The following is a 57,179-nucleotide window of genomic DNA, read 5'->3' as shown; positions in this document are numbered from 1 at the left end:
CTGGCGCCCGAGCTGGAGGCGGAGCTGGTCCGGGACGCGGACCCGGAGGTACGCCGGGCACTGGCCGCCAACCCCACGCTCTGCGCGCAGAACGTCGCCGTCCTGGCCCAGGACCCCTGCGACGACATCCGCGCGGTGGTCGTACTGCGCCCCGACCTCACCGAAGAGCAACGGGCCGCCGTACGCCACGACTTCGACCCGGGATCGAGGTCGTACCCCGTGCCCTGGGTGGAGCGCCTGCACGGCGACACCGACGCGATGCGCCGCCTTGCCGCCTCGTCCCATCCCCTCATCCGCCGCAGCGTGGCCAGGGCCCGGCACCTCCCACCGGACGTCGTGGAGCGGCTGGCCCGGGATGAGGACCGTGTGGTCCAGCTGTTCCTCGCCGAATCCTGCGACGACGCACCGGCCGCGATGCTGCTGGACGTGTGGCGCTGGTGGGACGGCAGCTTCAGTCACCCCGGCCGCCCCCGGAACCACCCCAACTTCCCGCGCACCGGCCTGCTGCGCCACGCCGACGACCCCGACGGGCGGATGCGCCGGCTTGCCCTGGACGATCCGCGGTCCACGCCCGCCGACGTCGCACGCCTCGCCCGCGATCCGGAAGCCGAAGTCCGGCACCGGGCCGCCGAGGACCCCAGGTTGGCACCAGCCGACGCGGTGCGGCTGCTGAACGACCCGGCGCATTACGTCCGCGCGGCCGCCGTACGCAACCCGCGGCTCCCGGCCCGCGTCCTGTCCGCGCTCCTGCACGACCGGGCCACGGCCCACGAGGCGATCACCAACCCGTCCATCCCGGTCCCCGTCCTGCACCGCCTGCTGGCCGCGTCGGCGGCAGCGCTCCGCAGCCGGACCTCCCGTCACGCCGTCGGCCGGACCTCCCACCCCGCCATCGGCCAATAGTCAAGACACCGCCCCGCCGATCAAGTCGGTGGCGCCCGGCGCCCACATCCGGAAGGCTCGCGCGCATGGCCTCGATATTGCAGAACGTAGCGATCGACTGTGCGGACGCCTATGAACTGGCGACCTTCTGGAGCCGGGTGACGGGTCGTCCGCTGCACCCCGAGGCCGCACCGGGCGACCCGGAGACCCAGGTGGTACTGGCGGACGGCCCCGCGCTCTACTTCAACCAGGTCCCCGAGCCCAAGACGGTCAAGAACCGCGTCCACCTGTGTCTGCGGCCCGACACCTCGCGCGAGGAGGAGGTGGAACGGCTCCTGGGCCTCGGTGCCACGCTGGTCGCCGACCTCCGCAACCCCGACGGTTCCGGCTGGGCCGTCCTCGCCGACCCCGAAGGCAACGAGTTCTGTGTTCTGCGCAGTGAGTCCGACCGAGCCGCGACCACCCCCTGACGCTGTCATCCCATATCCGAAATATCGGACCACTACGATGAAGATCCCGATGATGGTGATCAGTCTTCGACAGGGGTTCGTATGCACGGCACGCGCACGTCGGCCCGGGACCGGAACCGGTGGTGAGGCGGCCGGGCCGACGTAACGGCGTAGGCGTCAACGGTCGCCGTGGACCACAGCCGGACGGCGGTACCCCGCGGCTCCCCACGCCGTCGGCGTGGATGCGCTGGCTCCCGGCCTTCTACGTGGCCGGTGTCCTGGCCCTCGAGCCGATCACGCCGGTGCAGTGGCCGGTGAGCTTCCTGCTCATCGCCCTGCCCGTGGTCGCCGCCTACGCGCACGGCCCTGCCATGGTCCTGGCCGTCACCGTGTTCGCCGTCGTACTGGAAGGCGTGCTGGCCGGCACCCCCTGCTGCGCCGGGCGCATGGTGGGCCAGCTCTGGGACCGCAACTACGTCGGCGCCTACGTCTGCACCGCCCTCCTCGGCGTGCTCGGCGCGATCCTGGCCGCGCACCGGATCCACCGTGAGCGCACACTCGCCACCCTGCGCTCGGTGGCCGAGACGGCACAACGCGTCCTGCTGCGCCCCGTGCCCCGTCGGCTGGGCCGGGTCTCGATGGAGGCCCTCTACCTCTCCGCCGCCGCGGAGGCACGCATCGGCGGTGACCTGTACGAGGCGGTCGCCACCACCCACGGGGTCCGCCTGCTCATCGGCGATGTACGAGGCAAGGGGCTGCGCGCCGTGGAGACGGCCGCGACGATACTGGGCGCCTTCCGCGAGGCCGCCTACGAGGAGCCCGACCTGGCCGCCGTCGCCCACCGCGTCGAACGGAGCATGAGCCGCCGGGCCGCGCAGCTGCCGGGCAGCGACATGGCGGAGCGCTTCGTCACGGCGGTCTTCGCGGAAGTCCCCGACCAGGCCTCGGTGGTCCGCCTCGTCAACTGCGGCCACCCGCCCCCTTTACGGCTGAGCCCTGACGGCGTCACCGAACTGCATCCGTCCGACCCGGGCCTGCCCCTCAACCTCGGTGTCCTGCTGGGCATCGAGTACTGCGTGGACGTGGTGCCCTTCCGGCCAGGTGACCTGCTCCTGCTCTACACCGACGGTGTGACCGAGACCCGCGATGCCGACGGCGACTTCTATCCGCTGCACGAGCGCATCCGGTCGTGGACGTCGCTCCCTCCCTCCGACCTCCTGGCCCGTCTCCACCAGGACCTGGTCAGCTACTCCGACGGGCACCTCGACGACGACATCGCCGCGCTCGCCGCCTACCGCCTTCCGGAAGACCCCGTCGGCGGGTCATCGCCGGCGTAGCGGGCACCGGCGAAGGTCAGCGGTACCCGAAAGACGATCACCACGCGCCCGGCGGGGCGCCGATGGCAGGATCGGACCATGCCCAGTCGACACTCCACACCCCAGCCCTCATCCATACCGCCCGAACTCGCCACCACACGGCCCGCGTTCGGCCATGGGCGGCGGTGACGGCATGGAGACGGTCGTCGGAGCGGTGTGCACCCTGCTGGGCGTGGCCGTCGGCGCCTTGGGCGCACTGGCAGCCGCCCGGATCCAACTGCGAGGAGCCATCGCCCAGGCGGACGCGGTCCTGGCACAGGCGGACACCACGTACCGTGCGGCACTCGACCAGGCGTACGCGGCACAGCGCGCCGCCCACGAACAGTGGCGCCGCGAGATCAGACGGGACGCCTACGCAGCCTTCGTCACGGCGCTCGACGCGGTGAGGGAGCTGGCGGCACGGCCGGAACTCCTCGACGCCGCCCATGAGGAGGCGTCCGGTGCCCTGCCCGCGGCCTCGCGCGCGGTGACCGCGGCTTTCGCGGTGGTCGAACTGGAGGGCCCGGCCTCGCTCACACTCCTCGCGCGGACGGCGCATCAACGGGGCCTCACGGCCGCCGAACACGCCGTGCGCCTGGCCCCGCGCGCCACCGCCATGCGGCTGCTGAACAGCGCGACCGGCGCCGCGCCGGCGGACACCTCCGACAGCGGATCGCCGTCCGCGCTCGACCGCGCGGCCCATCAGGCGCTCACCCAACTGCGCGAGGCCGTGTACCGGATGGAGAGGGGGGAGATCAGCCGGGACGCCTACGACGCCGTGCGGCAGCGCGCGACCGAGGCCGTGGACGCGTGCGGCCTGTTCACGCCCGACCAGACCCGCGCCCTGCTCAGCGACCCGTCCTGGGAGGTGGCCCTGCGAATGGGCAGCGAACACGCCGACGCCCTGGCACGGTGCGAGGCGGCCCGCGGCGACTTCGTGACGGCGGCCCGCGCGCTGCTCGCCCCCGACGGCGACAACGACGCCGATACCCGCAACGACACCGACACGGACCGGCGCGAGGCACGAGTCGCGAGGCCCGCGCGGCGGTTGATCCCCTAGCCCGGCGACCGATCGCGAACGGAAAACCATTGGCGCCCCAGCCAGAGGCGCTGCTAGCTTCACGGAGGCCGTGCGAGAGAACGAGGAGGTGGTACCCGTGAACGTATCGACGTGGGTGCTCTCCTCCGGGGTCACGGTTGGGCGATAGGTCGTCCGGGAGCGCCGTCCAGCGCACTCCCCAAAGGAACGATCATGTCCCTTCACTTCACCTCCGAACGGCCCGCCGACCAACAGCGTGCCGACGACCAGCCTGCCGACGAGCGCGTCCTCGAACGCGCATTCACCCTGGGCGAGATCCCCGGCATCCTCTGGACGCCCGCCTCCGCCTCAGCCACCGAACCGGCCCCGCTGATCCTCCTCGGCCACCCCCCGCTCGGCCTGGCCACGATGTACCCCCGGCTGGCGGCGCGAGCCCACGCCGCCGCGGCCGACGGCTTCGCCTCCGCCACCATCGAGCTTCCGGGCAGCGGTGACCGGCCCCGCTGGGCCGCCCTCGAGGAGGCCCGCGCCGCACTCCGCCGGGTCATGCAAGCCGGCGAACCCGTCGGCGACGAGATCGTCGACGCCCTCGTCCTCCCGCTCGTCGACCGGGCGGTCCCGGAATGGCAGGCCGCCATGGACGCACTCCTCGCGTTGCCGGAGATCGGCGGCCCCGTCGGGTACTCGGGCGGAGTGATCTCCATCGGCGTCCGCCTCGCGGCGATCGACCCGCGCATCACGGCAGCCGTGCTCTTCGCCGGAAGCTTCGTGCCGCGCTCCATCGTCGAAGAGGCTCGGCAGGTCACCATTCCCCTGCACGTCCTCCTGCAGTGGGACGACGAGGGCAACGACCGGCAGGCGGCCCTGGACCTCTTCGACGCCTTCGGCTCCAAGGAGAAGTCCCTCAACGCCAACATGGGCGGCCACACCGGCGTGCCGCAGTTCGCGGGGGAGGGCGCGGCCGGATTCCTGGCCCGACACCTGAAGTGAGTCCGACGGTCGCCCTGGCTGCCTGGGTGCGGCACACCCAGGCAGCCAGGGCGGCCCCTGCCTAGCCTTGAGGCATGAACGACAACCACCTCGGGGAATTCCTCCGCGCACGCCGGGCCGGCCTGCGGCCGGAGGACGTCAACATGGCGCGTCACGGCGTACGCAGGGTCGCCGGACTCCGCCGCGAGGAGGTCGCCGTCCTGGCCGGCGTCAACGCCGACTACTACACCCGGCTGGAACAAGGCCGGGAACGCCACCCCTCGGCACAGGTGCTGGACGCGCTGAGCCGTGCCCTCCTGCTCGACACGGACGCCCGCGACCACCTGCACCGCCTGGCCGGAGTCGCCCCCGACAGCGGCGGCTCCCTCCACACCGCCGAGCACGTCAGCCCCGCGCTGCGCCAGCTGATGGACGGCTACCCGCACACGCCGGCGTTCGTGATGAACCGCACCCTCGACCTCCTGGCCGCGAACGCCCTGGCCGACGCGCTGTACGCCCCGTTCGCCCCCGCGGACAACCTGGCACGCATGACCTTCCTCGACTCGGCCGGACGGCAGTTCTACCGGGACTGGGACCTGGCCGCCCAGGCCGTCGTCGCCAACCTGCGCCAGGCGAGCGGCTTCGACCCCGGGCACCCGCGTCTACGCCACCTCGTGGACACACTGAGCGAACAGAGCCCGGAGTTCCGGCGGTTGTGGGCGCAACACAGCGTGCGCGGCAAGACGCAGGACGCCAAGCGACTCCTCCACCCGGACGTCGGCCCTCTCTCCCTGACCTACCAGTCCTTCGACGTCCGCGACGCACCGGGCCAGCAACTCGTCATCTACCACGCCGAACCGGGCAGCCCCTCCGCCGAGGCCCTGTCCCTCCTCGGCTCCCTACGCGCCGAGGGTGCGGTAGTCCGAAAGTTTCGACAATGACTCTCGGGATTGCGATCATAGTGCTCTCGAACTACATACAGAATTGCTGAAGGTGTCCAGCACGCCACTCATGAGCTGCGAATTGGCATCCCCGTAGGCGTGGCACGTTACGGTCTTGTTTCCGAAAGAATGCCGAAACTATTGACAGGGTCATGGCGTCGTACGAACACTGTGGGCCACCGAACGACAGAAGTGACGGTCGGTCGTCACGTCCCCCGGGGCGGACGACCCGCCGCGTTTCTCTGCAAGGCCGCGGGCGGCACAAGCCGCCCAACCCCCACCGACCTTCATCGGGAGGCCACATGCACCAGGACGGTTCGCAGCAGGACAGGACCCAGAACTCCGCCCCCTTCGGCGGCCTGAGCCGGCGAGGCTTCCTCGTCGGGGCCGGTACGGGCGCCGCCGCGCTCGCCGCCGGGTCCGGGCTGCTGCTGCCCGGCACCGCACACGCCGCGACCACCATCACCACCAACCAGACCGGCTACGACGGCATGTACTACTCGTTCTGGACCGACGGCGGCGGCTCCGTGTCCATGACGCTCAACGGGGGCGGCAGCTACAGCACCCGGTGGACCAACTGCGGCAACTTCGTCGCCGGCAAGGGCTGGAACAACGGTGGACGCAGGACGGTCCGCTACACCGGCTACTTCAACCCGTCGGGCAACGGATACGGCTGTCTCTACGGCTGGACCTCGAACCCGCTCGTCGAGTACTACATCGTCGACAACTGGGGCAGCTACCGCCCCACCGGCGAGTACCGGGGCACCGTCTACAGCGACGGCGGCACCTACGACATCTACAAGACGACCCGCTACAACGCCCCCTCCGTCGAGGGCACCCGCACCTTCGACCAGTACTGGAGCGTCCGGCAGTCCAAGGTGACCAGCGGCTCCGGCACCATCACCACGGGGAATCACTTCGACGCGTGGGCGCGTGCCGGTATGAACCTGGGCCAGTTCAGGTACTACATGATCATGGCCACCGAGGGCTACCAGAGCAGCGGCAGCTCCACGATCACGGTCAGCGGCTGACCTCGACCCGACGAACAAGAAACGGCTGCGGTACCGCCTGCCGGCGGTCCCGCAGCCGTGATCGTGACAAGACCAGAGCCCGCCCCTACACCTCAGCGTCCACCTGGCGAGCCGTCGCCCACCACTCCTCGAACTCGCCCCGGCTGATCTCCTGACCGACCAGCACCGGATCGAAGAGATCCACGACCGGCGGGTTGAACGGCCAGTCGTCAGGGCCACTGCGCACGGCGGTCCCGTCCTCGGCCACCTCCACCTGCCGCATGCGACGTCCGTCGGACCCCACTTCCATCAGGTATACGGCTGGATCCCCGTCCTCCTCGTCCCAGCGTCGCCGCAGGAAGACCACCTCCCTCCCCGCGAGCGCACCGAAGCCCTCACGCCCACGCTGGGCGTCGCGCTCGGCGCGCAGACCGTCCAGTCCAGGAGGCATGTGAGGAGCGTCGATGTCGACCTCCTCCAGGTCCCCGTCCTGACGGCGGGACGCCACCGCCGCCGGGTCGCCGACCACCTCGACCCACGCGAACGTCTCGAGGATCTCCCGCTCGGAACGCGCTCGGACCCACCACCAGCAACCGCCCATCCCGTAGTCGTGCAGAACCAGGAAGCGGCGCTTTCCCATGTCCGTGTCGTCGCTCATGAAGGCGGAGCCTAGCCAGCCCGGACCCGCTGTCACGACCCGGCAGCGAGGTCCGCTCGAACGCTGCCGCAGTGACCCCCTGCCCGCCCCACCCGGTTCGCGGAACACTGACGATCTGTCACGGAGAGGCGGCGAGATAAGGCATGTTCCCTTCTTCCGATAGGTGCTGACGGCCGGACTGCGGACCATGCTGCAGATCGGTCCGGCGGCCCGGTCGAGGGCCACGGAAGCGGTCGCCGAGCTGAGCCCGCTGCTGGCCGAGGCCGAGCGGAACAACCTGCCGGAGCGATTCGCCCAGACCGCGGTCGACCTGCTCCGCGGCCAGGACGCCACGGACTTCGTCGCCCTCGCGGCCGGCGCGGACTTCGCACGGCACCCGGCCGCCTACCGGCGTCTGCTCACCGAGCTGACCGCTCCCGCCGTCCTGCCGGGCACGGCGAAGGCACCGCGCCGGGGCCGCTGGTGGCGTCGACGCGGATGACGTCATAGCGTCACCGTTCATGCCGCCGCCGGCCGGCCATGCTTACCCGCGTGGCGCCGCCGTGGACGCCCGCACGACCAACTCCGTGGCGAGCTCGATGTGATGGGACTCGACCTTCTCCCCATTGGCCAGCCGCAACGCCGTACGCAGCGCCGCCGCGCCCATCTCCCGCAGCGGCTGGCGCACGGTGGTCAGCGGCGGTGAGGCCATCTCGGCGAGACTCGTGTCGTCGAAGCCGATCACGCTCAGATCCTCCGGAACGCGCAGACCTCGGGCGCGAGCCGTCTCGACGACGCCGAGGGCGATCTCGTCGTTGCCCGCGAAGACCGCCGTAGGCGGCTCGTCCAGGTCCAGCAGCGCCGCCGCGCCGAGCAGCCCGGTCTCGTACGTGAACTCGCCCGGCCGGACGTAGGAGTCCGGCACCTGCGCCCCCTCGGCCTCCATGGCGGCTCGATAGCCGTGCATACGGGCCTGGTTGCACACGGCCATGGCGGGTCCGCCGAGGTAGGCGATGCGTCGGTGTCCCAGGGCGAGAAGGTGCCGTGTCGCCGCCAGGCCGCCGGCGAAGTTCGTCGCCCCGACGCTGGTGACCCGGCTGTCCGGCAGGTGCAGGGGGTCCAGGACGACCAACGGCAGTCCGGAGCGCGCCAGTTCGTCCATGTGGGCCGTGGTGTACACACTGGTGACCGCGATGACGGCGCGGCGCCCGGCCGAGACCAGGTTCCGGGCCCAGTGCGGCGCGCTGGACGCCTTGCTGACCACCACCGACGCCCCCGACGCCGCGGCCGCGTCGATGATGCCCTCCAGGGCCTCCGCCACATACGACTTGAGGCCGCCCTGGAACTGCACCTCGATGGTGGGGCTCTCGACGGCCTCGGTGTGCCGGAACACCGGTGCAAGATAGTCGTGTTGGAGCAGCAACTCCTGCACCCGGACGCGGGTGTGCGCCGCCACATCACCGCGTCCGTTGACCACCTTGGACACGGTCGCCACGGAGACCCCGGCTGCCTGGGCGATGTCCGCCAACGTGGTGCGCCTGGCGTTCGGTCGCATCGGTTCCTCTCAGCTCCAGGTCCACCGGTGTGGCTACCCGCCGGTCGGGCGGGCCACGCGGGCGGATCCTCTCAACCGTACCGGAGCGGGTCCCTCACCACCTTCCCTCCGCCAGTCAGTTTCGAAAGACTTTCGGAACCCGCGGAGGCGCACTCGGAAACCACTCAAGCCCAGTAACTGCAAGGACTCTGCCCGCGAAACCGCGTCGCTGCAGACGTATTGACACGACATCAGCCCGAAACCTAGCTTGCTCGGGCAGAGCACGAAGAGCGAACTTTCGAAAACCTTTCACCATGACTCACGGGACGCCGACGGCTCCCGAGTGCGGAGAAAAATCATGGCGCTCTCTCGACGTACCCTCCTCGGCCTGGCCGCCGCCGTGCCGGCCTCCGCGGCCCTGGCGGCCTGCGGCGGCTCCTCCGGACCCGGCAAGAGCGGCGGTGCCACCTACTGGTACCTGAACGGACAGCCGCAGGAAGGCGTCAGGTCCGGCGCCGTGAAGGCCTTCAACAAGGCCCACCCCGACACTCAGATCGAGGACACGACCTACCAGAACGACGCATACAAGACGAAGATCAAGACCGCCATCGGTGCCGGTCAGGCGCCCACCATCATCTGGGGCTGGGGCGGCGGAACGCTGCGCGCCTACGCCGAGGCGGGCCAGGTCGAGGACCTCACCTCCTGGTTCGGCGAGCACGCCGACCTCAAGAAGAGCCTCTTCCCGTCCTCGTTCGGCGCGGCCACCGTCGACGGCAAGATCTACGCGATGCCGTGCGAGACGGTCCAGCCGATCATCCTCTACTACAACCGCAAGGTCTTCGACAAGGTCGGTGTGAAGCCGCCGGAGTCATGGGACGACATCATGGCGCTGGTGCCCAAGTTCAAGGCCAAGGGCATCGCGCCGTTCGCCCTCGGCGGCCAGTCCCGGTGGACGAACATGATGTGGCTGGAGTTCCTGTTCGACCGGATCGGCGGCTCGGAGGTCTTCCAGGCCGCCATCGAGGGCGAGAAGAACGCCTGGTCCCACCCGGACGCCATCAAGGCGCTGACCAAACTGCAGGACCTCGTCAAGGCCGGCGGCTTCGTCAAGGGCTTCTCCTCGATCACCGCCGACTCCAACGCCGACCAGGCGCTGCTGTACACGGGCAGGGCCGCCATGATGCTGCACGGCGCATGGTCGTACGGCATCCAGCAGGCCGACGGCGGGGACTTCGTCTCCAGCGGTTCGCTGGGCTACATGACCTTCCCTCCTGTCGAAGGCGGCAAGGGCGACCTCAGCGACACCGTGGGCAACCCCGCCCAGTACCTCTCCCTCTCCTCGAAGGCCAGCGCCGAGGAGAAGAAGGTGGCGAAGGAGTACTTCGCCAAGGGCGTCCTCCAGGAGGAGGAGGTGAAGCAGTGGATCGGCAACGGGTCCGTGCCGATCAAGCTGGGCACGGAGAAGCTGCTCGCCGCCTCCGACAACGCCGACTTCCTCCAGTTCACGTACGACATCGCCAGCAAGGCCAAGGTGTTCGTCCAGTCCTGGGACCAGGCGCTCAGTCCGACGGCCGCCGAGACCCTGCTGGACAACATCGTCAAGCTGTTCCAGCTGTCCATCTCACCGAAGCAGTTCGCCGGCAACCTCAACGCGGTCACCAACGCATGAGTGCGGTCACCGGCCATCCGTCGCGCCGCCGGTCACGGAGCATCCTGCCGTGGCTGGCGACGCCGGCGCTGCTGGTCTTCGTCGGCTTCGCCGTGGTCCCGCTCGTCGGCGTCTTCCTGCTGAGCTTCACCACCTGGGACGGCATCGGCTCCATCCGCGCCACGGGACTGACCAGTTGGCGCGCGGTGCTCTCCGACCCCGGCCTGCCACACGCCCTGTGGGTGACGTTCCTGGTGATGGCCGTGTCCTGGGCCGTACAGACACCGATCAGCATCCTGCTCGGCACGTTCCTGGCGGGCCGCCAGCGCTACCGTGCCGTGCTGGGCGTCGTGTACTTCGTTCCGCTGATGCTCAGCTCCGCCGCCATCGCCATCGCCTACGAAGCCCTGCTCGACCCCAACTTCGGGCTGGGCGCGGGCCTCGACATCCAGGCACTGAGCCGCGACTGGCTGGGCCGGCCGGGACTGGCGTTCGGAGTCGTCATCTTCGTCGTCTCCTGGCAGTTCGTCCCGTTCCACTCCCTGATCTACCAGGGCGGCGTCCAGCAGATACCCAAGTCACTCTACGAAGCCGCCCAGTTGGACGGCGCGGGGCGGGTCCGGCAGTTCTTCAGCATCACGCTGCCGCAGCTGAAGTACACCGTCATCACCTCGTCCACGCTGATGGTCGTCGGATCGCTGACCTTCTTCGACCTCATCTTCGTCCTGACCGAGGGCGGCCCCGGCGACGCCACCCGGGTCCTCGCCCTCGACATGTACAAGCGGGGCTTCCAGGCCAGCCTGATGGGACCGGCCAGCGTCATCGCGGTCATCCTCGTCCTCGTCGGTCTCGCCCTCGCCCTGCTGCTGCGCCGCCTCGGCGGCCGGGACGCCGGCGCGAGCCAGCTCGAGGGGGCCTGACGTGACCACCACCCTGACGAAGACGCCACGACCCCAGAAGACCACCCACATGGAGGGGCCACGCCGCACTCGCTCGGCGACCGGCCGGCGCAACTGGCTCGGCGGCCTGGCCGGATGGCTGTGGCTCGCCATCGTCGCCGTCCCCCTCTACTGGACCCTCATCACCAGCTTCAAGGCCCGCACCCGCTACTACGCGAGCAACCCGCTCGTGCCGTCGACCGACCCGACCCTGGAGAACTACCGGCTCGTCATCGAGTCCGACTTCCTGCAGTATTTCCTCAACAGCGTCGTGGTGACCGTCGGCGCCGTCGTACCCGCGGTCGTCGTCTCCTTCATGGCGGCCTACGCGATCGTCCGCGGCTGGCGCATGCGGGTCCTGCGGGCCATGAACGGGCTGTTCCTCATGGGCCTGGCCATCCCGCTGCAGGCGACGATCATCCCGGTCTACCTGATCATCATCAAACTCCAGCTCTACGACAGCCTGCTGGCGCTGATCCTCCCGGCGATCGCCTTCGCCATCCCGCTGTCGGTGCTGGTGCTCGCCAACTTCATCCGGGACGTGCCCAAGGAACTGTTCGACTCGATGCGGGTCGACGGCGCCACCGAGTGGACGACGCTGTGGCGGCTGGCGGCACCGCTGACCCGCCCGGCCATCCTCACCGTGTCCATCTTCAACGCCCTCACCATCTGGAACGGCTTCCTGCTGCCGCTGATCCTCACCCAGAGCCCCGACCGACGCACCCTGCCGCTCGCCCTGTGGACCTTCCAGGGCCAGTACGGCGTCAACGTCCCCGCCGTACTCGCCGCCGTCGTCCTGACCACCCTGCCCGTCCTGGTGCTGTACGCCTTCGGCCGCCGTCAGCTGCTCAGCGGCCTGACCGCGGGCTTCAGCCGCTGACCGGCGCGGACACCGACCCACTCGTCCAACGGTTCGCCCGTCGCTCCCCGTTCGGGAGCCCGACGGGCGTGGGAGGAAAGTGAACGCCGACGTGGCCGTAGAGAACACCTCCGCCATCGCCCTCTGGAACGACCCCACCGCCCCCGTCTCCGCGCGAGTCGACGCCCTGATCGACGCGATGACCCTCGAGGAGAAGACCGCCCAGCTGTTCGGAGTATGGGTGGGCGCCTCCGACGAGGGCGGCGAAGTGGCGCCCCATCAGCACGAGATGGAGGAGCCCGTCGACCTCGACGCACTCCTGCCCACCGGCCTGGGCCAGCTCACCCGCCCTTTCGGCACGGTCCCCGTCGACCCCGCCCTGGGCGCCCTCTCCCTGGCCCGTACGCAGGCCCGGATCGCCGCGACGAACCGGTTCGGCATCCCCGCCCTCGCCCATGACGAGTGCCTGGCCGGCTTCGCCGCCTGGGGCGCCACCGCCTACCCCGTCCCCCTGTCCTGGGGCGCCACCTTCGACCCCGCCCTGGTCCGTGAGATGGCCGAGGCGATCGGCCGCGACATGCGCTCGGTCGGCGTCCACCAAGGCCTCGCCCCCGTCCTGGACGTTGTACGGGACGCCCGCTGGGGCCGCGTCGAGGAGACCATCGGCGAGGACCCCTACCTCGTCGGCACCATCGGCACCGCCTACGTCCAGGGCCTGGAATCCGCCGGAACCGTCGCCACCCTCAAACACTTCGCGGGTTACTCGGCCTCCCGCGCCGGACGCAACCTCGCACCCACCTCGATGGGCCCGCGTGAACGCGCCGACGTCCTCCTCCCACCCTTCGAGATGGCGATCCGCGAGGGCGGTGCCCGCTCCGTCATGAACGCCTACACCGACACCGACGGCATCCCCTCCGCCGCCGACGAGGCCCTGCTCACCGGACTTCTCCGCGGCACCTGGGACTTCGACGGCACCGTCGTCGCCGACTACTTCGCCATCGCCTTCCTCAAGACCCTGCACGGCGTCGCGGCCGACTGGGCGGACGCCGCCGGCACGGCCCTCCGCGCGGGCATCGACGTCGAACTGCCCAACGTCAAGACATACGGGGCACCCCTCACCGAGGCCGTCGCCGACGGCCGCGTACCGGAGGCCCTGGTCGACCGCGCCGTACGCCGCGTGCTCACCCAAAAGGTGGCCCTCGGGCTGCTCGACCCCGACTGGAACCCCCTGCCGGCCGCGCTCGACGCGACGGACGAGGACGACCCGTCCGCCCTGCGCGGCCGGATCGACCTGGACGGCCCGGCAAACCGCGCCCTGGCCCGCACGCTCGCCGAGCAGTCGATCGTGCTGCTGAGCAACGACGGCACCCTGCCGCTGGACCGGCCGCGCCGCATCGCCCTGATCGGCCCCAACGCCGACGAACCCACCGCCGTACTCGGCTGCTACTCCTTCCCCCAGCACATCGGCGTCCGCCACCCCGACACCCCGCTCGGCATCGAGCTGCCGACTCTGCGGGAGACGCTCGCCGCGGAGTTCGCCGACGCCGAGATCACATACGCCCGGGGCACCGGCGTCGACGACGGAGACCTCTCCGGTCTCGCCGAGGCGACACGGCTGGCCCGCGAGGCCGACGTCACCCTGGTGGTGCTCGGCGACCGCGCCGGCCTTTTCGGCCGGGGCACCAGCGGCGAGGGCTGCGACGTCGCGACACTCGCCCTGCCCGGCGCGCAGCAACAGCTCCTCGACGCCCTGCTGGACGTGGAAACGCCGGTGGTGACCGTGCTGCTGGCCGGCCGCCCGTACGCACTCGGCCGCGGGGTGGGGGAGTCGGCGGCGATCGTGCAGTCCTTCTTCCCGGGGGAGGAGGGCACACGGGCGATCGCCGCAGTGCTGGCCGGGCGGGTCAACCCCTCCGGACGTCTGCCGGTCAGCGTGCCGCGCGGGCCGGGCTCCCAGCCGGGCACCTACCTCGGGGCGCCCCTCGCGCACGCCAGCGAGGTGTCCAGCATCGACCCAACCCCCGCGTTCGCCTTCGGCCACGGCCTCTCCTACACACGGTTCGAGTGGACGGACCTGGCTGTGGAGGCCCAAGAGGAGCCGACAGACGGCGAGTTCGCGCTTTCTCTCACGGTCTGCAACACGGGGGAGCGGTCCGGCACCGAGGTGGTCCAGCTCTATCTGCACGACCCGGTCGCCTCCGTCGTACAGCCGGTGCAACGTCTCGTCGGCTACAGCCGGTTGGCACTGGAGCCGAGGCAGGCCCGGCGCCTGCGTATCACCATCCCGGCCGACCTGGCCTCCTTCACCGGACGCGACGGCCGGCGCGTCGTCGAACCGGGCGAGCTGGAACTGCGGTTGTCGGCCTCCAGCGCGGACCCGCGGCTGACGGCCCGGGTCACGCTGACCGGAGCCGAGCGCCACGTGGACCACACGCGGCGGCTGCACGCCACGATCCTGCAGGAGCCGACCACCTGAACAGGCGGGTGCGCGGCGCTGGTCAGGAGCGCCCGCACCCGCCTCTTAGGGGTAGCGGACGCCGGTGAGTTCCTCCGCGACCGCCCACAGACGGCGGGCGACGGCCGGGTCGGCGGCCTCCCTGCCGAGGCGGGCCTCGGTCACCGGCCCACGGGTCTCCCACAGCCGGCCGGGCCCGAAGAACTGCCCGCCTCGCACGCCCGGATCGGCTGCCGCACGCAACTGCGGCAGCGCCCCCTGCGCCACGGACTGGGTGGCCAGCACACCCCCCGCCGCGATCAGCCGCCCGACCCGACCGCGGTGCTCCCAGGCGCGCGGGGTGAGATTGGTGCGGGTGAGACCCGGATGGGCCAGCGCGCTGACCACGGGCAGCCCGGCGCCCCGCAGCCGCCGGTCGAGTTCGAGGCCGAAGAGGGTGGTGGCGAGCTTGGAGCGGCCGTAGGCGGGGGCCGCCCGATAGCCGCGCTCGGACATCAGGTCGTCGAAGTCAAGGTGCGCGTTCTTGTGGGTGATCGAGCTGAGGGACACCACCCGGCCGCCACCCCCCGCGGTGAGCGCCTCGAGCAGCAGACCGGTCAGGGCGTAGGGCCCCAGCATGTTCGTGCCGAGGTGCAGTTCGAACCCGTCGGCGGTGGTCCGGCGGGGTCCGAGATGCACCAGGCCGGCGTTGTTGACCAGCACAGCGATCGAGGGGTGGTCGGCGGTGAGTTTCGCGGCGAACGCCCGCACCGACGCCAGCGACGCCAGGTCGAGCTCACGGACCTCGGTGGTGCCCGGGATGCGGCGGGCCGCCTCCTCACCGGCGGCAAGATTGCGTACGGCGAGCACGACATGCGCCCCGCGCCGGGCCAGCTCGGTCGCGGTGACCAGGCCGAGCCCGGAGTTCGCGCCGGTGACGACGACGATCCTGCCGTCCTGATCGGGGATACGGTCGACGGTCCATCCGCTCATCTGCTGCTCCTGGGGGTGTGGCGGTGCCGGGGGACCACGACGGTAGGAGGGGTCCGGCCGAACTCCGTCGTCCGCGTTTCCCTAGGTCCACGAGACCTCCCCTGGGCGGCCGGCGTCGGGGGACACTGGCGGCATGACCCATCCGTACGCCCGTGAGCTGGGCGACTTCCTGCGCGCCCGGCGCGACAGGCTGCACCCGGCCGACGTCGGCCTGGAACCCGGAGGCCGCCGCAAGGTCACCGGGCTGCGGCGCGAGGAACTCGCCCTGCTGGCCGGTCTGAGCACCGACTACTACCAGCGGATGGAACAGGGCAGGGACGTACGGCCCTCCGACGACGTCCTGGACGCCCTCGCGACCGCGCTCGCCCTCGACGACGAGGAGCGCCGGCACCTGTTCACGCTCGCGCACGCAGCGCGCCGCCCCACGCGCACCCAGGTGGACCGCGAGCCCGAGGTCGTCCCGGACAGCACCCACCGGCTCCTACGGGTCCTGCACACCCCGGCGGTCGTACTGGGCAGACACCTCGACCTTCTCGCCTGGAACCCACAGGCGGAGGCACTGCTCGGCGCCCCGGACGACCTCCCGCCCGACCGCCTGAACATGCTCCTGCTGCTCTTCGACGACGAGCTGACCGCGGGGCGCACGTGTGCCGATTGGGAACGGCAGGCGCTGGACTACATCGGGATGATGCGCGCGGCGGTCGCCGCTGACCCGACACATCCGAGGGCCACGGCGATCGTGGGCGAACTGAGCATCCGCAGCGCCGAGTTCCGCCGCCTGTGGGCCCGCCACGACGTCCGAGCCTCGGTGAGCGGCACCAAGACCTTCAGCAACCCGGCCGTCGGCGACCTCACCCTGGAGTGGAGCACCTACCCTCTGCCCGGCCGCCCCGGCCCCTTCCTCCTATTGTTCACCCCGGAACCGAACTCACCCGACGAGGACCGCCTACACCTCCTGGCCTCCTTGCACGCCACGCGCACCGCCCGGCCCTGAGCCTGGGTGAGTAGGCTGAGCCGCTGCGATGAGGGAGGGCGGCGATGACGCCGAGGCGGTCGGTCGACGAAGCTGTGGCGCTACTTGAAGGGGAGCTGAGGGCGGGGCAGCGCGCGCTCGCCGATCTCGGCACGGAAGACGTCTGGCAGTCCTTCCTCCGCTTCGGCCGACAGCTGTTCGACGTCTCGGAAGCGCCTGATGGTGACGGCCTCCTCTTCCAGTACGGCACCCATTCGTTCGACGGCTCTCCGACGTTCACAGTCGACCTGACGCGACAGTTCGAGGTCTCCGACGCGGATGGTGACCACGACCATTACCGGCAGGTCCACTGCGAGGTCCGATACGGATCCGGACCTTCCCTGGAAGCCCTGGGAAGCTTCGACTCGTGGTTCTTCCATGACTCTGGTGACAATCTCGAAGAATGGGCCCGGGCGCTGACCGAGCTGTCAGCGTGGACGGCGATCAAAGTGCTCACGCCGACCGAGATCAAGGTGTTCCAGGAGCGGGTGTGATGACTGAGGACGTGACCGTCACAGCCCCAGCGGACCCTGGACCTGACCGGTAGCTCACAGCAACCCGCGCCGCGCGAGGCTCCGCATCAGCGCCCCCGCCCCGAACGTCCACGGCGTCGCCTCCTCGCTGGGCACGACGGTGTTGACCAGGGCGCCCAGTCGTGGGCTGGAGATCGTGACGATGTCGCCGTACTCGTGTGTGAAGCCCGCGCCGGGTGCCTGTCGGTCCTCCGTCGGGGCGAAGAGTGTGCCGGTGAACAGGACGAAGCCGTCGGGGTATTGGTGGTGTGCTCCGTGCGTCGCGGACACCAGATCCAGTACGTCGCGGCTGATCTCGCGCAGTGAGCTGCTGCCCCGCAGGACGTAACCGTCCGGGCCCTCGACCCGCAGGTCGATGTCCAGCGCGCGTACGGCGTCGAGGTCGAAGTCGTCGTCGAGCAGGCGCACGAAGGGGCCGATCGCGCAGGACGCGTTGTTGTCCTTCGCGCGGGACAGCAGCAAGGCGCTGCGTCCCTCGATGTCGCGGAGGTTGACGTCGTTGCCGAGCGTCGCGCCGCGCACCCGGCCGCGCGAGTCCACGACCAGCACGGCCTCCGGCTCCGGGTTGTTCCACACGGAGGACCCGAGGACGCCGATCTCGGCGCCGGTGCCGACCGCGGACAGGACGGGGGCCTTGGTGAAGACCTCCGGATCCGGTCCGATCCCGACCTCCAGGTACTGCGACCACAGCCCTTCGGCGAGCAGCAGTTCCTTGACCTTGGCCGCCTCCGGTGACCCGGGGCGAATGCCGTCGAGTCTGCCGCCCACCACCTCCACGACACGGGCCCGCACCCTCGCGGCCTGGGCTGGGTCGCCGCCGGTGCGTTCCTCGATGACCCGTTCCAGCAGGCTCCGGGCGAAGGTGACGCCCGCCGCCTTGATGACTTGGAGGTCGATAGGCGCGAGGAGATGCGGCATGTCACGGCGGCCGGGCGGTGCCTGCAGCAGGTCGCGCAGGGGCCAGAGGCGCCCGCCGTCGGCCTCGCGGACGAGGGTCGCCGCGTCGTCGCGCTCCAACAGGTCGGAGACGGTGGGGGAGTGGGCCGTCAGGTCGACGACCTGCTCGCCGCGCACCGCCGCCACGCACGGCCCGTCCGCCTCCGGATCATGGACGCGTGCGACCAGGGCGGCCCGGTCGGCGTCGTCCGGCAGTACGGAACCGGGGTCGAGGACCGGACGGGGGCGCACTGTTGCCGATTCCACGCTGCTGCTCTCCTGACTGCGGACGTGACGGGGCTCAGTGGGAGTCGCGGGGGACCGCGTGTCCGCGACTGCCGCGCAGGAAGGTGAAGTCGGCGCCGTGGTCCGCCTGTTCGACGTGCTGGGTGTAGAGCCAGGTGTAGCCGCCGGCGTACTGCTCGACGGGCGGCGTCCACTCCTGACGGCGGTGTGCGAGTTCGGCGTCGTCGACGTCCAGGTGCAGCGTGCGGTTCGGGACGTCGAGGACGACGGCGTCGCCGTTTCGGACCAGGGCGAGCGGTCCGCCCACCGCGGCCTCCGGCGCCACGTGCAGGACGACCGTGCCGTAGCCGGTGCCGCTCATCCGGCCATCGCAGATCCGCACCATGTCCGTGACCCCGGCCTTCAACAGCTTGGCGGGCAACGGCACGTTGGAGACCTCGGGCATGCCGGGATACCCCTTCGGACCGGCGTTGCGGATGACGATGACGGTGTTCTCGTCGACCTCGAGATCCGGGTCGTCGGCGACCTCGTGATACGCCTCGGGGGAGTCGAAGACCCGGGCGGGCCCGCGATGGGTGAGCAGATGCGGTGAGGCCGCGGACTGCTTGATCACGGCGCCGTCCGGGCACAGGTTGCCCCGCAGGACGGCGATACCGGTCCCGGCCGGTTGGAACGGGGCGTCGAGAGGCGTGATGACCTCGGAGCCGAACCGCTCAGCCGGCTCGGTGTTCTCGGAGACCGTACGACCGGTCACCGTCACCGCACTTCCGTGCAGGAGCTTCCCCGCGAGCAGTTCGGCCATGACGGCGGGCAGCCCGCCCGCGTAACAGAAGTCCTCCATGAGGTACTTGCCGCTCGGCATCAGATTGACCAGCGTCGGCACCGTGCGCACCAGCTCGTCGAAGTCCCCCAGGTCCAGCTCGACGCCCACGCGTCCGGCGAGGGCGGTGAGGTGGATGACGGCGTTCGTGGAACCGCCGATGGCCGCGTTGACCCGGATGGCGTTCTCGAACGCCTCCCGGGTCAGGATGTCGGAGGGCCGCAGTCCCTCCTCCACCATGGCCACGATCCGCTGCCCCGCCGCCTGCGCGGTCTCCATCCGCCGGGAGTCGACCGCCGGCCAGGCCGCCGAGCCCGGCAACTGCATCCCGAGCGCCTCGGCCACACAGGCCATCGTCGAGGCGGTGCCCATCGTCATGCAGTGACCGTTGGAGCGGGCCATGCAGCCCTCTGCGAAGAAGCACTCCTCCTCGGTCATCCGCCCGGTCTTGAGATCCTCCTCGAACTTCCACACATGGGTGCCCGAACCCACGTCCTCGCCGCGGTACTTGCCGTTGAGCATCGGCCCGCCGGTCACCATCACCGCGGGCAGATCCACGCTGGCCGCGCCCATCAGCATCGCCGGGGTCGTCTTGTCGCAGCCGGACAGCAGGACCACACCGTCGAGCGGGTTGGCCCGGATCAGCTCCTCGACCTCCATGGCCATGAGGTTGCGGTACAGCATGGCGGTCGGGCGCATCAGCGTCTCGCCGGTGGCCATCGTGGGGAACGCGAGCGGCAGCCCGCCCGCCTGCCAGACACCACGCTTGACGGCCTCGGCGACCCGGGTCAAGTGGGCGTTGCACGGCGCGAGTTCGGACGCGCTGGTCGCGATGCCGATGACCGGCCGCCCGTCGAACACCTCCGCCCCGAAACCCTGGTTGCGCATCCAGGAGCGGTACACCATCCCGCCGCGCCCCTGTGCGCCGAACCAGGCCTGGCTGCGGCGATCCGTCGTGCGTCGGTCGGTCATGTGCACACTCCCGTGGCTCAGACGTCGTCCCACTCGGCGATGCGGCACTGGTGGGCGTGCACCCGCAGCCCGTACCCTGTGGCCCAATCATTAAATGATTCGATGAATGCCGTCCAGGGGGTGAACGAAGACCGTGGCGCACTTCCCGACCATGCACCAGCGCGTGGTCGACGAACTCGGGCAGCGCATCGTCGACGGCGCCTGGGAGCCCGGCGACCCGCTGCCGGTCGAGGACACCCTCGCCGCCGAGATCGGCGTCAGCCGAGGGGTGCTGCGCGAAGCGGTCAAGTCCCTTGTCGCCAAGGGAATGCTGCGCGTACGGCCACGCACCGGCACACGCGTCCTGCCCCCCGAACAGTGGAACCACCTGGACCCCGACGTACTGCGCTGGAAACAGGTCGGGGACGCCGCGGCCCTGCTGCGCGAAACGAGCGAACTGCGGCGCATCGTCGAGCCCGCCGCGGCCCGCCTCGCCGCCGAACGGGCCGACCCCGACCACGTCCGCGCCCTCTACGACGCCCTGACCGCCATGGAGACCGCGGCAGCAGCCCCCGGCCGCGCCGGCTACGTGGAGGCCGACATCGCCTTCCACCGCGCCCTCCTCGACGCCGGAGGCAACCGCCTCCTCGGCTCACTGGGCCGCGCCGTCGAGATCGCCCTCGAACACAGCTTCGTCATCAGCACCCAGACCCCGGGCGCGGTGGAGCACTCGCTGCCGGGCCACCGGGCCATCGTGCAGGCCGTCGAGGCGCACGACGCCGTGGCGGCGGCGACCGCCGTACTGGCCCTGATCGAAGCCGCGGAACAGGAGATCGCCCGCTCACCGGGCCTGCCGGACGACCCGGCTTGAGCCCGCTGGTTTTCACCACCCGGCTCAGGCCGCTGGTTTGCACTTCCCGCTTTCTTGTTTGCGCACCGGCGGAGTTCGCTCCTGCCGCCTGATCCTCTAGCGTGGCGTCGGATCGCGTCACGGCCGGCGGTACCGGCCCGGGGGAAACGGAGTGCAAAGACTTGAGCAGGCGCATTGGGTCCGCGACCGCTGTCATGGCACTGGCAGGCGGTGTGCTCCTCGCCTCGGCTCCGACTGCCTCGGCCGACTATGTGAGGGACCAGCAGTGGGCGTTGAAGGCCTACGCGGCGGAGGACGTGTGGGCCGTATCCCAGGGTGAGGGCGTCACCGTCGCGGTGATCGACTCGGGGGTCGACACCACACACCCCGACCTGTCGGGCCAGATCCTGGACGGCAAGGACTTCACCGGCGAGGGCAACCCCCACGAGGACCTCGCCGGGCATGGCACGGCGATGGCCAGCATCATCGCCGGACACGGCCACGGCCCCGGCAACGGGGACGGCGTGATGGGCCTGGCACCGAAGGCGAAGATCCTGCCGCTGCGGGTCCTCCGTTGCTGAACGCGCGTGGCGGCCCGCCACCGGACGTCGGGCCGCCACTCACGTCTCCTGTGCGCCCTACGTCGTGAGGCGTGCGTCCGCCCAGTCGGCGTGGTCGTAGTCGACCCCGTCGCCGCCGTCCTTGACGCGCAGGGTGAGCTTCTGGACACCGCTGACGTCCACGTCCAGAGCCTGGGCCGCGTCGGTGCCGGTGAGGACCTCGGTGGTGGCCACGACGACGCCGTCCGCGAGGACCTCGAAGGTCACGCTGCCACGGTCGCCGACCTCGTCGTCCACGCCCACGGACGCGGTGAACTTACGGTAGCCGCCCTGCAGTTCGACCACGACCTCGGCGTCGGCGTGCATCCCGAGACCCTTGTCGTACGTGGTGTCGTGGATGCTCAACGGGGCCCCGTCGGAAGCGTCCCGTTCGCCGTTCGCCTGGTCGCGTTCGACCGGGCCCCAGCCGTTGCGTTCGGACGCGAACGGAAGGTTGCTGACGTAGTCGACGCCGGGCGGCGACACGAACACCCGCACCGTACGGTCGACCCGGAGCACCCGTCCGCCCGGGGCGCGGTACTCGGCGGAGACCACGACGTCATGGCCGCCTTCCCGCGCGTCCTGCGGCACGCTGACGGTCCACTTGCCCGACAGGTCCATCCCGGTGGGCAGTCGGTCCGCCTGAGGGGCGTCGCCCTTGACCTCCCAGCCCTCGGGAGCGCGCAGGGACAGCGTCACGTCGGATGCCGGCCCCGACTGCTCGACCGCGAACCGGCCGGCGATGTCGACGGACGCGCCCGAGTCCACCTCGGCCTTGGACGGGTTCACCGTCAGGGAGGTCAGCGGGAGGCGTGTCACCGGTCGGTCGCACGTCTCGCGTCCCGCGGTGGCCTTGCAGACGACCGCGGCGAAACCGCCGTGTTCAGCGGTGGGCACGTGCAGGGTGTCGCGGCGCGTGACCGTACGCGTCTCGCGGACCAGGCCGTCGTCACCGTCCCGGATCACCTCCGCGAGCCAGCGCCCGCCACCGAGGAAGTCCAGGGAGACGTCCTGGGTGCCGCTCGATCCCGCGCTGACGCTGCCCAGGAACCAACGGCCGTCCTGGCGACGGGCGAAGGTCGCGTTCTCCCCGGGGCGGCCGGACAGCAGCCGCGACTCGTCCCACACGGTGGGGACCTGCTCCAGGAACCGCTCCAGTTCCGGACGGTCCTGGTAGGCGCGTATCGACCCGGCGAAGTGCTGCAGACCGGACTCGAAGACGACGGACAACCCGAGCTCGGCGGCGTCGGAGACGGTGCGCGTGCCGAACTGGAAGGCCATCGGCGTGTAGTCCGTGGAACTGACCACACCGCGCGTGAAGGGCAGAGCGGTCACATGAGACGCGGGGACGTTGCCGTACTCGGCACCGCGCACCGCCTCCACCGTCAGCACATGCGGCCACGTGCGCTGGATGCCCTTGGGCACCGACGCCCCGTGGAAGTTGACGAGCAGCTTCTCACGCGCGGTGTCCCGCAGGATCTCGTCGTACCAGCGGAAGCGGTCCTGCGAGTCCGAGTCCATGAAGTCGATCTTCAGCCCGGCCACGCCCCACTTCTTCAGGCGGGGCAGGAACTCGGCCCGTTCCGCCGCCGTGTCCAGATCCGTCCAGTGCACCCACACCAGGACGCCCACGCCCCGCCGGTGTGCGTACTCGGTCAGTTCGGGCATCCACTTCGTCGTCTTCCAGCCGTCGTCGACGAGGGTGTACTCCCAGCCGTGCGCGGCGCTGTAGTCCACGAAGCGCTGCTGGGTGGAGAGGCTGCGCTGCGCGGCGGCGAAGCCGTCCAGCCACGACCACGCCACCTTGCCGGGGCGGATCCAGGAGGTGTCCTCGATACGGGAGGGCGCCGCGAGATCGTCGACCAGCGTGGACTCGGTGACGGTCGCCAGGTCGCCCAGGACGACCGTCCGCCAGGGCGTGGTGAGCGGCCCCGCGGAGGTGACGGCGGCACCATCGGCCAGCTCGACGCCGTAGCGTCCGCTGCCCTTCTCGTGGACCAGGTGACTCCCGGAGTAGCGCCCGTCGATGTCGGACTCGGTGATCAGGGCGTACGTGTCACCGACCTGGAAGAGCGACGGATAGGCGTACGAGCCGTCACCGGCGTCGGCGGCGGTGGCCGGCTTGTACTCGCCCTCGTAGTACGGGGTGTACGGGGCGAGCCACGCCTGTGCGGTGCCGGGGAGCCGGAACGCGGACGCCTCGCGCACCATGGTGATGTCGCCCTTGCCCGGCAGCACGTACCGGTAGGCGATACCGTCGTCCGCCACCCGGACGAGCAGGTCGAGTCGGGCGCCGCCGGCACCGGTGAACGAGAACCGGGACTCGGTCATCCGCGCCGTGCGGCGCAGTTGCTTGCCGGTGGTCATGGTGTAGTGCTCGGTCACCTGGCGTGTGGCGGTGGAGGTGAAACGCAGCCCCTTGGTGAGATCGGCGTCCTTGGTGACGATGCCGAGCGGGGCCGGTTCGAGCACGGTCGCCGTTCCCCGGCGGGCGGCCAGGGTGAGCGTCCCGTCGGCCGCGTCCAGGTCGACGACCGCGCTGATTCCGGCCGGTTGACGGCCGGGTTCGCGCACGGTCCAGCTGCGCTCGCCGCGGTCGGCGGCGGCGTGGGCCGGCGTGGGGAGGGTGCCCAGCGCGAGCAGGGCACCCAGCAACAGGGTGAGAGTGGCCGAGAGGCGACTTCGGTGCGATCTGCCTGGTGCCGTGCTGGGGGATGTGCGCACGAGGTTCTCCGTCCGGGCTCGACATCGTTGTCTTGCTGGGGGACCGTGGACATCCTTTCCCCCTCCGGGTGCGCACAACCGCTGCTGCCCGTGCGGGTGTTGGTGCCGGTGGTGCCGGCGTGCCCGCCCTAGGGGGTGTCTGACAATTCCCACCTGCCTCGCGGTGTCTGGCACGCACGCTCGCCGCGTTGCCGAAACGCCCACGTGACTCCGCCACGAGGGCGCTCCGGCGCCTTGCGACCGCACGCACCAGACACCGCGAGGCCCGCCCCTCCGGGGCGGACGGCGGGAATTGTCAGACACCCCCTAGACGGCAAGTCCCGCCGCGCGCGAACCCGGTGAGGCGTCCGTCCGACAGGTTCGAGTGGTGGTTCCACCGCTTCCTTCTGGTCCTGCTCGTCGTGGGACTGCCGGTGGCCGGCTACAGCGCGGGTACGACGGCGTACGTCCGCGCGCTTCCGACGGTGACCCAAGGGGATGTCAGTCCTGCCTGAGACGGTGTCCCCGTGGATGAACTTGTCGAACGTGTCGATGCTCAGGACCGGGTGCTGGGGGTGGTCAGCCGGTCCGAAGCGGTCCGGGAGGGCTGGCTGCACCGCGTCGGCGTGGTGGTGTGCCGCGACGACCAAGGCCGCTTCCTCGTCCATCGGCGGGCCGAGCACCTGTCCCGTTTCCCAGGCCACCACGAATTGGGTGTCGGAGGTGCCGCCGGAGTCGGCGAGACGTACGCGCAGGCGGCCGCCCGCGAACTGACCGAAGAGTTGGGAGTGCGAGCGGACGTACGCCTGCGATTCACGTTCCTCAACCGTGCCGGGCTGAGTCCCCACTGGCTCGGGGTGTGCGATGCCGTGCTCTCGGAGCCCATCGTCACCGATCCGGACGAGGTGGCATGGCACGGATGGCTGACCGAGCCCGAGCTACGCAGAACTCTGCGTCAGTGGACCTACACCCCGGACAGCCAGGAGATAGTCGATCGGTACCTTCACTAGAACCGCCGCACGGGCGAGGGCACCATGGCACGGCACGAGGCCCTCAACTCGAACCGGCCACCAGTGCCTCACCAAGCGGCGTGCGCCGGTACAGCACCGACCGTCCGGCTCGGGCGCGGACGAGCAACCCCGCGTCGCGCAGGATGGCGAGGTGGTCCCCGACCGCCCCGGGCGCCATGGCGAGGCTGCGGGCGAGGTGGCTCGTACTGGCCGGGGCGTCCAGCGCCAACAGCAGCCGGGCCCGCGCTCGGCCCACAAGCGCTGTCAGCGCGTCCGGTTGCCGGACGGTCGCCTCTTCACCCCACAGAGCGGCGGTGCCGCGGGCCGGGTAGACGAGCGTCCTGGGCCAGGGATCTTCCAGATGGGCGGCGATGTTCCCGACGAAGGCCGAAGGGATCAGCAGCAGCCCGTCGCCGACGAGACGGACACTGCCGACCGAGGGGAAGGAGCCGATCTCGAAACCACCGTCGCGCCAGACGATGCTCGGGTGCAGGCTCTCCACGGCCGTGGCCCAGCCGTGTTCGCCGATCACACCCACCCGGTGCACGACATCGCGCTCACAGATCGCACGCAGCTGCGGCCAGTCCGGGGCGAGCAACTCGTGCCACGCCCGGTCCATCGCCTCGGCGATACGGGACACGGCGTCCGCGGAGTCCAGCACCGCACGTACCCGGGGATCACGGGCGGACGGACCCGTCGTCACGCTGGCGGCGATCTCGCGGCGGGCAGCCTCCAGCGGTGACGCCCGAATCATGGCCAGGTCGTCCGCCCAGGTCTGGTTGAGGCCACGCGGGACCGGGGCGACGAAGTCCGGCCCGCCTCGCGAGGTCTGCAGGGCGAGAACGGCGTCCAGTTCCGTCTCTCGGCGGAGCCGTTCGAAGGTGGGCCGGAGGCGAGTGGCCCAGGGCCACGTCAGCGGCTGGCTCAGGCCGGCGAGCGCGCGGAGGAGCAGGCAGAGGTCCATCGCGGGCGACAGAGCGAAGCGACTGCGCAGCAGATCCTCGACGGAGACTTCGAAGCGGAGCACCCCGCGATGCTACTGCCGTACGCCTGCTTCGATTCGTCCAGCGACGAATCATTGGTGAGGGCGGCGGGCCCACCGCGAAGCTCTGGCCATGATCCCCGCCACCGAACCCGTGCAGGGCAACGACCGTGCCACGTACCGGCAGGTGCTGGCCGAACCACGCTTCCGGCTGCTCTTCGCGACCCGCACCATCGCGATCACCGCGGGTTCGCTGCGGATCACCACATACTCGGTGCTGGTCTTCGCGGTCACCGGCTCCGCGCTGCTGAGCGCACTGGCGTTCGGCATCGGCTTCCTGCCACAGCTGTTCGGCTCGCTGCTACTGGGCTCACTGGCCGACCGGCTCCCGCCCCGTGCGCTCATCACCGGCGGCTACGCCCTGGAGTGCGCCGCCGCCCTGCTGCTCGCCCTGGTGCCGATGCCGATCGCGGCGAGCCTCGGCGTCATGGCGCTGGTCGCCCTCGCCACACCGGTGTACGGCGGCGCGTCGAGCCGACTGGTCGCGCAGTGGCTCAAGGGCGACGCCTACGTACTGGGCCGTTCACTGAACAACATCGCCTCCTCCGGCGCGCAGTTGTTCGGTCTGGCGCTGGGAGGCGCGGTCGTCGCGGCACTCGGTCCGCACCGTGCCCTCGCGGTCAGCGCCGCCCTCTACCTCGGCTGCGCACTGGCCCTCCGTATCCGGTTGCCCCGGTTGCAGCCGGGGGGGGTCGGCGGCACACCCGACGGCGCTCGGGGCGGTGGCGCGGCCGTCCGCGCAAGCCTGCATGGCGCGGGCCGGCTCCTGCGCGGCCACACGGTACGACGCCTGATGCTGGCCCAATGGCTCCCGCCCGCGTTCGTCACGGGCGCGGAAGGCCTGATCGTCGCCTACGCGGGAAGACACGGCTTCGCCCCCGGCTGGTACGCCGTGCTGATGGGCTGTCTGCCCGTCGGCATGCTGGCCGGTGACCTGCTGATCGGCCGACTGCTGCGGCCACCGACCCGGGAGCGACTGGTGGTGCCGTTGACGGCGCTGACCGGGCTGCCGCTCCTCCTCTTCGCCGCCGAACCCGGCGTCGGCGTCTCGTCCTGCCTGCTGCTGCTCTCCGGCTTCGGACTGGCCTATGGGCTCGGCCTGCAACGGCCGTTCCTGAACGCGCTGCCGCCGGACGGCCAGGGTCAGGCGTTCGGTCTGCTCGGCTCCGGCAGTATGACGCTCCAGGGCGTCGGACCGGCCTGCTTCGGCGCGATGGCCGCGGGCGCCGGAACCGGCGGCGCGATGGCCCTGGCCGGCGGCGCGGCGCTGCTGACCGCCGGCTGGATGCTCACCTGGCACCCAGCGCACAGCCCACGGAAGGAACATGCCGCATGAACGACCCCTCGGCGAAGGACCACCTGCACCGCAGACTACGGAGGGACCGCGACGCACTGCTCTGGAAACTCGACGGCCTGTCCGAGTACGACGCCCGCCGCCCCCTGACGCCGACCGGAACCAACCTCCTCGGCCTGGTCAAGCACGTGGCCACGATCGAGGCCAGGTACTTCGGCGAGGTCTTCGACCGCCCGTCCCCGGAACCGCTGTCCCGCTGGCAGGACCACGACGGCAGCGATCAGTGGGCGGCCGAGGACGAGTCCCGCGATCAGATCATCGCGTTCTACCGGCGTACGTGGGAACACTCGGACGCGACGATCGACGAGCTTGCCCTCGACGCTCCGGGCCACGTGCCGTGGTGGCCGGAGCCCCACTTCAACACGACACTGTTCGCCATCCTGGTCCACGTCCTCGGCGAGACCAACCGGCATGCCGGACACGCAGACATCCTCCGCGAAAGCCTCGACGGCCGGACCGGCATGCGCCCCGAACACGAGCAGCCGATCGACGAGGAGGCCCGCGCGGCCTACCGCGAGAAGATCGAGCGGGCCGCCAGGTCGGCGGCATCGATCACGTTCTAGGACGAGACCTGCCGCGGCCCATGGAGCCGCGGCAGGTCAGCCTTTCCATACGTTGCCTCTCAGTACGCCCCGCGCCCCCGCGCGATCCGCAGCGGATCCGCCCACTCGGCCGCAGGCGACCACAAGCCGCCGCCCCCGCCGGGGCCTGCTCCGGCGTCTCCGCCGCCCAACAGGCCGGACGTCCCGGCGGCGCGGTCACCGCCATGGCCACCGGCCGCGACCGGCCGTTCGTCGCGATCCGTGAGCTGGAACCCGACCGTGTACGTCCGCGTCACCGAACCGTCGGCCGACGTCACCTTGATGGTGCGGGTGCTGAAGCGGTGTCCGGCCGACGACAGAACCGAGCTGCCGTCGCTCACCTTCACCCGCGCCCCGGACTGAGCCGGCACGGCCGACACGGCAGGGATCCTCTTGCCCCTCGGCCAGTCGACGACGTACGTCGACACGGCCGGGTCGAACCCGTCGACCGCGACGCCACCCACCTTGATCGCCGCGACGTCGGCGTCGGCGGCCTTCGTGGCGTCCGAGTAGTTCGTCACCTTGACGGAACCGTCGGCGTTCACGACCACGCGCGCCGACAGCGCGGCGGCGAGGTTGATCCGCTCCCAGCTCGCCCCGCCGGTCGCGGTGAGGTCCAGCGGGCGGCCGGAGTCCGTCGCGGTCTGCTCGAGGATCTGCGTGCGCTGCTCGGTGGTCAGCTCCGGGAACGCCGTGGTCAGCAGGGCCGCCGCGTCGGACGGTGCCTTGAGGGCCAGCCCGGACTTCCCGGCCTTCGAGAACCCGTAGTCCAGGCGCTGCGTGTACAGGTCGACCTGCTGCGCCGCGCTCAGGCCGGCGTAGGGCTCACCCACGCAGGCCTCCAGCGTGTCGCCGTACCCCTCCTTCTCGCACTGCGCGAGCAGCACGTTCCGCACCTCGGTGTGGGCCTGCGTCAGCAGCTCCGCGAAGTCCGGGTCCGCCCACCGGTGCGCGACGGTGGCCTGCGCGGCGATACGGCCGCCCATGACGTCGAGCGGGTAGTGGAACCCGAGGACGATGCGGTTGTCCCCGTACTCCGAGGCGCGGGCGAGGATCGACGGCGCCAGCTCCGGCAGCAGCGTGGCGAGGATGGTGCCGGCCTCGTAGCCGCCGTACGTGTGCCCGCTCGGGTACGAACCGCTCGTGGTGAGGCCGCCGTAGGAGCGGTCCTGCGACTCGTAGACGGCGCCGCCGTCGCCGACGAACCCGAGCCGCACGTACGGACGCTGGTAGCCGTAGTGGTCCTTGGCCGCGCCACCCAGGTCGAGGCCCTTGGTGACGCGGGAGAAAAGCGCGCTGGTCTTCGGCAGCCGGCCGCCCTTCAGCGCGTCCAGGTAGAGCGGGCCGAGCCGGGAGCCGAGACCGTCCGCCATCGTCATGGTGGAGCTGTTGGCCGCGTCGACCACGGCCCGGTCCACCTCCTTCTGGGTCGCCGCGTTGTTGATGCGTACGGCGATCTTGTCGTTCTCGGCGGTGAGCGGGGTGCCGCCCGGCACCTTGGTGTCGGCGGCGAGGATCCCGGAGCCGAGGTCCTTGAACCCGTCCAGCAGGCCCTGGAAGTAGCCCGTCCCACCATCCGCGCCCGGCCACTTGTCGGACGCGTAGGTGGCGTCGAGTACGTCGTCCGGGAAGGGCGACGGCTCGTACGCCGGGTCCGCAGCGGCGGCGGCCGAACCGGTGGTCACCTTGGCGGCCTCGGCGCGGTCGTCGGAGGTCCCGGCGAGGGTGACGGCCGTGACGGTGGCGGTGTGCGCCTTCGCCCGGCTCTTGGCCGTGAGCAGCGCCGTGTCCGCCGTGGGGGAGACGTGCGCGGTGGTGCCGTCGCCGAGAGCCACGGTGTAGCCGATGACCGGGAAGCCGCCGTCACCGGCCGCCCGCCAGGTCACACGGACCTGCGTGCCGTCGGTGGTCACGGACGTCACGCCCGGCCTCTGCGGGGTGCCACCGCCGATCACCACCGGTGCGGTGGCGGCGCTCGGCCGGGACGTACCGTACGCGTTCACCGCCTGGACGCGCGCGGTGTACGTCCTGCCGGGCCGCAGCCAGGTGAAGGTCGTGCTCCTGCTGTCCGGGTCGTCGATCCTGACCTCGTGGCCGTCGTCGAGCGTGACCTTGTAGGCCACGACCCGTGAGCCGCCGGTGTCCTCGGGCGCGGCCCAGGCGACGGTCAGGCTCGAACCGGACGAGGTCGCCGACACGGCGTCCGGCGCGGCCGGCACAGTCCTCGGCTTGGCCGTGAGCGCGGACATGGCCTTGCGCAGCGCCTCGTAACGGGCGTGGAGCGTCTCGTCCGTCGCCTTGTCGTCCGCGACCGCGGTCTTCGCCGCGGCGAGCGCCGTGGTGAACGCCTTCCACGAGGCGTCGGTGTAGCGGTCGTCCACGACGGCCGACGCCGTAGCGACCAGGTCCTCCAGCTTCAGCCGCGGCAGCGGGACGAGCTGGTTGGCCGCGAGGGTGAGGCTGCGCGTGTACGCGTCGACCTCGAGCTGGGTCGCGTCGTCGGCGTCGACGAGGGCGCGTGCCGCCGCGAGTTCCCGCAGAAACACACCGAAGTCGATCGTGCCGTAGCGCTCCGCGTCATCGGAGAGGCCCTCGAACCGCTCGATCCCCTTCCGCAGCGCGGACTTGTCCGTCTCGGCGGGCTCCTCGACGTGGGTGAAGGTGATCCGGGCCAGGTTCGCGACGTACGGGTGCGAGGCGTCCGGGGTCGTCACCAGCCGCAGATGCGCGGCGTGCTCACCGGTGATCGCCTCGGGCAGCGTCAGGCTCGTCGTCCCGCCCGCCGACCACGAGCTCCCCGTCACCGGCAGCGGCACGGTCGCGTACGGCGTCCCGGGGTTCGCCGCGTCGAACGAACCGAGGTAGAGCTGGACGGCGGAATTCGTGCCGCAGCGCGCCGAGTTGTTGACGTACGTGATCGTGACGGTGTTCTTCGGGGAGCTGCCGAAGTCGATCGTCCCGTAGTCCAGCCAGGCTCCGTTGTAGGTCCCGCCGAGGTTGGTGGTGGACCCCGAACCGGTCCACCCGACCGGCTCGCTCTTCAGACCACCCCCGCTGTGCGAGTGGAACGCGGTGGCGTCGAAGCCCACGGGGGTGTCGGCGCTCTGCGTCACGGTCAGCGAGTAGACGTTGCCGACGTACGGCTGAGCGTCGGAGTGCGTGCCGGAGACGAACACCGCGTACACGTCCTGGACGCCGGCGAAGACGCTCGGGTCGAGGTGGACGGACGTGGTGGCGACGGTTCCCCAGCCCGAACCGGTGTAGTCGAGGCGGATGTCGACGCGCTTGTCGCCGTCCTTCGAACCCAGGCGCAGCTCGATGTGCGAGTCCGACGCCGCTCGCGACTGGGGCTTGTCATAGCGGACGGTGACGGTGTCCGCGCCGTTGCGCAGGGCGACGTCCTTCCACTGCGCCCACGCGCCGTTCGTCACGTTCTCGAAGATGCCGTTCCCGAGCTTCAGCGGCAGCGAACCGTCGCCGGTCGCCGTGCTGTTGACGGCGCTCAGCGTGGCGAGCGTGGTCGTGGGGGACGTGGACAGCTCGTACGGCGAGAACTGGTGCCAGTCGAAGTTCGCCACCCACTGCTGACCGGGCGGCGCGTGGAAGACGAACGTCGCGCTCTTCGCGGCCAGCAGGGCCTCCGGATCGGTGATGGCGGCCTGCACGGTGCTCCAGTACTGCCAGCCGCCGGTTCCGGGGAGCGAGACAGTGGCGACGACGGGTCCGTCGGCGGTGCCGGCGTGGACGTCGACGCTGCTCGGCTTCGCGTTCGTCGCCTGCGAGTTGGCGTAGCGCACGGACACACTGCGCGGGGCGACACCGCCGAAGTCCAGCTTGGTGAAGCGTTCCCACGAGCCCTCGGTCACACCGCCGAGGTTGCCGTCGGAGTTGTTGCGCTCGCTCGTGAGGCTGGGGCCCTCCTTCTCGTCGGGGGACTCGGCCTGCAGGACGGCGTAACCGCCCTCGTCGAGGGTGAGGGCGTCGATGGCGGAGCGCAGTGCGTCGCCCGCGGCCATGAGGGGGCCCGTCGCGGAGGCGCGGTCCGCGAGGACGGTATGGGCGCGTTCGAGCGCCGACCGGAACACGGTCCAGGAACCGTCCGAGTAGTTGCCGCCGCGCACGAGCAGCGCCTGGTCCACCAGTGCGTCCAGCGCCTTGCGGTGGACCGCGGCGGCGGAGACGCGCAGTGGGTCGGTCGGGGATATCCCGGTGCCGCTCACCGACGAGGCGGGGACGCCGTGGGCGAAGGCCGCGTCGCGGAAGGTGATGCCGAAGCGCGCGTCGACCTCGGTGCTGCCGGTGACGGCCAGCGTGGCCGTCTTCTTGCCGGTGACATGGAGGTCCGCCGTCACGCCCTTCGGCAGGCCGGACACACTCGCCCCACCGCTCTTGGTGAGACTGGTGCCCTTGCGGGCGGCGAAGGACGCCGGTCCATCCAAGGTGAGCCGCACGCTGCCGTCGACGGTGCCGTCCGCGGCCGTGTCGACGATGCCCGGCCGGGCGGAGACAACGGTCCTGCCCTTGTCCGAACCCGGGTCGCTGTCACCGGAGTCGGTGCTCAGCGAGTACGCGGGCTCGGTGCGGGCGCCCCACTGGGAGGGCTTGGAACCCATGGTGAACGCGAGCGTCCCACCGGAGACGATCTGCGAGTAGTCGAGCCAGGTGTTGCCGAAGCGCTTGCCGTCGAGGGTCGCGTTCTGGATGTAGTAGTTGCTCGGCGACACACCGTCGGCCTTCACGGTGAACGAGGCACCGTTGCCATAGGTGATCTTCGTGGAGTCGAAGAACGGGCTGCCGATCTGGAACTGGCTGGAGCCCGCGGTCACCGGGAACAGGCCCAGGGCGGCCGCGACGAACATGGTCGACATCGTGCCGGCGTCGTTGTCCATGGTCGGCAGGAAGCCGTCCGGGGCCAGCTTGTAGACCTGCGTCTTGACCGGCGGGCGGAACTCGCCGCCGGAGCTGGGCGCTTCGTTCGTGGAGCCGGTCGCGATGTACCGGTTCCAGGTGGCGCTCGTGTAGATGGCCCGCACCCACTTCTGCGTCAGGCTCGGCTCGCCGACGTAGTTGAAGAGGTAGGGGGCCTGCAGGTCGATCTCGTTGGCGTTGGAGTGCAGCATGGTCGAGCCGTCGTCGACGGTGGAGTCCTCGCCGAACATGTGCCGGATCGCGGCCTTTCCGGCCTTCGCGCCGCCCATGGCCTCGATGAGACCGTCCATGTCGTAGGCGTCGTACCAGTGGTACTGCCACAGCGTGCCCTGGTAGAGACCGGCCGCCTCGAACTTCTCGTAGTCGGCGCCCTGCCAGTCGCCGTTCGCGGCGCGCGGGGTGAGCAGGCCGACCTTCGTCCCGTCGGCCGCGGTCCACGCCCCGGGCTTCACGAGGTTGTCGATCGCCATGGTCGCCTGCGCGCGCAGCTTCTTCGCGTCGTCCTCCTTGCCGAGCGCGCCGGCGATGACGGACAGCGCCCACTGGTCGTACCCGCGCTGCACGGTCGTACCGGGGTCACCGGCGACGTATCCCTGCCGCAGCTGCGCACCCGTGTAGTAGCCGGAGTACGCCAGCAGCGCCGGGTAGGCCTCGTCGAGCCGGTCGAAGTCCTTGAACCCCTTCGACAGAGCGTCCGCCACCAGCACCGCCGAGCGCTCCCAGCGCACGGTCGGCACCGAATGGGTCAGGCTGCTCAGGCTCTTGCCGGAGGCGCGCTGGTCGGCGAAGAGCACGATCAGCGACTGGATCATGTCTCGGTAGGCGGCCGGGTCGATGTACGCCTCGACGGAGTACTTGCGGAAGTCGTCCCAGGTGGACCAGCCGTCGTAGTACGTGAAGCCGTTCGCCTTGTGCACCGCTCCGTCCGCGCCGCGGTACGTACCGCTGGTGCTGGTGGCGTTCACGGGCAGCGCGTACATGCGGTACAGGTGCGTGTAGAACTGCTTGGTGAGCGTCGACCCGGGGTCGGACTTCGCCGAGGCGCGTACGTCGACGGCGCCGAGCGCGGCGTTCCACTCCGCCTTCGCGGCCGCGCGCACCTCGTCGAAGGTACGGCCGTCCACCTCGTGGCGCTGGTCGGTCGCGGCCTGCTCGGCGCTGATCGGCGACAGGGTGATGCGCAGTTCGATGTCGTCGCCGTCGGACGGGTCGAAGGCGAGCACGGCACCGGTGTCGGTGCCGTCTTGCGCGGTGACGCCGCTCAGCGTGCCGTCCTTGCCCCAGGTCTTCAGGGCGGTCACGGGCACGTTCGTGGTGGCGTGGTAGTACAGCTGGTACGCGGCACCGTTGAACGACCCCGCGATGAGCCCGCCGATCGCCGTGGTCCCGTCGGCCAGCGTCGTCACCTTCAGGGTCGAACGGGTGCGGCTCGTGTAGTTGTTGGCGAGATCGAGGACGAGCTTCGGTTCCGACCCGGCGGGGAAGCGGTACCGCTCGAGTGCGGTGCGCGTCGTCGTGGTCATCTCGGCGTCGATGGTGCCGGAGTCCTGCGTGACCGCCGAGGCGGTACCGGAGACGGACCCGAGGCCCACCTGGTAGTAACCGGGCGTCGCCGTCTCGTCCTTGTGGCTGAACGGGTGCGCGTACGTGCTGGGGGTGGGCCGCTTGTCGTACTTCACGGAAGTCGGGACGACGAGCAGGTCCCCGCCGCCACCGGAACCACCGACACCGTCGAGATTCGTCGCCGTGAACCCGGCGATGTGGTCCTCGTTGTAGTCGTATCCGGTGTGGTTGCGCTTCGGCGTGGTCAAGGGATTGACCTTGGCCAGACCGTGGGGCGACTGGGCGCCCGGCAGGTCGTTGCCGTCGTCACCTGCGGTGGAGACGAACGGGTCGACGAGCTTCGCGTAGTCGGTGCCGCCGGACGTCTCCGAGAACCCGGCCGAGGCGCCCGCGACGGGCACCGCGGCGGCAGCGCCGCCACCCGTCAGTACGCCGATCCCCAGCGCACCGGCGAGCAGCGCGGCCACCGCGGCGCGCAGCGGCCCGCGACGACGGCGGGCGGCCCCAGGCGGAACCACGCGGGGCGAGGGGTGATGAGATCTGACGGATCTGACGGGCACGTTGTCTCTCCTGCGTCGCGGCGAGCACGCGTGGAGTGACCCCGCGGTGCGACGTGCGACAACGTTGTCAGTCGGCAACCTGATCGCACGCATGCAACAACTCGGTGCGAGACGGAAAGACCAACTCAACGCAATCACGGGCAACTCGACGGGATCACGCCAGCGCGTGGATGACCGTACTCGATGAGACGCGGAGAAGGTATACGGAAGACACACGGAATCTGTACAGCGTGTGCGCAACGGGGTGAGGACTTCGGTGGCTTGGGGCCGGCACGGCCAGCCGTAGGGCTGGGGCCGCACCGCTCCCGCAGCGAACGGTCGCCCTCCGGCGGGGTGTTGTGGGTGCGCCTGCGGCTACTGCCCGCCGGATACGGCGTCCGGCAGGCAGTAACCGGCGTGTCAGGCCGCCTTGACGTCGAGCACGACGCGGAAGCGGGCCTGACCCGACAGCATCCGCTCGTAGGCCTCCTCCGCCTGTGCGAAGTCCATGACCTCGACACGGGGCCGGATGTCGTGGGCGAGACTGAAGGCGAGGTTGTCCTCGTTCTCGATCGCGGTTCCGGTCAGGCTGCCCATGACCGAGCGGGTGCCGAAGATGAGGTCCGGGGTGGCGACGGTCAGCGGGTCGGGCGCCGCTCCGACCACGACCAGCTTGCCGTTCGGGGCGAGTCCGCGGACCAGCGGGTTCATCGAGGCGCCGCTGGAGGCGGTGGCGATGACGAGGGACGCCCCGCCCAGGGCGGCCAGTTCGGCCCCGGCGTCGGTGCTGGTGCTGTCGATGTAGACGTCGGCGCCCAACTCCCGGGCGTACGCCTCCTTCTCCGGGCCGCGGGCGATGGCGGCGACCCGGTAGCCGAGGGTGCGCGCGTACTGCAGGGCCAGGTGGCCCAGGCCGCCGATGCCCTGCACCGCGACGAGAGCGCCCGCCCGGGCCGGCCCCTGCTGGAGGGCGATGAAGGTGGTCAGTCCGGCGCACAGCAGGGGAGCGGCGTCGATCGCGGAGATGCCGTCGGGGATACGCACGAGCCCGCTGGCCCGGGCGTAGGCGACCTCGGCGTAACCGCCGTCGATCGTCGTGCCCGTCTGCTCCTGGTTGAGGCAGTTCACGAAGTCGCCCCGGCGGCAGGGATCGCACTCCCAGCACTGCCCGTTCAGGAAGCCGACGCCCACCCGGTCGCCGACCTGCCAGGTGGTCACCCCGGCGCCGACCGCGTCGATGACGCCGACGATCTCGTGGCCCGGGATCACGGGCTGCGAGGGGTCGGCTCGCAGGCCCTCGATGGCGAGCACGTCGGTGTGGCAGATCCCGCAGGCTTCGACGCGCAGCCGCACCTGGCCCGGTGCGGGATCGGTCAGCTCGCGCTCGACCAACTGCAGGTTATGGACGCCGGTGGCCTCGAAGGCGCGGTACGTGGACATGGTGGCTCCTGAATGTCGTGCGGGAAGGGGGAGGTGCGGACGGACCGGTCCGGCATGTGGTGAGTGGCTTGACCTCGGCCTGCGAAGGCGGGCGCAGGCCGACGGTCGGTCCGCTCATAAATGACCAGTCGTCTTAGCGAGCTTAACCCATGTCCCGACGTTGGTTCAGGTGTGAGCGGTGTGAGCGCCTACGATTAGGTGGTCGGTCATCTCGACCGGCATGTGGCCCGGGCGATCGGGCGCGGTCACGGAAGGCGAGTGGCATGGGGCGAGCATCCAAGCGCGAGGAGATCGCCGAGGCGGCCTTCCGCCAGTTCCACGCGCGGGGCTTCAACGCCACCGGCATCAACGACATCACCAAGGCGGCCGGAGTTCCCAAGGGGTCCTTCTACAACCACTTCTCCAGCAAGGAGGAGAGCGCCCTGGAGGCGCTGAGCAGGTACGCGGAGACCCTGCGCTTCGACCTGCTCGCAACGCCCGATCTCCCTCCGCTGGAACGGCTGCGGGCGCACTTCGAGTACCTCAGCAGGGACACCGTGGACAACGGCTTCGTCCGCGGCTGTCTGGTGGGCAACTTCGGTGCCGAGATCGCCGACCACAGCGAGGAGATCCGGGTCGCGGCCAAGCAGGGCTTCGACGCCTGGGGCCACCGGCTCGGCGCGGTCCTCGCCGAGGCCCAGGCGGCGGGTGACCTAGATGGTTCCCTGAACACCGAGACGATCGCCTTGTTCATCCTCAGCGCCTGGGAGGGGACGCTGATCGCGGCCCGGGTCGACAAGTCGGCGGCGCCCGTGGACGCGTTCTTCGAGCTCGTTTTCGAGCGGATTCTCCGCTAAGGGCTGTCCCGTAGTTCCCGGTGGATCAGCGCGCGGCGTCGGATGCGGTGCATCGCAAGGCGGAGGGTCGTCCGCATACTGGATGTATGCGGAGGACCCGACAACGCGGCGAGGTGCCGTAGCTGTCGTCGCGCGCCCGCCGGGAATTACGGGACAGCCCTTAGGTACGGGTCTTGCGCGTGCGCCGCCTCGGCCGGCGTGCGCGATCGGATCGGCGCCGTCCTGGCGTCGTGAGTGCCGCTTCCTGAGGCTTTTCCGTGGGGTGCCCGCAGTGTCTGACCTGCATGGACACCCATCATTTGACGGTAGGCGACCGGTCGTCTAGATTAAACGACCGGTCGTCTAGTCACGCCCGAACATCACCTCGCCCCCTCTTATCGATGGAGAATCTCCATGTCCACTCCCGTCAAGCTCGCGATCGTCTTCTACTCCTCCACCGGCACCATCACGGAGATCGCCAAGGAACTCCACGACGCCGGCGTCAAGGCGGGCGCCGACGTCCGGCTTCTCAAGGTCGCCGAGCTCGCTCCCCGAGCGGCCATCGACTCCAACCCCGCCTGGGCCGCCAACCACGCCGCCACCGCGAGTGTTCCGGAGGCCACTCCGCAGGACATCGAGTGGGCGGACGCCGTCATCTTCGGCACCCCCACCCGCTTCGGCAACGTCTCCTCGCAGCTGAAGCAGTTCATCGACACGCTCGGCGGCCTGTGGGCCGAGGGCAAGCTCGCCGACAAGGTGTACAGCGGCTTCGTGTCCACCGCCACGGCGCACGCCGGCCACGAGTCGACGCTGCTCGCCCTGTACAACTCCGTCCACCACTTCGGCGGCATCGTCGTCAGCCCCGGCTTCACCGACCCCGCCAAGTTCACCGACGGCAACCCCTACGGCACCTCCCACGCCGACGGCCAGGGCACCAACCCCGTCGACGACACCACCCGCGCCGCCGCCCGCATCCAGGCCGAGCGCGTGGTGAGGATCGCCGGCACGATCAAGGTCGCCGCCTGACCCTGTCACCCAGGTGAGGGGGACGGACCGGAGTCCGCTCAGGCCCACGGCGCGAGACGTGGGCCCGAGCGGCACAGTTGGTCGAGGGCCCTGCGCCGCCTATCGACGGCGTCACTCGGTGCCGTCGGCACCCACCCAGAAGGGAAAGATCATGCAGGAATTCCTGGTCGAACTGACCACCACCGTTCCCGAGGGGACCGACCAGGCGGTGGTCGACGAGCGTCGCGCCGCCGAAGCCGTGCGGGCCAAGGAGCTGGCGGCGCAAGGGCACCTCTTCCGGCTGTGGCGCCCGGTCGGAGAACTGCGCAGCATCGGTGTCTGGCTTGCCGACGACGAGGCGGAGCTGCGGGCGAAGGTGCTCGGCAGCCTTCCCTTGTGGCCCTGGATGACCGCGGTGATCACACCGCTCCAGTCCCACCCGAACGATCCCGGCGGGGCCGCCTGAGGCTTCCCGCACGGCCGTGAGCGGCGAGGCCGCCCCGGCGTGCAGGCGGCACCCACCCTCTTGCGAACCAGTACAGCAGTGCCTGATGGACGACAGGACAGGGGCGCAGCGAGACATCGTGTCCGGCGTCATCGACCGGTGGAAGCACTACCAGGTGTCCAAGCTCGCATGACGGTGCCCTGGTGCGCCGACCGCAGATCGTGATCTGACGGTGAGGGGCGTCGAGGAGACACCCGCCGGAGCGGCGACCTGCGTCACCCGGATCCCGGACGCGTCGCCTCCCGGCAGCGGGAGGGCCGGCCGCCGCGCATCGAACTCATGCGCTAGGGCTCGACCCATCGATATTTGACTCGTCAAGTAAATGAAGGCATACTTGACGAGTCAAACAAACTGGGGGTCCGGGGGTGACAGTCCCGGCGGGCGCGGCTATGGAAGGAGCGGCCATGGAGGCCAGCGCTTTCGAGATCGGACTCAACTCCTTCGGGGAGGTCGCCACGGACGACGGCCGTACCCTCGACGACGCCGATGTGGTGCGTCTCCTCGTGGAGGAGGCCAGGCTCGCCGAGTCCTCCGGGATCGACGTCTTCAGCGTCGGCGAGCACTATCGGCCGGGGCACGTCGACAGTGCCGTCCCCGTACTGCTCTCCGCCATCGCCACCGCCACGGAGCGCATCCGCCTCGGCACGTCCGTGACGGTGCTGAGCACCAATGACCCCGTGCGGCTTTACCACGCGTTCTCCACGCTCGACGCCGTGTCGAACGGCCGGGCGCAGCTGGTCCTCGGGCGGGCGTCCGCCACGGAGTCCTTCTCACTGTTCGGCTACGACCTCACCAAGTACGAGCAGCTCTTCGAGGAGAAGCTCGAGCTGTTCATGCGCCTCCAGCGGGAGGAGGAGGTGACGTGGAGCGGGACGACCCGCGCCCCGCTCGTCGAACAGCGGCTGCGTCCGCGGATGCGCCCCGGCGGTATCCCCACCTGGATCGGTGTGGGCGGCAGCCCCAACTCCGTGCTTCGCGCGGCCCGTTACGGCCTCCCTCTGATGCTGGCCGTCATCGGCGGCCGTCCCCAGCGCTTCAGCGGCCACGTGGACCTCTACCACCGGGCGCTCCAGCAGGCCGGACACGCCCCGCTACCGATCGGACAGCACTCCCTGGGGCTCGTCGCCGACAGCGACGAGGAGGCGGTCGAGACCTGGTGGCGGTACTGGGAGCCGGTCGTCCGTCAACTCGCCGAGGAGCGTGGCTTCTACAAGCCGGACCGGCAGCGCTACGAGGCCGAGCTGAAGCACGGCGCGCTCTTCGTAGGGTCCCCGGAGACCGTCGCCCGCAAGATCGCCACTGTGGCCCGGGACCTGCACCTGAGCCGCTTCGACCTCAAGTACGACGTCATGCGGCTCCCGCGGCAGGCCCGCGCCCGCACGATCGAGCTGCTGGGGCGTGAAGTCGCCCCGCGCGTACGGGAGATCCTCAGTAAGGAGGCCACCCATGTCTGATCTCGTCTTCGGCCTGGACACCTTCGGTGACGTACCCGAGGACGACTCGGGTGCGCTCGTCTCGCACGCGAGGTCGATCCGCCAGACGGTCGCCGAAGCCGTCCTCGCCGACGAACTCGGCGTCGACGTCCTCGCGCTGGGCGAGCACCACCGCCCGGAGTACTCGGTCAGCAGCCCCGAGACCGTGCTCGCCGGGATCGCCGCCCGCACCGAGCGCATGCGGCTCTCCTCCGGCGTCACGGTGCTCAGCTCGGACGACCCGGTGCGCGTCTTCCAGCGGTTCGCGACGCTCGACGCGCTCAGCGACGGGCGCGCCGAGATCATCCTGGGACGCGGTTCCTTCACGGAGTCCTTCCCCCTGTTCGGCTACGACCTCGCCGACTACGACGTCCTCTTCGAGGAGAAGCTCGACCTCTTCGTGCAGCTGCTGAAGGAGGAGCCCGTCACCTGGAAGGGCACGGTCCGGGCGCCCCTCGACAACGCTGAGGTCTATCCCACGACCGAGTCCGGGCACCTGCCGACCTGGGTCGGCGTCGGCGGTTCGCCCCAGTCGGTGGTGCGTACCGCCCGCCACGGGCTCCCGTTGATGATCGCCATCATCGGCGGCGCCCCCACGCGCTTCGCCCCCTACATCGACCTCTACGAACGCGCGACAGCCCAGTTCGGCACCACCGCCCATCCCGTCGGCATGCACTCGCCCGGCTTCATCGCCGACACCGACGAGGAAGCCCGCGAGGCGCACTGGCCGGGGTACCGGGTGATCCGGGACCGCATCGGTGCTCTGCGCGGATGGCCGCCGGTGCGCCGCGAGGAGTACGAGGCGGAGATCGCCCACGGCTCCATGTACGTCGGGTCGCCCGAGACGGTCGCACGCAAGATCGCCCGTGCGGTCCGCGACCTCCAGGTCGGCCGCTTCGACCTCATCTACACCTCCGGCTCGCAGTCGATCAGCCACCGCCTGCGCACGGTCGAGCTGTACGGCACGAAGGTGATCCCCATGGTCCGCGACATGCTCGCCGGCTGATCCGGTTCGGGAGACGGCAATGAACACGAGACCTGTGCACACGATCGGCATCCTGGGCGCCGGGAAGGTGGGGACCGTGCTGGCCCGGCTGGCGGTGGCCGCCGGGCACCGCGTCCTCATCGCGGGCTCGGGCGCGCCCGAGAGGATCGCTCTCACGGTCGAGGTCCTCGCCCCCGGGGCGGTCGCGGTCACCGCCGCCGAGGCCGCGGACCGGGCGGACCTCGTCGTACTCGCCCTGCCTCTGAGCAAGCATGGCGGCATCCCCGTCGAAGCCCTGCGCGGCAAGCTCGTCGTCGACGCGATGAACTACTGGTGGGAGATCGACGGCGTGCGTGAGGACTTCACGGACCCGCGCACCTCGACCAGCGAGATCGTCCAGGCGTTCCTGCCGGGATCGAAGGTGGTCAAGGCGTTCAACCACATGGGCTACCACGACCTCGAGGACGGGGCCGTGCCGGCGGGGACGCCCGGGCGCAAGGCGATCGCGGTCGCCGGGGACGACCCGGACGCCCTGTCCACAGTGATGGAACTGGTCGACGACCTCGGGTTCGACCCGGTCGACGCCGGCCTGCTGGCGCAGGGGGTGCGCCTTCAGCCGGGCACTGAGCCCTTCGGCGCCAACGTCGGTGCGGACGAGCTGCGGGCCATGCTGGACCGCTTCCCGGCAACCGAGCGTGGTCGTGCGGTGAGCGAGGCCCGCTCGGCCGCATCGGCGCCGGGCGCCCGCGCGCACTGACGCAGTCCCTCGAGAGGGGGCGGGCGCCGGACTCACTCCTCAGCCGGCATCGAGCGGTCTGAGGAGTCAGCCGTCCGGACGCCTCAGCCCGCCCCGGCTGTCGTCATCGCGCGATTTTGTGCCTTTCGTGGAACTACCGCACGCTATGTTCTATGCGCCTTTCAGCTGGTCGGCGTCGTCGCTGACGATCGCCTCCCCGACCGACCTGGAGCCGTACATGACCACAGCCCTGGGCCTGTGCGCCCTCGCCGCCTCCCCGGGCATCGATGCCCCGCCGGAGCCGGGTGACCTCTCCCTCTCCCTGGCCGGCGCGGAACTGGTCGACCTTGTCGATCTGCAGGCCGTGCTCCTCGACGACGGTCGGCTCCTGCCCGCCGCATCGCCGCGAACCCAGGACGACTTACTGCTCGAAGCCGCCTCGACGATCGTCCGGGACGCCCCTTACGAGACCGTGGAGCAATGGCTGTGGCGTCGCGGCCGTGATCTGGCCGCCCGCTACCGGAGGGCCCTCGAGGCGACCGCGAGCGGCACACCGGCACACTCCTCCCGGCACTCCTTCCGCAGGTCCCGCCCGCTGCCCGTCGTCCCGCCCGCGGTCGACCGGGCGCTCGGCCGCATGACGGACGGACGGCCCGTCGTCGTCGCTCTCGCGGCCGCGGCGCGCATCGTGGAGGCCGCGGACGAGACACTCGGCGAGCTGGACCCGGACGAAGCCGCCGTGGTGGGCGCTGTCCACCAGGCCGTCACGCGGCTGGCCGCGGAACGGCAGCGCCGATCGATCGAGCGGGTGGGTTTCGACGACATCGCGCGGGGCTTCTGAGCAGGTGATCCGGGAGGCCCGGCACGGCCGCCCCGACCGCATCTTTTGCCGAGCCGCCCCGCTGATGGTGGGATGGACGATAGTCACCCGCGCCGGACCGCTGGTGATCACAACTGCCGCCCGAGGAACGGCTCGCCCGGCCCCGGCCCCGAACTTCCGTGACCGACGTCGGCGTTCGTCGTGCGACGTACCGGCGTCCCCTCGGAGCCTCCTCCTCGGCAGCAGGGCCGATCAGCGAGGCCGGCGTCACGAGGGCGGCCTCCCTGATGACGGAGACACATATGGATACCTACCGTGCCGCGCAGGTGACGAGTCCGAGCGGGCGTTTCGAGGTCGTCGAGCGCGAAGTACCGCAACCAGGGCGCAATCACGTCCGCCTGTCCGTCGAGGCATGCGGCATCTGCCACAGCGACGACTTCTTCGTGACCGGCACCATGCCCGGTGTGCGGTGGCCGCTGGTGCCCGGACACGAGGTGGCCGGACGCATCGAGGAACTGGGCGAGGGCGCCGAGGCCTTCGGCTGGAAGGTGGGGGACCGGGTGACGGTGGGGTGGTTCGGCGGCAGCTGCTGGCACTGCACGCCGTGCCGGCGGGGTGACTTCATCGTCTGCGAGAACCTCAAGATCCCGGGCTACGCGTACGACGGGGGTTTCGCCGAGAACATGATCGCGCCGGTCGATGCCCTGGCGCGCATTCCTGACGCCCTGTCGGCGGCGGACGCGGGTCCCATGGCCTGCGCGGGGGTCACGACCTACAACGGGCTGCGGCGCAGCTCCGCCCAGCCGGGCGACAGGGTGGCCGTGGTGGGCCTCGGCGGTCTCGGGCATCTGGCCGTGCAATTCGCCGTGGCCATGGGATTCGAGACGGTGGCCATCGCCCGCGGCGCGGAGAAGGCCGAACTGGCCAAGCGCTTCGGGGCACACCACTACATCGACAGCACGGAAGCGACCCCGGTCGCGGACGCTCTGCAGGCCCTTGGGGGTGCCAAGGTGGTGCTGGCCACGGCCGGCGACTCCGACGCCATCGCGGCCACCGTCGACGGTCTGACGTCCCGAGGGGAACTCGTGGTCATCGGAGTCTCGCCCGAACCCCTTGGCATCGCCCCGCTCCAGCTCATCCTGTCGGGCCGGGTGGTGCGCGGCCACCCGTCCGGTACCGCGCAGGACGTGCAGGACACCATGGACTTCAGCGCCCTGCACGGCATCCGCCCCACGGTGGAAGCCGTGCCCTTGAGCGAGGCGGACTCCGCCTATCAGAGGATGCTCTCCGGCGCGGCCCGCTTCCGCATGGTCCTCACCAACGCCTGAGCGCACCCACCGGATCGTCTGGGCGTGGGAGCCCGGGTGGCTCGGTCGGCCGCGCCCTGCGACAGCGCCGACGCGGACCCGCTCCTGAGTGGCCCGGTACCGCCGCGGACTGCCGGGCGGGTCCGCGCCCCTCCTCCGCCGACGGGCCCGCCCAGCGGCGCGGTCCGCCCGATCAGGTGGCGACCCTCTCCAGCGCGGCGGCGAGGGTCTTGAGGTCGATCCCGGTCAGGTGGTCGAGGAAGTGGCGGCGCAGAGCGGCCAGGTTGCTCGGCCACGCCTCCTCCAGGCGGGCGAAGCCGGAGTCGGTGAGGGCGGCGCGGTAGCTGCGCCCGTCGCGGTCGCACCGCACGCGCTCGATGTAGCCCTCCTTCTCCAGCCGGTGCACGACCCGTGTCGTTCCGCTGAGCGACATCTCGCAGGCGGAGGACAGGTCCCCCATCCGCAGGCGCCGGTCGGGGGCCTCGGAAAGATGCATCAGAGCCAGATACTCCGTGGCGGACATCTGCTGTTCCTGGGTCATGACGGCGTCGATGGCGCGCGGCAAGGCGTTGATCAGCAGAGGGAGCGATCGGACGACGGCCTCTTCGTCCACGGTCAGTGGTTGCACCGCGTATCCCGCTGGCGCAGGCTTCGGCGTCATGAGGTTTTCCTGTCTGTCTCGGCGAGGAAGCCGGTCCGCGGTGGGCCACCGTGGCGCCTTCGAGCTGCCGCTCCTCCCGGTGCGGTCTCGAGCGGCGCCGTCTTTTCGGCCCCGACCGGGCGGGCCGTCGCATCCGGACCGGAGGGTGTACCATGACATAAATTGCTTGACGTAGCAAATAGGGGAGTGGGTCCTCCGCACGAGGGCTCCGGTGGCGGGCTCCCGGAGCGGCCCCGGCCTATGGTAAGCACCCCCTTGATCGCATTCCCGACGAACAGAAGTGTGGAACCATGCCAGGCATCGCAGCTCAGCCGGACGAGAGAGGTCTGCGGCCCCTCGACGCCGAGGAAGAGGCCGTGGTGAGGGCGCTGAGCCGCGTCATCTACGCTCTGCCGCGGGCGATCGACGCTGACATGATGCGAGAGCAGCGCCTGTCCCTCATCGAGTACCTGGCTCTGGCGAACCTCTCGGAGGCTCCCGACCGGCAGATGCGGATGAGCGACCTCGCCGCCGCCGTCGAGATGTCGCTCAGCGGCATGACGCGGCTGGTCACCCGGCTGGAGAGCCAGGGGCTCATCCAGCGTGTCAAGTCATCGCTCGATGCCCGGGGATCGAACGCCATCCTCACCGACGAGGGCTTCGCCCGTCTGGAAGCCGCGTGGCCGTCCAACCTGGCGTCCGTGCGCCGTCACTTCCTGGATCACCTGACGGGCCTCGACCTCGGTCAGCTCGCGGTGGCCCTGCGGAACATCGCCACCTGAAGGGACCCGCCGGCCCGCGGCATGGACTCCAGTCCTCGTCCTGACTGCTTGATGTGGGAAGTAGTCCTTGTGCGAGCATTTGCGGGTCAATCGATCGGGCCGGTGCGACAAATAGACTGTGCCCATGGCAGACGCGACGACAATCGTTCCCCTCAACCCGGACGAGGAGAAATTCCTCCGGGCACTCGGCAAGGTGATGGCCCTTTTGCCCCGGGTTGTCGACGCGGACATGCTCGAGGAGCTTCCGATCTCCTCCACCGAGTACACCGTCCTGGTCCATCTTTCCGAAGTCCCGCACCATCAGATGCGCATGAGCGAATTGGCCAACGTGTGCGGCCTTTCGCTGAGCGGCATGACCCGGGTGGTGAACCGGCTGGAGTCCCAGTCACTCGTCACCCGGCAGAAGTGTCCCGAGGACGGGAGGGCGTGGCTGGCCTTGCTCACCAACCCGGGGTGGAAGATGCTGGAACAGGCGTGGCCCACGAACCTCGCCAGTGTGCGCCGGCACATCTTCTCCCGCCTGGAAGGCTGCGATGTGGCGGCGGCCGCGGAGGTGCTGCAGCGCATAGCGGCACCCTGACGTCCGGCCCGGTGGAACGCCCACCGGTCCGTACGCCGCGCGGGCTCAGGAGCTCAGTCGCACCCTCGACAGGTGACATGCCTGGTGGTACCAACGTAGGCGGCACCCGCGGCCAAGCCGCTCACGTGTCCACCGCCGCCAGGGAAGCGTCGACGAACCGGCGGATGAGCGTGCGGGGGCCGCCCGGCAGGTAGACCAGTCGCACGGGAACCGGCGGGGCGTTGGTGAGCGGGACGAAGCGCAGAACGGGGTGGGGTGAGCGATCCCTGGCGGTCTCGGGGACGATGCCGATACCGCGGTTCGCTGCGACCGTCTCCACCCACTCGTCGAAGTTCGCCGTCTCGACGATGTCCTTCGGCCGTGATTCCTCGGGCCAGGACCACGGGCCGGTGGTGCCGCTGACGGTGTTCACGATCAGACGCCAGTTCCGCACCTCGTCCCAATCCAGGTGGCCGCGGCCGGCGAGCGGACTCTCCCGGGCGCAGACGGCGAAGCGGGCCTCGTCGTACAGCCAGACGGTACGCAGCGGCTCCGGCGCTGCTGTGTCGCCGCGGACCACGGCGATGTCGACGGTGCGCCGGTGCAGGGCCTCCAGAGGATCGTCGGTGCGGCTGAGTGTGACGGAGGCACCGGTGCTCTGCTCGAAGTCCTTGACGGTCCGCTGCGCCCAGGGAGCCGGCAGCAGCCAGCTGAAGCCGAGTCGCAGCACACCCAGCCGGCGCGCCGTGGTGAGGGCGTGGTCGAAGGAGGCGAGGACTCGTTCCGCCTCTTGCAGAAAATGCGTCCCGGCGTCGGTCGGTTCCACGCGGCGTGACGTGCGCTCCAGGAGGCGGACGCCCAGGGTCGCCTCCAGCTGAGCTACCGTGCGGCTCAGGGCCGGCTGGGTGACCAGCAGTTCTTGGGCGGCACGGGAGAAGGACCGGTGGCGCGCCACCGCGGCGAAGGCCCGGAGGTGACGGATCTCGACCTCCACGGCTCACTCCCTCGCGTATCGATGCCCGGCGTGCATAGTCGCAGCGTAATCGGCATGGCCCAGGCCCTCCTCCGCCGCGCCCGGCGCCCTACGCTGGCGGCGTGAGCGGAATCCGGCGTACGCCAAGCCGGTGGGGCCGCTCCGGCGGCAAAAGGGCGGTGAGAGCACCCGCCCACTCCGTGCCTCCAGAGGAGATGTCAGTCATGAGCCGATTGCTGTCCGACCTTGGTGTGGAACTCCCGGTTCTCGCGGCACCCATGGCCGGCGGGGGGAGTTCTTCCGAGCTGGTCGTGGCGGCCGCACATGCGGGCAGCATGGGTTTCGTGGCCGCCGGGTACAAGTCGGCGGCCCTTCTCGCCGAGCAGATGCGGACCGTCCGGGAGCAGGACGCCCTGCTCGGTGTCAACGTGTTCGCACCCAACCCGGTCCCCGTGTCGGTCGACGCCTACAGCCGCTACGCCCGTACCGTGCAGGTCGAGGCCGACCGTTACGGGCTGAGCCTGTCCGACAGTCCTCCGAAGGAGGATGACGACGACTGGGCGGCCAAGATCGACCTGCTCGTCGGGTCGCCGGTCCCGTGGGTGTCCTTCACCTTCGGCATCCCCGACTCCACGGTCGTCCGGGCCCTGCGGCGAGTCGGCACCACCGTCCTGCAGAGCGTCACCACGGCCGAAGAGGCCCGCCTGGCAGCGGAGACCGGTGTGGACGCCCTGATCGTGCAGGGGCCTGCGGCCGGCGGTCACTCGGCCACGCTCACCCCCGACCGCCCGCTCGTCCCCGTCTCCCTGCCCGACCTGGTGGCACACGTGCGCAGCCAGGTCTCCCTGCCGCTCGTCGCCGCCGGAGGGGTCGGGACGCCCGCCGACGTGGCGGCCGCGCTCCACGCCGGAGCGGAGGCCACCATGGTCGGCACACTGCTCCTGCGTACGGACGAGAGCGGCGCCTCGGCGCCCCACCAGCGGGCCTTGGCGGACCCGGCGTTCGACACCACCGTGCTGACCCGAGCTTTCACGGGACGGCCGGCACGAGGACTGCGCAACCGCTTCACCGAACGCTACGAAGCCTCGGCCCCGACCGGATATCCCGCCGTGCACCACCTCACCGCCCCGCTGCGCAGGGCGGCCGCCGCGGCGGGCGACCAGCAACTCATGCATCTGTGGGCAGGCACCGCGTACCGCCGGGCCGCGCGGGAGCCGGCGGCACGGACGCTGCGGCGGCTCACCGAGGCATTGTGAGTCCCGGCCGGTCCTGGCCAGTTGCCGCCGGCCGACCGGTCCGCGCCGGTTAGCGGGCCGGTGAGACGTCTCGCATCGGCACCGCCCGCAGGGCGGAATGCGGCGTCTCCCTCACAGGTTTTTCTTGATCATGCAATGTGCGCGCCGGCCATGGCCGGCGCGCACATCCGGGTGACGCACCGATGGGAGAACTCATGAAGCGCTCGGACGGCAGAACGCCTCCTCCCCGCCTGCGCCACGTCCGCCCGGCCGGCACGGTTCGGACGTCCTGCCCCGGCCCACGCCTCACGCCGACACGTGATGGAGAACCGGCCCGGGTGGATACGCACTCGGCGCGGGGGTCCCACTCGGAAAGGTGATCACGCCACTGCCGGGCGGGCGCGGCTCCGGAGCGTCCGACGTGCCCGACCCTGGCAGTGACGCGACTCAGGCGACTTCGGCCACCTGGGGATCGTCGGCGCGCAGCAGGGCGAGGCAGTTGGGCCACAGGCTGCTGAGCTGCGAGGTGTTGTTGTAGAGCTTGGCGAAGAGCACCTGGCCTTCGAGCTGTGCGACGACGGACCGAGCGGCTTCGCGCGGTTCGGCCACCGCGATCTCACCCCGCTCCTTGGCCTCGACGATGGTCGCCTCGACCATGTCCACCTGCGCTTCGAAGATCTGCTGGAGGCGTTCGCGTACGGCGTCCGTCTGGTTGCTCATCTCCAGGGTGAGGTTGCCGAACATGCAGCCGGAGACCACTCCGCAGCTCTCCTGGCCGTTCCGCTGGCGGTTCTCGGTGGCCTCGAAGAGCTGCCTCAGCCGCTCCAGGGGCTCGGCGTCGCCGCCCAGGACGCCCTCCCAGTCCCGCTTCTCCGCCGCCCACTGCTCGTCGATGACGGTGAGGGCGAGGGCTTCCTTGGACTCGAAGAAGTAGTAGAAGCTGCCCTTGGGCACCTCGGCCGTCTTGCAGATCTCGGCCACGCCCAGCGCCGAGTAGCCCCGCCGCTCGAGCAGTGACCGAGCAGCGGTGAGAATCTTGTTCCTGGCATCGCTCGTTCGCCCCATACGTCGAGTATACGACCGATCGGCTACACGGGTGGGGGGTCGGGGCGGGGCCCCGTGCCCTTGCGCGTTCCGGGGGACCTGACCGGCGTGTAGTCGTACTGGCTGGACCACGGTCCGTACGTTCGGGCGTATGAACTTCCACGGTCGGCCGCGCGGCGTGACCGCTACGGCGGATGCCGGGCCGCGGCCGGTGCCCTTCGGTGCCGAGCCGGACACGCTGTCGGCGGGCGCCTCAGCGGGCCGCCGTGACGGGATCGTGCCGCACGCGCTTCGCATGCCGTGGGCCGGCGCCCGGCCCCATGTGCCGTTCCGCCGGCGAGTGCCCGCGCGTAGTGATCGTCCGTGCCGCACGCGGCCGTAGCCCCTTGAATCCGTCCTGCCCGGCACCGCTGTAGAGGAAGCACCGTGCTGAACGCGTTGAGCCACGTTTTCAAGACGCCCGACCTGCGCAAGAAACTGCTCTTCACCCTGGGCATCATCGTGCTGTACAGGGTCGGCTCACATGTGCCTATTCCGGGCGTGGACTACCGGACGGTCCAAAGATGCGTGGACTCTGTATCGGAAGGCGAGGGAATTCTCGGGCTGGTCAACCTCTTCAGTGGCGGAGCTCTTCTGCAGATCACGGTTTTCGCTCTGGGGATCCTTCCGTACATCACGGCCAGCATCATTCTTCAGTTGCTCACCGTTGTGATTCCGAGGCTGGAGGCGCTGAAGAAGGAGGGGGCGTCGGGGCAGGCGAAAATCACGCAGTACACCCGCTATCTCACCGTGGCGCTCGCCGTCCTGCAGGGGACGGGCCTCGTCGCGACCGCGCGCAACGGCGCACTGTTCCCCAACTGCCCGGAAGCCTCGAGCATCGTGCCGGACGACTCCGTCTTCGTCACCGTGGTCATGGTCATCACGATCACGTCCGGTACGGCATGTGTCATGTGGCTCGGAGAGCTGATCACCGAGCGCGGGGTGGGCAACGGGATGTCCATGCTCATCTTCATCTCCATCGCCTCCACGCTCCCGGGGGCGATCTGGGCGGTGAAGCGGGAAAGCACGATCGCTGGCGGATGGCTGGCCTTCGGTGTCGTTCTGCTGGTCGGGTTCGCCATGGTGGGCCTGGTCGTGTTCGTGGAGCAGGCGCAGCGCCGCATTCCGGTCCAATACGCGAAGCGAATGGTCGGCCGCAGGTCGTACGGGGGTACGGCCACGTACATTCCACTGAAGATCAACCAGGCCGGTGTCGTCCCGGTCATCTTCGCTTCTTCGCTTCTCTACATCCCCGCCCTGATCGCGCAGTTCGTGGGATCGGGCTCAGGATGGGCGACGTGGGTCACGAACAACTTCACCAAGGGGAACCACCCGTACTACGTGGTGGCCTACTTCCTCCTGGTCGTGTTCTTCGCGTTCTTCTACGTGTCGATCACCTTCAATCCGGAAGAGGTGTCCGACAACATCAAAAAGGCCGGAGGGTTCGTGCCGGGAATCCGTGCCGGTCGGGCCACCGCCCAGTACCTGGGGTACGTCCTCAATCGGCTCACGTGGCCCGGATCGATCTATCTGGGGCTCATCGCCTTGGTCCCGACGGTGGCGCTGGGCAACTTCGGCAGCTCCAACCAGCTCACGGGCACCAGCATCCTGATCATCGTGAGCGTCGGGCTGGAGACCGTGAAGCAGATCAGCAGCCAGGTCGAGCAGCACCGCTACGAGGGTTTCCTGCACTGATCCAGCCGACCGGTCGTCTATTTATGAGACCATCGAGGTAGCCGGCCGCGCCTCCTGCTGGACGGCGACGCGCCGGAACGGCCCTTGGAGAGTCTCGTGAACGCTGCATCGACCACAACCGAGTCGCCCACCACCGTGGACTTCTGGTTCGACCCCGTGTGCCCGTGGACCTGGCTGACATCCCGCTGGATGCTGGAGGTGGCCAAGAGCCGTCCCGTCGAGGTGTCCTGGCACGTGATGAGCCTGTCCGTCCTGAACGAGAACGGCCTGGACGAACTGCCCGAGCGCATACGGGTACTGATGGGCGAGGCGTGGGCGCCGGTGCGGGTTCTCGTCGCCGCGAGCCTCAGCCACGGCCCCGAGGTCCTCGAACCTCTCTACACCGCTCTCGGCGAGCGCTACCACCTGGAGCAGCAACCCAAGAACAGGGCGACGCTGGAAGCCGCCCTGCGGGAGGTCGGACTTCCCGTGGACCTGGCCGACGCCGGTGACACGGACCGCTACGACAGCGAGCTGCGGGTCTCCCATCGCAGGGGCATCTCCCTGGTCGGTGAGGACGTGGGCAGCCCGGTCATCGCCGTACCCGGCCCCGGGGCGCAGAGTGAGCCGGTCGCGTTCTTCGGGCCCGTGGTGAATCCCACGCCCAAGGGCGAGGAGGCGGCCCGGCTGTGGGACGGCGTGCTCGCGGTGGCCTCGGCGCCGGGCTTCTACGAGATCAAGCGGACCCGCATCAGCGGCCCGGACTTCGGCTGACGCCCGCGTCGGTCCACGTCGCGGCCCGCCCGGTCGAGGACGAGGCGGGCGCGGCCCGGACACCCCGGGTCCTCTGTCTCCGAGCGTTCAGGTACTCGGCGGGATGGGGCCCGGGCGATCGCGGGCCCCGGGATGTCCCGGCTCCGGCGGATCCGCTCAGGACCGGTCGAGTGCGGCCTCAGCGCCAGCGGGGTGGCCGCCGCCCAGGCCTGCGGTGAGCAGGAGCGCATCCGCAGGCCGACCGTCACGTCTTGGGGCGGCCCAGGAGTTTCTCCATGATGGGTATCGCGAGGTGCCTGCTCTTCAGCACGGACGTGGCCCTGTCGCCCAGGACGAGGACGTCGCGGCCGAGAGCCGGTACCAGGGTGGTGCCGGCGTCGGGCCCGAAGGGCACGGAGAAGACGCGGACCGGCGCCGGCTTGTACGGGCGCGGCATGTTCCCGTGCTTGCCGTGGTCGAGGTGCGCGCGGATGTTGTGGGCCGTCGCCTCTCCCTGCGCGACGGCCGAAGGGCTGAGCTTCGCCTCCGACACGTTGTTGACGTCGCCGATGGCGAAGACGTCCCGCCGGCCCACGACGCGCAGGTGTTCGTCCACCTTGACGTGGCCGCGTTCGTCGAGCCAGTCGCCCCGTCCCGCCAGCCGGAGCCACAGTGTGTTGGGGGTGGTGCCCGTCGTCCAGAAGACCACGTCCGCGCCGAGGGGGTGGCCCGCCTGGTCCCGCAGCCCCGTGCCGGCGCCGCCGGCGGACGACACGAAGGTGTCGAGGAGGACCCTTACGTCGTGCCGTTCCAGCCAGGAGCGTGCGTGGCGGCCCATGCGCCCGGTGCCGAAGCACGAGAGCAGTCTGCGGCCGGAGTGCGCGAGTGTGACCGTGGCCCTCGCGTTGGCCAGTCGCAGTTCCGCGGCCAGTTCCACACCGGAGGGACCTCCTCCGACCACCAGCAGGCTCCGGGCCTCGGCGATGCGCCGCTGGTGGCCGCGGAATGACGCCGCCGCCTCCTCGACGGTGGTGCCGGTGAAGCGTGCGGGCTCCTCGTAGTCGGCTCCGGTCGCGATGACCAGTACGTCGTACGGCACACGGTGCCCGGTGGCGAGCACGACCCGGCGCTCTTCCGTGTCGATGCGTACGGCCTTGTTCCTCACGACGCGGCCGTTGGCCAGGAGGAAGTCGTACGGAATGAACGGGGCGTAGGTCCAGTCCGCGTCGGCGCTCGCGCGCAGTGAGGCGACGCGGTGGAAGAACGCCTCCTTGACGTCGATCAAGGTGACGTCGGCGTCCTTGTCCAGCTCGCGCGCCAGGCGAACCCCGGCATAGCCTCCGCCGACGATGACGACGTGCCTGGTGTTCGTAGTCATGATGAGCGCGTTTCCTTCGGCCTGGGAAGTGGGTCGAGGTGAGTCGTCCGGGGGGGCTCGGGCCTGAGGGTTTCGACCTCGGCCGGCCCGGGCCCGCGCCTCCGTGCTCGGCGTGTGAGGCTGAGGCGCGGGCGTGAGTGCGTCGGTGGGCGTGCGTCACCAGGCGCTGGCCCCTCCGTCGACGGGGTAGTTGGCTGAGAGGTGAGCCGTCAGATAATTTCTGGCGGAATGTATGAGGGTGCGGGGCGTTTCGTCCGGGCTGTCGGCATGTCGAATTCGTGCGAACTCGCGCCGCGGATTCCGGCCGGCCTATATAAAAGCGGACGCACGCGTCAAGGCACCCTTCCCCCGGGCGCGTTCGAGCGTCCCTGGGGGAGGGGTGTCATGGCAGGTACATGACAGCGAGGTAGGTTACTGTGAGGCGGCCAGGGTGAGGGCCGCCGCCACCGCGACGAGAGTGAAGAGTATGGGCGCCGTCGCGGCACCGCGCGCCTCGCTGTCCGCGTAGTCCCCCCACTTCGCGTGGTACCTGACCGCGCCGATCATCAGAACGGCCATACCGACGGCGGCGGCGATGCCCAGAGGCTGCCACCAGATGCCCACGACGAGGCCGACCGCCGCGGCCACCTCGGCCAGGCCGATGAAGCGGACCAGACCGGAGCCGAGACCCTTGGCCACGAGCCCTTCCGGCACGCTGCCCTTGAGTTGCGCCTTCGGCGCGCCCGCGGCAAGAGAGAAGAGGGCGAGGAGAACGCTGAGGATGACAGCGGCGATGTACACGATGATCCCTGTCGGAGATGAGGTGGTAAGGGGAGGGGGCCTTCGCGGGCCGGGTGGAATCTGCCGACGAAACACGTCGGAAAGGGCCAGAACATGTCAGCGGGATGAGCCCGAGAGGTGCGTGGCGACCGGGACGGGTACCGCACCGCATCACCGTGAAAGGGCGGTCGGCGGAACGCGGTCCGCGGCCCGACGGCCGATGACCCGGCGCGCCTTGCGTGGCCTCGACGGCCCTGGGGGCAACCGTGTTTCGTGCGCCCCGCCTCATGCCGCGGGAGGGCCGTACGGCGGGACGGCCCTCCCGGCCCCCGATGCGAGCGGGAAACGGGTCCCGCGTGTCCGCGCCTTCGCGTGCGCGGACAACGGGAATCCGTTACGCGGCCCGCAGCGGCGCCAGCGCCCGGCTCCAGGCCACGACCTGGTCCAGGGTGGCGTTCAGGGCCTCGACCTGGAACTCGCCCGGCTTGAGGACGCTGAAGTTCTCGAAGTCGTGGAACAGCGACAGGCCGACCTGGGCGCGGACGTCGGCCATCTGCAGCTCGCCGGCGATCAGGCGAAGGTGCTCGACCGCGCGGGCGCCGCCCATGGCGCCGTAGCTGACGAACCCGGCCGCCTTGTTGTTCCACTCGGCGTAGAGGTAGTCGATGGCGTTCTTGAGCACACCGGACGTCGAGTGGTTGTACTCCGGCGTCACGAAGATGAAGCCGTCGAAGCCCGCTATCTTGCGCGCCCACTCCTGGGTGTGCGGCTGGGAGTACTGGCCCATCGAGGGCGGAAGCTGCTCGTCCAGGTGCGGAAGCTTGTAGTCGAGGAGGTCGATCAGCGCGAACTCCGCGTCCGTGCGCTTCGACGCGATGTCGAGCACCCAGCGCGCCACGGCCTCGCCGTTGCGGCCGGGGCGGGTGCTGCCGAGGATGATTCCAATCTTGGTCATGCTGAACCCTTCACTAAGGCCACCCCGAGAAATCCGAGATGTAGTTGCTGAAGCAAGTAAACATGGAAGAAATTGCTTCGTCAAGCAAAGCTTGGAACGCAGCTGCTGTCGGGGGCGGGTGTCCGCACCGGACTTGACGGCCGCCCGGTGGGCGTTGGCGGAGCCGTTGCTGCCGCCGGCGAGGGTGGGCTCGAGGAGCGTGGCCCCGGGGGGTGTCGGGTCGGCGTGCGGATGTCGGATGCGCACGGTGTCGCCGCTGGCCCCGGGTCGTCGGCACGGGGCGACCTGGACCTGGCCGTCTCCGAGTCCGGCCTCGGCCCGCGACCGTGCCGGGGTCGGGTCGAGGGAGGGGCGTGAGGGAGTGGGGGAGTCGCAGTGGCCACCCGAGAGGTCCGGCGGCGGGAGGGCGGAAGGAGGCGTGGCAGGAACTGTCCAGCGGCAAGAGGGGAGGCGGGAACGGCAGCAGGGGGACTCGGCCTCTGGGGAGCCTCACCGAAGGGGGCCTCGTCGCTGACGGCGTCTCGGGGTCGGGCAAGGGGGCGGTGCGGCGGCGTCGCTGGTGCTGCCACGGCCGTCCGGCCGCAGGGGCGGGTCGTCGGCGTCGCCGCGCCCGAGTTGCGCTGAGGGTGTCAGGCGTCGGTGGGTGCCTCGTCCGGGGTACGGCCCGTCAGCTGCTCGGTCACGGTCTCCAGCAGGTCGTCGGAGAAGTCCTTGTCGGCCACGGCCCGGGACATGAGTACGGCGCCGACCAGCGCGCTGAGGGTGAGCATGGCCTCTGCCCGTGCGTTCTCGGAGCCGTCGTCCAGGCCCGCGATCAGGTCGAGATACGTGCGGACCTGCTTCTCGTACGCCTGCTTGATCTCCTGGCCGCCGCGTCCGGCGGCGGCGCCCAGGGTGACCAGGGCGCACCCGGTGGCGGGCCCGTCCCGGTGCTGCTTCGCGAGGTAGGCGTCGATGAGGCCTGCTCGGGGGTCCTCCGTGTTCTTGCGGGCGGACCGTTCCATCTTCACGGTCCCCTCCGACAGCGCGAAGGCCGCGGCCTGGGCGATCAGGTCGTCCCGGGAGCTGAAGTGCTTGTAGAAGCCGCCATGGGTCAGGCCGGCCTCCTGCATGAGCTCCGCCACGCCGGGGCGATTCACGCCGTCGGTACGGATTCTGCGCGACGCGACCCTGAGCACCCGCTCGCGGGTGGCCGCCTTCTCCGCCTGCGAGTGACCCATGACGAGCCTGCCTTTCGTGGGGCGGCGCAGTGCGGACACTGCACAACTGGATGACGCACATCATACACCTGCGCTCACGAAGGTGGGATGGAAGCAGGCCTCGCTTGACATTCAGGATGATGACAATAATCCTCAATCTGGATGATGGACGTCATCCAGATTGGAGGACCCGATGCCCCGGACCTATGACCCACGGCACACGGCCGTGCTGCTGGTCGACCCGTTCAACGACTTCCTGTCCGAGGGAGGGAAGATCTGGCCGCGCCTGAGGCCCATGGCGGAGCAGGTGAACCTGCTCGACCATCTGCGGTCCGTCATCGGTGCCGCCCGCGACACCGGCACGCAGGTGATCTTCGTCCCGCACCGCCGGTGGGAGGAGGGCGATTACGAGACGTGGGCCCACCCCAACCCCACCCAGCTCGGCATCATGGAGCGGCACAGCTTCGCCCGCGGCACCTGGGGCGGCGAGTTCCACCCGGACTTCCGGCCGCAGCCCGGCGAGATCGTCGTCGCCGAGCACTGGGCACAGAGCGGATTCGCCAACACGGACCTCGACTTCCGGCTCAAGCAGCACGGCATCACCCACGTGGTGCTCGTCGGCCTGCTGGCGAACACCTGCATCGAGTCCACCGGCCGCTTCGCCATGGAGCTCGGGTACCACGTGACGCTCGTACGCGACGCCACCGCGGCGTTCCTGCCGGAGATGGTCCACGCCGCGCACGAGCTG

Annotated in this window: 49 protein-coding genes (2 of these 49 only partly in view); 33 read left to right on the top strand and 16 right to left on the bottom strand. The window is 70.4% G+C overall.

Translation table 11 applies throughout. The features are described from left to right. The 7 genes from KBY32_RS14215 to KBY32_RS14185 all read left to right on the top strand — a co-directional run. Positions 1 to 903, top strand: partial view of a hypothetical protein gene (locus KBY32_RS14215; protein ID WP_210980275.1) — the 3' end only. It extends 1,059 nt beyond the left edge of the window; 903 of the gene's 1,962 nt are visible here — the last part of the coding sequence; the start codon falls outside the window, past its left edge; its stop codon occupies positions 901 to 903. A gap of 65 nt (positions 904 to 968) precedes the next feature. Beyond that, positions 969 to 1,352, top strand: coding sequence for a VOC family protein (locus tag KBY32_RS14210; RefSeq protein ID WP_210980274.1), 384 nt, complete (start codon positions 969 to 971; stop codon positions 1,350 to 1,352). A gap of 221 nt (positions 1,353 to 1,573) precedes the next feature. Further along, positions 1,574 to 2,668 carry a PP2C family protein-serine/threonine phosphatase gene (locus KBY32_RS14205; protein ID WP_210980273.1) on the top strand — a complete coding sequence of 365 codons (1,095 nt, stop codon included), beginning with the start codon at positions 1,574 to 1,576 and terminating at the stop codon, positions 2,666 to 2,668. A 154-nt stretch (positions 2,669 to 2,822) separates the two neighbouring features. Continuing rightward, positions 2,823 to 3,746: a hypothetical protein gene (locus tag KBY32_RS14200; RefSeq protein WP_210980272.1), complete on the top strand. Its 924-nt coding sequence runs from the start codon at positions 2,823 to 2,825 to the stop codon at positions 3,744 to 3,746. A gap of 192 nt (positions 3,747 to 3,938) precedes the next feature. Then, a complete protein-coding gene (locus tag KBY32_RS14195) occupies positions 3,939 to 4,715 on the top strand; it encodes an alpha/beta hydrolase (RefSeq protein WP_210980271.1) in 777 nt (258 codons plus the stop codon). 74 nt (positions 4,716 to 4,789) lie between these two features. Continuing rightward, a complete protein-coding gene (locus KBY32_RS14190) occupies positions 4,790 to 5,635 on the top strand; it encodes a helix-turn-helix transcriptional regulator (protein ID WP_210980270.1) in 846 nt (281 codons plus the stop codon). A gap of 302 nt (positions 5,636 to 5,937) precedes the next feature. Then, positions 5,938 to 6,666 carry a glycoside hydrolase family 11 protein gene (locus KBY32_RS14185; RefSeq protein ID WP_247689433.1) on the top strand — a complete coding sequence of 243 codons (729 nt, stop codon included), beginning with the start codon at positions 5,938 to 5,940 and terminating at the stop codon, positions 6,664 to 6,666. Positions 6,667 to 6,751: 85 nt separating this feature from the next. Here KBY32_RS14185 and KBY32_RS14180 read toward each other — a convergent pair whose 3' ends face one another. Continuing rightward, positions 6,752 to 7,303, bottom strand: a complete 552-nt coding sequence (locus tag KBY32_RS14180) for a hypothetical protein (protein ID WP_210980269.1) — start codon at positions 7,301 to 7,303, stop codon at positions 6,752 to 6,754. A gap of 187 nt (positions 7,304 to 7,490) precedes the next feature. Between KBY32_RS14180 and KBY32_RS14175 the strand changes: the two genes are divergently transcribed. Further along, positions 7,491 to 7,784, top strand: coding sequence for a hypothetical protein (locus tag KBY32_RS14175; RefSeq protein WP_210980268.1), 294 nt, complete (start codon positions 7,491 to 7,493; stop codon positions 7,782 to 7,784). A 42-nt stretch (positions 7,785 to 7,826) separates the two neighbouring features. Here KBY32_RS14175 and KBY32_RS14170 read toward each other — a convergent pair whose 3' ends face one another. Continuing rightward, positions 7,827 to 8,837 carry a LacI family DNA-binding transcriptional regulator gene (locus KBY32_RS14170; protein WP_210980267.1) on the bottom strand — a complete coding sequence of 337 codons (1,011 nt, stop codon included), beginning with the start codon at positions 8,835 to 8,837 and terminating at the stop codon, positions 7,827 to 7,829. Between the two features lie 337 nt (positions 8,838 to 9,174). Here KBY32_RS14170 and KBY32_RS14165 point away from each other — a divergent pair, with 337 nt between their 5' ends. The 4 genes from KBY32_RS14165 (at position 9,175) to KBY32_RS14150 (ending at position 14,737) form a co-directional block, all read left to right on the top strand. After that, on the top strand, positions 9,175 to 10,485 hold the full coding sequence (locus KBY32_RS14165) for an extracellular solute-binding protein (protein ID WP_210980266.1): 1,311 nt from the start codon (positions 9,175 to 9,177) through the stop codon (positions 10,483 to 10,485). Further along, positions 10,482 to 11,384, top strand: coding sequence for a carbohydrate ABC transporter permease (locus KBY32_RS14160; protein WP_210980265.1), 903 nt, complete (start codon positions 10,482 to 10,484; stop codon positions 11,382 to 11,384). Before KBY32_RS14165 ends, KBY32_RS14160 begins: the two co-directional genes overlap by 4 nt. A gap of 1 nt (position 11,385) precedes the next feature. After that, positions 11,386 to 12,282: a carbohydrate ABC transporter permease gene (locus tag KBY32_RS14155; protein WP_210980264.1), complete on the top strand. Its 897-nt coding sequence runs from the start codon at positions 11,386 to 11,388 to the stop codon at positions 12,280 to 12,282. 79 nt (positions 12,283 to 12,361) lie between these two features. Next, positions 12,362 to 14,737, top strand: a complete 2,376-nt coding sequence (locus KBY32_RS14150) for a glycoside hydrolase family 3 N-terminal domain-containing protein (protein WP_210980263.1) — start codon at positions 12,362 to 12,364, stop codon at positions 14,735 to 14,737. Positions 14,738 to 14,782: 45 nt separating this feature from the next. On the opposite strand, the gene KBY32_RS14145 is transcribed toward KBY32_RS14150, so the two are convergent. Beyond that, complete coding sequence (locus KBY32_RS14145) at positions 14,783 to 15,688, bottom strand: oxidoreductase (RefSeq protein ID WP_210980262.1); 906 nt, start codon at positions 15,686 to 15,688, stop codon at positions 14,783 to 14,785. Between the two features lie 133 nt (positions 15,689 to 15,821). On the opposite strand from KBY32_RS14145, the gene KBY32_RS14140 reads away from it, so the two are divergent. Both KBY32_RS14140 and KBY32_RS35425 read left to right on the top strand, forming a co-directional pair. Beyond that, positions 15,822 to 16,682, top strand: a complete 861-nt coding sequence (locus tag KBY32_RS14140; RefSeq protein ID WP_210980261.1) for a helix-turn-helix transcriptional regulator — start codon at positions 15,822 to 15,824, stop codon at positions 16,680 to 16,682. A 44-nt stretch (positions 16,683 to 16,726) separates the two neighbouring features. Beyond that, the gene (locus KBY32_RS35425) at positions 16,727 to 17,194 is read left to right on the top strand and encodes a hypothetical protein (RefSeq protein WP_247689432.1); all 468 of its coding nucleotides are present in this window, start codon (positions 16,727 to 16,729) and stop codon (positions 17,192 to 17,194) included. 54 nt (positions 17,195 to 17,248) lie between these two features. Here KBY32_RS35425 and KBY32_RS14130 read toward each other — a convergent pair whose 3' ends face one another. Then, on the bottom strand, positions 17,249 to 18,436 hold the full coding sequence (locus tag KBY32_RS14130; RefSeq protein WP_210980260.1) for a fumarylacetoacetate hydrolase family protein: 1,188 nt from the start codon (positions 18,434 to 18,436) through the stop codon (positions 17,249 to 17,251). Positions 18,437 to 18,470: 34 nt separating this feature from the next. Beyond that, positions 18,471 to 20,207 (bottom strand): IlvD/Edd family dehydratase, encoded by a 1,737-nt coding sequence (locus KBY32_RS14125; protein ID WP_210980259.1) that lies wholly within the window; start codon positions 20,205 to 20,207, stop codon positions 18,471 to 18,473. A gap of 151 nt (positions 20,208 to 20,358) precedes the next feature. Between KBY32_RS14125 and KBY32_RS14120 the strand changes: the two genes are divergently transcribed. Next, complete coding sequence (locus KBY32_RS14120; protein WP_210980357.1) at positions 20,359 to 21,057, top strand: FadR/GntR family transcriptional regulator; 699 nt, start codon at positions 20,359 to 20,361, stop codon at positions 21,055 to 21,057. 161 nt (positions 21,058 to 21,218) lie between these two features. After that, positions 21,219 to 21,617 carry a S8 family serine peptidase gene (locus KBY32_RS14115; protein ID WP_308293728.1) on the top strand — a complete coding sequence of 133 codons (399 nt, stop codon included), beginning with the start codon at positions 21,219 to 21,221 and terminating at the stop codon, positions 21,615 to 21,617. A gap of 57 nt (positions 21,618 to 21,674) precedes the next feature. Here the strand turns inward: KBY32_RS14115 and KBY32_RS14110 are convergent, their stop codons facing one another. Continuing rightward, on the bottom strand, positions 21,675 to 24,290 hold the full coding sequence (locus KBY32_RS14110; RefSeq protein ID WP_247689431.1) for a glycoside hydrolase family 97 catalytic domain-containing protein: 2,616 nt from the start codon (positions 24,288 to 24,290) through the stop codon (positions 21,675 to 21,677). Between the two features lie 575 nt (positions 24,291 to 24,865). Between KBY32_RS14110 and KBY32_RS14105 the strand changes: the two genes are divergently transcribed. Beyond that, a complete protein-coding gene (locus KBY32_RS14105; protein WP_210980257.1) occupies positions 24,866 to 25,348 on the top strand; it encodes an NUDIX domain-containing protein in 483 nt (160 codons plus the stop codon). A 43-nt stretch (positions 25,349 to 25,391) separates the two neighbouring features. Here KBY32_RS14105 and KBY32_RS14100 read toward each other — a convergent pair whose 3' ends face one another. Beyond that, entirely contained in the window at positions 25,392 to 26,375 is a 984-nt protein-coding gene (locus KBY32_RS14100; RefSeq protein WP_210980256.1) for a winged helix-turn-helix domain-containing protein, read from the bottom strand. Positions 26,376 to 26,463: 88 nt separating this feature from the next. On the opposite strand from KBY32_RS14100, the gene KBY32_RS14095 reads away from it, so the two are divergent. After that, complete coding sequence (locus tag KBY32_RS14095) at positions 26,464 to 27,726, top strand: MFS transporter (protein ID WP_210980255.1); 1,263 nt, start codon at positions 26,464 to 26,466, stop codon at positions 27,724 to 27,726. Beyond that, a complete protein-coding gene (locus KBY32_RS14090) occupies positions 27,723 to 28,307 on the top strand; it encodes a DinB family protein (RefSeq protein ID WP_210980254.1) in 585 nt (194 codons plus the stop codon). The genes KBY32_RS14095 and KBY32_RS14090 overlap by 4 nt, the downstream gene beginning before the upstream one ends. A gap of 59 nt (positions 28,308 to 28,366) precedes the next feature. On the opposite strand, the gene KBY32_RS14085 is transcribed toward KBY32_RS14090, so the two are convergent. Both KBY32_RS14085 and KBY32_RS14080 read right to left on the bottom strand, forming a co-directional pair. Next, positions 28,367 to 35,335 carry a glycoside hydrolase domain-containing protein gene (locus tag KBY32_RS14085; RefSeq protein WP_308293727.1) on the bottom strand — a complete coding sequence of 2,323 codons (6,969 nt, stop codon included), beginning with the start codon at positions 35,333 to 35,335 and terminating at the stop codon, positions 28,367 to 28,369. Between the two features lie 441 nt (positions 35,336 to 35,776). Next, a complete protein-coding gene (locus KBY32_RS14080) occupies positions 35,777 to 36,796 on the bottom strand; it encodes an alcohol dehydrogenase catalytic domain-containing protein (RefSeq protein ID WP_210980252.1) in 1,020 nt (339 codons plus the stop codon). Positions 36,797 to 37,059: 263 nt separating this feature from the next. Here KBY32_RS14080 and KBY32_RS14075 point away from each other — a divergent pair, with 263 nt between their 5' ends. The 8 genes from KBY32_RS14075 (at position 37,060) to KBY32_RS14040 (ending at position 44,462) form a co-directional block, all read left to right on the top strand. Beyond that, complete coding sequence (locus tag KBY32_RS14075; RefSeq protein WP_210980251.1) at positions 37,060 to 37,632, top strand: TetR/AcrR family transcriptional regulator; 573 nt, start codon at positions 37,060 to 37,062, stop codon at positions 37,630 to 37,632. A 393-nt stretch (positions 37,633 to 38,025) separates the two neighbouring features. Further along, a complete protein-coding gene (gene wrbA, locus KBY32_RS14070) occupies positions 38,026 to 38,637 on the top strand; it encodes an NAD(P)H:quinone oxidoreductase (RefSeq protein ID WP_210980250.1) in 612 nt (203 codons plus the stop codon). A gap of 151 nt (positions 38,638 to 38,788) precedes the next feature. Continuing rightward, complete coding sequence (locus KBY32_RS14065) at positions 38,789 to 39,082, top strand: muconolactone Delta-isomerase family protein (protein ID WP_210980249.1); 294 nt, start codon at positions 38,789 to 38,791, stop codon at positions 39,080 to 39,082. Between the two features lie 443 nt (positions 39,083 to 39,525). After that, on the top strand, positions 39,526 to 40,575 hold the full coding sequence (locus KBY32_RS14060; protein ID WP_247689430.1) for an LLM class flavin-dependent oxidoreductase: 1,050 nt from the start codon (positions 39,526 to 39,528) through the stop codon (positions 40,573 to 40,575). Beyond that, complete coding sequence (locus KBY32_RS14055) at positions 40,568 to 41,599, top strand: LLM class flavin-dependent oxidoreductase (protein WP_055619987.1); 1,032 nt, start codon at positions 40,568 to 40,570, stop codon at positions 41,597 to 41,599. Before KBY32_RS14060 ends, KBY32_RS14055 begins: the two co-directional genes overlap by 8 nt. A gap of 19 nt (positions 41,600 to 41,618) precedes the next feature. Next, positions 41,619 to 42,335, top strand: coding sequence for an NADPH-dependent F420 reductase (locus KBY32_RS14050; protein ID WP_210980248.1), 717 nt, complete (start codon positions 41,619 to 41,621; stop codon positions 42,333 to 42,335). 145 nt (positions 42,336 to 42,480) lie between these two features. After that, a complete protein-coding gene (locus KBY32_RS14045; RefSeq protein WP_247689429.1) occupies positions 42,481 to 43,155 on the top strand; it encodes a GPP34 family phosphoprotein in 675 nt (224 codons plus the stop codon). A 281-nt stretch (positions 43,156 to 43,436) separates the two neighbouring features. Then, a complete protein-coding gene (locus tag KBY32_RS14040) occupies positions 43,437 to 44,462 on the top strand; it encodes an alcohol dehydrogenase (protein ID WP_210980247.1) in 1,026 nt (341 codons plus the stop codon). A 172-nt stretch (positions 44,463 to 44,634) separates the two neighbouring features. Here KBY32_RS14040 and KBY32_RS14035 read toward each other — a convergent pair whose 3' ends face one another. After that, a complete protein-coding gene (locus tag KBY32_RS14035) occupies positions 44,635 to 45,102 on the bottom strand; it encodes a MarR family winged helix-turn-helix transcriptional regulator (RefSeq protein WP_210980246.1) in 468 nt (155 codons plus the stop codon). 290 nt (positions 45,103 to 45,392) lie between these two features. On the opposite strand from KBY32_RS14035, the gene KBY32_RS14030 reads away from it, so the two are divergent. Further along, positions 45,393 to 45,863, top strand: a complete 471-nt coding sequence (locus KBY32_RS14030) for a MarR family winged helix-turn-helix transcriptional regulator (protein ID WP_079033453.1) — start codon at positions 45,393 to 45,395, stop codon at positions 45,861 to 45,863. A gap of 124 nt (positions 45,864 to 45,987) precedes the next feature. Further along, entirely contained in the window at positions 45,988 to 46,443 is a 456-nt protein-coding gene (locus KBY32_RS14025; RefSeq protein WP_055619991.1) for a MarR family winged helix-turn-helix transcriptional regulator, read from the top strand. Between the two features lie 121 nt (positions 46,444 to 46,564). Here the strand turns inward: KBY32_RS14025 and KBY32_RS14020 are convergent, their stop codons facing one another. Next, complete coding sequence (locus KBY32_RS14020) at positions 46,565 to 47,416, bottom strand: LysR family transcriptional regulator (protein WP_210980245.1); 852 nt, start codon at positions 47,414 to 47,416, stop codon at positions 46,565 to 46,567. Positions 47,417 to 47,619: 203 nt separating this feature from the next. Here KBY32_RS14020 and KBY32_RS14015 point away from each other — a divergent pair, with 203 nt between their 5' ends. Beyond that, positions 47,620 to 48,651, top strand: a complete 1,032-nt coding sequence (locus KBY32_RS14015) for a nitronate monooxygenase (protein WP_210980244.1) — start codon at positions 47,620 to 47,622, stop codon at positions 48,649 to 48,651. A 426-nt stretch (positions 48,652 to 49,077) separates the two neighbouring features. Here KBY32_RS14015 and KBY32_RS14010 read toward each other — a convergent pair whose 3' ends face one another. Then, a complete protein-coding gene (locus tag KBY32_RS14010) occupies positions 49,078 to 49,695 on the bottom strand; it encodes a TetR/AcrR family transcriptional regulator (RefSeq protein ID WP_210980243.1) in 618 nt (205 codons plus the stop codon). Between the two features lie 405 nt (positions 49,696 to 50,100). On the opposite strand from KBY32_RS14010, the gene secY reads away from it, so the two are divergent. Together secY and KBY32_RS14000 are read left to right on the top strand one after the other, a co-directional pair. Then, on the top strand, positions 50,101 to 51,408 hold the full coding sequence (gene secY / locus KBY32_RS14005) for a preprotein translocase subunit SecY (RefSeq protein WP_055619995.1): 1,308 nt from the start codon (positions 50,101 to 50,103) through the stop codon (positions 51,406 to 51,408). A 96-nt stretch (positions 51,409 to 51,504) separates the two neighbouring features. Continuing rightward, a complete protein-coding gene (locus KBY32_RS14000; RefSeq protein WP_210980242.1) occupies positions 51,505 to 52,161 on the top strand; it encodes a DsbA family protein in 657 nt (218 codons plus the stop codon). A gap of 244 nt (positions 52,162 to 52,405) precedes the next feature. On the opposite strand, the gene KBY32_RS13995 is transcribed toward KBY32_RS14000, so the two are convergent. From KBY32_RS13995 to KBY32_RS13980, 4 genes are all read right to left on the bottom strand, one after another. Beyond that, positions 52,406 to 53,518, bottom strand: coding sequence for an NAD(P)/FAD-dependent oxidoreductase (locus tag KBY32_RS13995; protein ID WP_210980241.1), 1,113 nt, complete (start codon positions 53,516 to 53,518; stop codon positions 52,406 to 52,408). 411 nt (positions 53,519 to 53,929) lie between these two features. Beyond that, entirely contained in the window at positions 53,930 to 54,298 is a 369-nt protein-coding gene (locus KBY32_RS13990) for a DoxX family protein (RefSeq protein ID WP_055620000.1), read from the bottom strand. A 373-nt stretch (positions 54,299 to 54,671) separates the two neighbouring features. Further along, positions 54,672 to 55,232 (bottom strand): NADPH-dependent FMN reductase, encoded by a 561-nt coding sequence (locus KBY32_RS13985; protein ID WP_210980240.1) that lies wholly within the window; start codon positions 55,230 to 55,232, stop codon positions 54,672 to 54,674. Positions 55,233 to 55,861: 629 nt separating this feature from the next. After that, on the bottom strand, positions 55,862 to 56,452 hold the full coding sequence (locus tag KBY32_RS13980; RefSeq protein ID WP_210980239.1) for a TetR/AcrR family transcriptional regulator: 591 nt from the start codon (positions 56,450 to 56,452) through the stop codon (positions 55,862 to 55,864). A 172-nt stretch (positions 56,453 to 56,624) separates the two neighbouring features. On the opposite strand from KBY32_RS13980, the gene KBY32_RS13975 reads away from it, so the two are divergent. Continuing rightward, positions 56,625 to 57,179 carry the 5' portion of a cysteine hydrolase gene (locus KBY32_RS13975; RefSeq protein WP_115506939.1) on the top strand. 75 nt of this gene lie beyond the right edge of the window, so 555 of the gene's 630 nt are visible here — the first part of the coding sequence; it begins with the start codon at positions 56,625 to 56,627; the stop codon falls past the right edge of the window.

Origin of the sequence: Streptomyces sp. RK62 (assembly GCF_018070255.1) — a bacterium.
GTDB lineage: Bacteria > Actinomycetota > Actinomycetes > Streptomycetales > Streptomycetaceae > Streptomyces > Streptomyces nigra.
This window is presented reverse-complemented; position numbering and strand designations above follow the sequence as displayed.

What these genes read in the sequence shown, in the direction of transcription:
- KBY32_RS14210 (WP_210980274.1), top strand. Translation starts at nt 969, where the DNA reads ATGGCCTCGATATTGCAGAACGTAGCGATCGACTGTGCGGACGCCTAT.
- KBY32_RS14205 (WP_210980273.1), top strand. Translation starts at nt 1,574, where the DNA reads ATGCGCTGGCTCCCGGCCTTCTACGTGGCCGGTGTCCTGGCCCTCGAG.
- KBY32_RS14200 (WP_210980272.1), top strand. Translation starts at nt 2,823, where the DNA reads ATGGGCGGCGGTGACGGCATGGAGACGGTCGTCGGAGCGGTGTGCACC.
- KBY32_RS14195 (WP_210980271.1), top strand. Translation starts at nt 3,939, where the DNA reads ATGTCCCTTCACTTCACCTCCGAACGGCCCGCCGACCAACAGCGTGCC.
- KBY32_RS14190 (WP_210980270.1), top strand. Translation starts at nt 4,790, where the DNA reads ATGAACGACAACCACCTCGGGGAATTCCTCCGCGCACGCCGGGCCGGC.
- KBY32_RS14185 (WP_247689433.1), top strand. Translation starts at nt 5,938, where the DNA reads ATGCACCAGGACGGTTCGCAGCAGGACAGGACCCAGAACTCCGCCCCC.
- KBY32_RS14180 (WP_210980269.1), bottom strand. Translation starts at nt 7,303, where the DNA reads ATGAGCGACGACACGGACATGGGAAAGCGCCGCTTCCTGGTTCTGCAC.
- KBY32_RS14175 (WP_210980268.1), top strand. Translation starts at nt 7,491, where the DNA reads ATGCTGCAGATCGGTCCGGCGGCCCGGTCGAGGGCCACGGAAGCGGTC.
- KBY32_RS14170 (WP_210980267.1), bottom strand. Translation starts at nt 8,837, where the DNA reads ATGCGACCGAACGCCAGGCGCACCACGTTGGCGGACATCGCCCAGGCA.
- KBY32_RS14165 (WP_210980266.1), top strand. Translation starts at nt 9,175, where the DNA reads ATGGCGCTCTCTCGACGTACCCTCCTCGGCCTGGCCGCCGCCGTGCCG.
- KBY32_RS14160 (WP_210980265.1), top strand. Translation starts at nt 10,482, where the DNA reads ATGAGTGCGGTCACCGGCCATCCGTCGCGCCGCCGGTCACGGAGCATC.
- KBY32_RS14145 (WP_210980262.1), bottom strand. Translation starts at nt 15,688, where the DNA reads ATGAGCGGATGGACCGTCGACCGTATCCCCGATCAGGACGGCAGGATC.
- KBY32_RS14140 (WP_210980261.1), top strand. Translation starts at nt 15,822, where the DNA reads ATGACCCATCCGTACGCCCGTGAGCTGGGCGACTTCCTGCGCGCCCGG.
- KBY32_RS35425 (WP_247689432.1), top strand. Translation starts at nt 16,727, where the DNA reads ATGACGCCGAGGCGGTCGGTCGACGAAGCTGTGGCGCTACTTGAAGGG.
- KBY32_RS14125 (WP_210980259.1), bottom strand. Translation starts at nt 20,207, where the DNA reads ATGACCGACCGACGCACGACGGATCGCCGCAGCCAGGCCTGGTTCGGC.
- KBY32_RS14120 (WP_210980357.1), top strand. Translation starts at nt 20,359, where the DNA reads ATGCACCAGCGCGTGGTCGACGAACTCGGGCAGCGCATCGTCGACGGC.
- KBY32_RS14095 (WP_210980255.1), top strand. Translation starts at nt 26,464, where the DNA reads ATGATCCCCGCCACCGAACCCGTGCAGGGCAACGACCGTGCCACGTAC.
- KBY32_RS14090 (WP_210980254.1), top strand. Translation starts at nt 27,723, where the DNA reads ATGAACGACCCCTCGGCGAAGGACCACCTGCACCGCAGACTACGGAGG.
- KBY32_RS14080 (WP_210980252.1), bottom strand. Translation starts at nt 36,796, where the DNA reads ATGTCCACGTACCGCGCCTTCGAGGCCACCGGCGTCCATAACCTGCAG.
- KBY32_RS14075 (WP_210980251.1), top strand. Translation starts at nt 37,060, where the DNA reads ATGGGGCGAGCATCCAAGCGCGAGGAGATCGCCGAGGCGGCCTTCCGC.
- wrbA (WP_210980250.1), top strand. Translation starts at nt 38,026, where the DNA reads ATGTCCACTCCCGTCAAGCTCGCGATCGTCTTCTACTCCTCCACCGGC.
- KBY32_RS14065 (WP_210980249.1), top strand. Translation starts at nt 38,789, where the DNA reads ATGCAGGAATTCCTGGTCGAACTGACCACCACCGTTCCCGAGGGGACC.
- KBY32_RS14060 (WP_247689430.1), top strand. Translation starts at nt 39,526, where the DNA reads ATGGAGGCCAGCGCTTTCGAGATCGGACTCAACTCCTTCGGGGAGGTC.
- KBY32_RS14055 (WP_055619987.1), top strand. Translation starts at nt 40,568, where the DNA reads ATGTCTGATCTCGTCTTCGGCCTGGACACCTTCGGTGACGTACCCGAG.
- KBY32_RS14050 (WP_210980248.1), top strand. Translation starts at nt 41,619, where the DNA reads ATGAACACGAGACCTGTGCACACGATCGGCATCCTGGGCGCCGGGAAG.
- KBY32_RS14045 (WP_247689429.1), top strand. Translation starts at nt 42,481, where the DNA reads ATGTTCTATGCGCCTTTCAGCTGGTCGGCGTCGTCGCTGACGATCGCC.
- KBY32_RS14040 (WP_210980247.1), top strand. Translation starts at nt 43,437, where the DNA reads ATGGATACCTACCGTGCCGCGCAGGTGACGAGTCCGAGCGGGCGTTTC.
- KBY32_RS14035 (WP_210980246.1), bottom strand. Translation starts at nt 45,102, where the DNA reads ATGACGCCGAAGCCTGCGCCAGCGGGATACGCGGTGCAACCACTGACC.
- KBY32_RS14030 (WP_079033453.1), top strand. Translation starts at nt 45,393, where the DNA reads ATGCCAGGCATCGCAGCTCAGCCGGACGAGAGAGGTCTGCGGCCCCTC.
- KBY32_RS14025 (WP_055619991.1), top strand. Translation starts at nt 45,988, where the DNA reads ATGGCAGACGCGACGACAATCGTTCCCCTCAACCCGGACGAGGAGAAA.
- KBY32_RS14015 (WP_210980244.1), top strand. Translation starts at nt 47,620, where the DNA reads ATGAGCCGATTGCTGTCCGACCTTGGTGTGGAACTCCCGGTTCTCGCG.
- KBY32_RS14010 (WP_210980243.1), bottom strand. Translation starts at nt 49,695, where the DNA reads ATGGGGCGAACGAGCGATGCCAGGAACAAGATTCTCACCGCTGCTCGG.
- KBY32_RS13995 (WP_210980241.1), bottom strand. Translation starts at nt 53,518, where the DNA reads ATGACTACGAACACCAGGCACGTCGTCATCGTCGGCGGAGGCTATGCC.
- KBY32_RS13985 (WP_210980240.1), bottom strand. Translation starts at nt 55,232, where the DNA reads ATGACCAAGATTGGAATCATCCTCGGCAGCACCCGCCCCGGCCGCAAC.
- KBY32_RS13980 (WP_210980239.1), bottom strand. Translation starts at nt 56,452, where the DNA reads ATGGGTCACTCGCAGGCGGAGAAGGCGGCCACCCGCGAGCGGGTGCTC.